The organism is Trinickia mobilis (assembly GCF_017315705.1).
GTDB lineage: Bacteria > Pseudomonadota > Gammaproteobacteria > Burkholderiales > Burkholderiaceae > Trinickia_A > Trinickia_A mobilis.
In genome coordinates, this window is sequence record NZ_JAFLRF010000003.1 from 57,672 (window position 1) to 112,925 (window position 55,254).

Annotated in this window: 57 protein-coding genes and 1 pseudogene (2 of these 58 running past the window's edge); 23 read left to right on the plus strand and 35 right to left on the minus strand. The window is 65.6% G+C overall.

The window, feature by feature from the left end; translation table 11 throughout:
- A protein-coding gene (locus J3489_RS05280) for an ATP-binding protein (protein ID WP_206996664.1) crosses the window boundary here: on the plus strand, nt 1-1,590 show its 3' portion. 1,335 nt of this gene lie to the left of the window's left edge; the window shows 1,590 of its 2,925 coding nt (coding positions 1,336-2,925); the start codon falls outside the window, past its left edge; the stop codon is at nt 1,588-1,590.
- Here the strand turns inward: J3489_RS05280 and J3489_RS05285 are convergent.
- The 9 genes from J3489_RS05285 to J3489_RS05325 form a co-directional block, all read right to left on the minus strand.
- Nucleotides 1,515-3,035 (minus strand): efflux transporter outer membrane subunit, encoded by a 1,521-nt coding sequence (locus J3489_RS05285; RefSeq protein ID WP_206996665.1) that lies wholly within the window; start codon nt 3,033-3,035, stop codon nt 1,515-1,517. The two genes, J3489_RS05280 and J3489_RS05285, sit on opposite strands and share 76 nt — an antisense overlap.
- Nucleotides 3,014-4,150, minus strand: coding sequence for an HlyD family secretion protein (locus J3489_RS05290; protein WP_206996666.1), 1,137 nt, complete (start codon nt 4,148-4,150; stop codon nt 3,014-3,016). The genes J3489_RS05285 and J3489_RS05290 overlap by 22 nt, the downstream gene beginning before the upstream one ends.
- A 75-nt stretch (nt 4,151-4,225) precedes the next feature.
- Nucleotides 4,226-5,842 (minus strand): MFS transporter, encoded by a 1,617-nt coding sequence (locus tag J3489_RS05295; RefSeq protein WP_242539800.1) that lies wholly within the window; start codon nt 5,840-5,842, stop codon nt 4,226-4,228.
- A gap of 99 nt (nt 5,843-5,941) precedes the next feature.
- Nucleotides 5,942-6,595 carry a hydrolase gene (locus tag J3489_RS05300; RefSeq protein WP_206996941.1) on the minus strand — a complete coding sequence of 218 codons (654 nt, stop codon included), beginning with the start codon at nt 6,593-6,595 and terminating at the stop codon, nt 5,942-5,944.
- Nucleotides 6,596-6,746: 151 nt separating this feature from the next.
- Nucleotides 6,747-7,388 carry an HD domain-containing protein gene (locus J3489_RS05305; RefSeq protein ID WP_206996667.1) on the minus strand — a complete coding sequence of 214 codons (642 nt, stop codon included), beginning with the start codon at nt 7,386-7,388 and terminating at the stop codon, nt 6,747-6,749.
- A gap of 11 nt (nt 7,389-7,399) precedes the next feature.
- Nucleotides 7,400-7,807 carry a DoxX family protein gene (locus J3489_RS05310; RefSeq protein ID WP_206996668.1) on the minus strand — a complete coding sequence of 136 codons (408 nt, stop codon included), beginning with the start codon at nt 7,805-7,807 and terminating at the stop codon, nt 7,400-7,402.
- 26 nt (nt 7,808-7,833) lie between these two features.
- Nucleotides 7,834-9,708: an amidohydrolase gene (locus J3489_RS05315; RefSeq protein ID WP_206996669.1), complete on the minus strand. Its 1,875-nt coding sequence runs from the start codon at nt 9,706-9,708 to the stop codon at nt 7,834-7,836.
- Between the two features lie 392 nt (nt 9,709-10,100).
- Nucleotides 10,101-10,712 carry a thioredoxin fold domain-containing protein gene (locus J3489_RS05320; protein WP_206996670.1) on the minus strand — a complete coding sequence of 204 codons (612 nt, stop codon included), beginning with the start codon at nt 10,710-10,712 and terminating at the stop codon, nt 10,101-10,103.
- A gap of 120 nt (nt 10,713-10,832) precedes the next feature.
- Complete coding sequence (locus tag J3489_RS05325) at nt 10,833-10,973, minus strand: hypothetical protein (protein WP_206996671.1); 141 nt, start codon at nt 10,971-10,973, stop codon at nt 10,833-10,835.
- Between the two features lie 337 nt (nt 10,974-11,310).
- Here J3489_RS05325 and J3489_RS05330 point away from each other — a divergent pair, with 337 nt between their 5' ends.
- Nucleotides 11,311-11,496 (plus strand): hypothetical protein, encoded by a 186-nt coding sequence (locus tag J3489_RS05330; protein WP_206996672.1) that lies wholly within the window; start codon nt 11,311-11,313, stop codon nt 11,494-11,496.
- Nucleotides 11,497-11,763, plus strand: a complete 267-nt coding sequence (locus J3489_RS05335; RefSeq protein WP_206996673.1) for a DUF1488 family protein — start codon at nt 11,497-11,499, stop codon at nt 11,761-11,763. It begins immediately after the preceding gene.
- Between the two features lie 64 nt (nt 11,764-11,827).
- Here the strand turns inward: J3489_RS05335 and J3489_RS05340 are convergent, their stop codons facing one another.
- The 10 genes from J3489_RS05340 to J3489_RS05385 all read right to left on the minus strand — a co-directional run bounded on the left by J3489_RS05340 (nt 11,828) and on the right by J3489_RS05385 (nt 22,470).
- Nucleotides 11,828-12,127, minus strand: a complete 300-nt coding sequence (locus J3489_RS05340; RefSeq protein WP_206996674.1) for a hypothetical protein — start codon at nt 12,125-12,127, stop codon at nt 11,828-11,830.
- A gap of 43 nt (nt 12,128-12,170) precedes the next feature.
- A complete protein-coding gene (locus tag J3489_RS05345) occupies nt 12,171-12,671 on the minus strand; it encodes a hotdog family protein (RefSeq protein ID WP_206996675.1) in 501 nt (166 codons plus the stop codon).
- Nucleotides 12,668-13,489, minus strand: a complete 822-nt coding sequence (locus J3489_RS05350) for a beta-ketoacyl synthase chain length factor (RefSeq protein ID WP_206996676.1) — start codon at nt 13,487-13,489, stop codon at nt 12,668-12,670. The genes J3489_RS05345 and J3489_RS05350 overlap by 4 nt, the downstream gene beginning before the upstream one ends.
- Nucleotides 13,490-13,535: 46 nt before the next feature.
- Nucleotides 13,536-14,771 (minus strand): beta-ketoacyl-[acyl-carrier-protein] synthase family protein, encoded by a 1,236-nt coding sequence (locus J3489_RS05355; RefSeq protein ID WP_206996677.1) that lies wholly within the window; start codon nt 14,769-14,771, stop codon nt 13,536-13,538.
- Complete coding sequence (locus tag J3489_RS05360) at nt 14,768-15,691, minus strand: polysaccharide deacetylase family protein (RefSeq protein WP_206996678.1); 924 nt, start codon at nt 15,689-15,691, stop codon at nt 14,768-14,770. Before J3489_RS05360 ends, J3489_RS05355 begins: the two co-directional genes overlap by 4 nt.
- Nucleotides 15,692-15,811: 120 nt before the next feature.
- Nucleotides 15,812-18,382, minus strand: a complete 2,571-nt coding sequence (locus tag J3489_RS05365) for an MMPL family transporter (protein ID WP_206996679.1) — start codon at nt 18,380-18,382, stop codon at nt 15,812-15,814.
- Nucleotides 18,382-19,026, minus strand: coding sequence for a LolA-related protein (locus tag J3489_RS05370; protein ID WP_206996680.1), 645 nt, complete (start codon nt 19,024-19,026; stop codon nt 18,382-18,384). The genes J3489_RS05365 and J3489_RS05370 overlap by 1 nt, the downstream gene beginning before the upstream one ends.
- Nucleotides 19,023-19,955, minus strand: a complete 933-nt coding sequence (locus J3489_RS05375) for a lysophospholipid acyltransferase family protein (protein ID WP_206996942.1) — start codon at nt 19,953-19,955, stop codon at nt 19,023-19,025. Before J3489_RS05375 ends, J3489_RS05370 begins: the two co-directional genes overlap by 4 nt.
- 74 nt (nt 19,956-20,029) lie before the next feature.
- Nucleotides 20,030-21,751: an AMP-binding protein gene (locus J3489_RS05380; protein ID WP_206996681.1), complete on the minus strand. Its 1,722-nt coding sequence runs from the start codon at nt 21,749-21,751 to the stop codon at nt 20,030-20,032.
- 65 nt (nt 21,752-21,816) lie between these two features.
- Nucleotides 21,817-22,470, minus strand: coding sequence for a COG4648 family protein (locus J3489_RS05385; RefSeq protein WP_206996682.1), 654 nt, complete (start codon nt 22,468-22,470; stop codon nt 21,817-21,819).
- Nucleotides 22,471-22,929: 459 nt separating this feature from the next.
- Here J3489_RS05385 and J3489_RS05390 point away from each other — a divergent pair, with 459 nt between their 5' ends.
- From J3489_RS05390 to J3489_RS05415, 6 genes are all read left to right on the plus strand, one after another.
- Nucleotides 22,930-23,190 (plus strand): phosphopantetheine-binding protein, encoded by a 261-nt coding sequence (locus J3489_RS05390; RefSeq protein ID WP_206996943.1) that lies wholly within the window; start codon nt 22,930-22,932, stop codon nt 23,188-23,190.
- A gap of 55 nt (nt 23,191-23,245) precedes the next feature.
- On the plus strand, nt 23,246-23,977 hold the full coding sequence (fabG, locus tag J3489_RS05395) for a 3-oxoacyl-ACP reductase FabG (protein WP_206996683.1): 732 nt from the start codon (nt 23,246-23,248) through the stop codon (nt 23,975-23,977).
- A 108-nt stretch (nt 23,978-24,085) separates the two neighbouring features.
- Entirely contained in the window at nt 24,086-24,853 is a 768-nt protein-coding gene (locus J3489_RS05400; RefSeq protein WP_206996684.1) for a glycosyltransferase family 2 protein, read from the plus strand.
- A 57-nt stretch (nt 24,854-24,910) separates the two neighbouring features.
- Nucleotides 24,911-25,693 carry an IclR family transcriptional regulator gene (locus J3489_RS05405; protein WP_206996685.1) on the plus strand — a complete coding sequence of 261 codons (783 nt, stop codon included), beginning with the start codon at nt 24,911-24,913 and terminating at the stop codon, nt 25,691-25,693.
- A 197-nt stretch (nt 25,694-25,890) separates the two neighbouring features.
- The gene (locus J3489_RS05410; RefSeq protein ID WP_206996686.1) at nt 25,891-27,219 is read left to right on the plus strand and encodes an MFS transporter; all 1,329 of its coding nucleotides are present in this window, start codon (nt 25,891-25,893) and stop codon (nt 27,217-27,219) included.
- A 307-nt stretch (nt 27,220-27,526) separates the two neighbouring features.
- On the plus strand, nt 27,527-29,002 hold the full coding sequence (locus J3489_RS05415; protein ID WP_374193427.1) for a trypsin-like peptidase domain-containing protein: 1,476 nt from the start codon (nt 27,527-27,529) through the stop codon (nt 29,000-29,002).
- 36 nt (nt 29,003-29,038) lie between these two features.
- Here J3489_RS05415 and J3489_RS05420 read toward each other — a convergent pair whose 3' ends face one another.
- The 9 genes from J3489_RS05420 to J3489_RS05460 form a co-directional block, all read right to left on the minus strand.
- A complete protein-coding gene (locus tag J3489_RS05420; protein ID WP_206996688.1) occupies nt 29,039-29,698 on the minus strand; it encodes a 2OG-Fe(II) oxygenase family protein in 660 nt (219 codons plus the stop codon).
- A 96-nt stretch (nt 29,699-29,794) separates the two neighbouring features.
- Nucleotides 29,795-30,163: a response regulator gene (locus tag J3489_RS05425; RefSeq protein WP_309491340.1), complete on the minus strand. Its 369-nt coding sequence runs from the start codon at nt 30,161-30,163 to the stop codon at nt 29,795-29,797.
- A 177-nt stretch (nt 30,164-30,340) separates the two neighbouring features.
- Entirely contained in the window at nt 30,341-30,994 is a 654-nt protein-coding gene (locus J3489_RS05430; RefSeq protein ID WP_206996690.1) for a response regulator, read from the minus strand.
- A gap of 72 nt (nt 30,995-31,066) precedes the next feature.
- Nucleotides 31,067-31,660: a flagellar transcriptional regulator FlhC gene (gene flhC / locus J3489_RS05435; RefSeq protein ID WP_206996691.1), complete on the minus strand. Its 594-nt coding sequence runs from the start codon at nt 31,658-31,660 to the stop codon at nt 31,067-31,069.
- Nucleotides 31,657-31,977, minus strand: a complete 321-nt coding sequence (gene flhD, locus J3489_RS05440; RefSeq protein ID WP_206996692.1) for a flagellar transcriptional regulator FlhD — start codon at nt 31,975-31,977, stop codon at nt 31,657-31,659. The genes flhC and flhD overlap by 4 nt, the downstream gene beginning before the upstream one ends.
- Nucleotides 31,978-32,035: 58 nt before the next feature.
- The gene (locus J3489_RS05445; RefSeq protein WP_206996693.1) at nt 32,036-32,293 is read right to left on the minus strand and encodes a hypothetical protein; all 258 of its coding nucleotides are present in this window, start codon (nt 32,291-32,293) and stop codon (nt 32,036-32,038) included.
- Between the two features lie 177 nt (nt 32,294-32,470).
- Nucleotides 32,471-34,111, minus strand: a complete 1,641-nt coding sequence (locus tag J3489_RS05450) for a sensor histidine kinase (protein WP_242539801.1) — start codon at nt 34,109-34,111, stop codon at nt 32,471-32,473.
- 168 nt (nt 34,112-34,279) lie between these two features.
- On the minus strand, nt 34,280-34,987 hold the full coding sequence (locus J3489_RS05455) for an SDR family oxidoreductase (protein WP_206996694.1): 708 nt from the start codon (nt 34,985-34,987) through the stop codon (nt 34,280-34,282).
- Nucleotides 34,988-35,206: 219 nt separating this feature from the next.
- On the minus strand, nt 35,207-36,148 hold the full coding sequence (locus J3489_RS05460) for a LysR family transcriptional regulator (RefSeq protein WP_206996695.1): 942 nt from the start codon (nt 36,146-36,148) through the stop codon (nt 35,207-35,209).
- A gap of 99 nt (nt 36,149-36,247) precedes the next feature.
- Here J3489_RS05460 and J3489_RS05465 point away from each other — a divergent pair, with 99 nt between their 5' ends.
- The gene (locus J3489_RS05465) at nt 36,248-36,649 is read left to right on the plus strand and encodes a VOC family protein (RefSeq protein ID WP_206996945.1); all 402 of its coding nucleotides are present in this window, start codon (nt 36,248-36,250) and stop codon (nt 36,647-36,649) included.
- Nucleotides 36,650-36,680: 31 nt separating this feature from the next.
- The gene (locus J3489_RS05470; RefSeq protein WP_206996696.1) at nt 36,681-37,349 is read left to right on the plus strand and encodes a Pr6Pr family membrane protein; all 669 of its coding nucleotides are present in this window, start codon (nt 36,681-36,683) and stop codon (nt 37,347-37,349) included.
- A 37-nt stretch (nt 37,350-37,386) separates the two neighbouring features.
- Here the strand turns inward: J3489_RS05470 and J3489_RS05475 are convergent.
- Nucleotides 37,387-37,524: pseudogene (locus J3489_RS05475) on the minus strand (succinylglutamate desuccinylase); the annotation flags it as partial.
- Nucleotides 37,525-37,629: 105 nt separating this feature from the next.
- Between J3489_RS05475 and J3489_RS05480 the strand changes: the two are divergent.
- The 4 genes from J3489_RS05480 (at nt 37,630) to J3489_RS05495 (ending at nt 42,376) form a co-directional block, all read left to right on the plus strand.
- The gene (locus J3489_RS05480; protein ID WP_206996697.1) at nt 37,630-38,346 is read left to right on the plus strand and encodes a YceH family protein; all 717 of its coding nucleotides are present in this window, start codon (nt 37,630-37,632) and stop codon (nt 38,344-38,346) included.
- Nucleotides 38,347-38,479: 133 nt separating this feature from the next.
- Entirely contained in the window at nt 38,480-39,799 is a 1,320-nt protein-coding gene (locus tag J3489_RS05485; RefSeq protein WP_206996698.1) for an Nramp family divalent metal transporter, read from the plus strand.
- Nucleotides 39,800-39,970: 171 nt separating this feature from the next.
- Nucleotides 39,971-40,297 (plus strand): DUF4148 domain-containing protein, encoded by a 327-nt coding sequence (locus J3489_RS05490; RefSeq protein ID WP_206996699.1) that lies wholly within the window; start codon nt 39,971-39,973, stop codon nt 40,295-40,297.
- 693 nt (nt 40,298-40,990) lie between these two features.
- Nucleotides 40,991-42,376, plus strand: coding sequence for an NCS2 family permease (locus J3489_RS05495; RefSeq protein ID WP_206996700.1), 1,386 nt, complete (start codon nt 40,991-40,993; stop codon nt 42,374-42,376).
- A gap of 227 nt (nt 42,377-42,603) precedes the next feature.
- On the opposite strand, the gene J3489_RS05500 is transcribed toward J3489_RS05495, so the two are convergent.
- The 3 genes from J3489_RS05500 to J3489_RS05510 all read right to left on the minus strand — a co-directional run bounded on the left by J3489_RS05500 (nt 42,604) and on the right by J3489_RS05510 (nt 47,193).
- A complete protein-coding gene (locus tag J3489_RS05500; RefSeq protein WP_206996701.1) occupies nt 42,604-43,734 on the minus strand; it encodes an acyl-CoA dehydrogenase family protein in 1,131 nt (376 codons plus the stop codon).
- Between the two features lie 13 nt (nt 43,735-43,747).
- On the minus strand, nt 43,748-44,956 hold the full coding sequence (locus tag J3489_RS05505) for an acyl-CoA dehydrogenase family protein (protein ID WP_206996702.1): 1,209 nt from the start codon (nt 44,954-44,956) through the stop codon (nt 43,748-43,750).
- A gap of 98 nt (nt 44,957-45,054) precedes the next feature.
- Nucleotides 45,055-47,193 (minus strand): 3-hydroxyacyl-CoA dehydrogenase NAD-binding domain-containing protein, encoded by a 2,139-nt coding sequence (locus J3489_RS05510; protein ID WP_206996703.1) that lies wholly within the window; start codon nt 47,191-47,193, stop codon nt 45,055-45,057.
- Nucleotides 47,194-47,381: 188 nt separating this feature from the next.
- Between J3489_RS05510 and J3489_RS05515 the strand changes: the two genes are divergently transcribed.
- The 8 genes from J3489_RS05515 to J3489_RS05550 all read left to right on the plus strand — a co-directional run bounded on the left by J3489_RS05515 (nt 47,382) and on the right by J3489_RS05550 (nt 51,731).
- On the plus strand, nt 47,382-48,278 hold the full coding sequence (locus J3489_RS05515) for a LysR family transcriptional regulator (protein WP_206996704.1): 897 nt from the start codon (nt 47,382-47,384) through the stop codon (nt 48,276-48,278).
- Nucleotides 48,279-48,542: 264 nt separating this feature from the next.
- A complete protein-coding gene (locus tag J3489_RS05520; RefSeq protein WP_206996705.1) occupies nt 48,543-49,232 on the plus strand; it encodes a hypothetical protein in 690 nt (229 codons plus the stop codon).
- 123 nt (nt 49,233-49,355) lie between these two features.
- The gene (locus J3489_RS05525) at nt 49,356-49,889 is read left to right on the plus strand and encodes a hypothetical protein (RefSeq protein WP_206996706.1); all 534 of its coding nucleotides are present in this window, start codon (nt 49,356-49,358) and stop codon (nt 49,887-49,889) included.
- Between the two features lie 12 nt (nt 49,890-49,901).
- Nucleotides 49,902-50,372 carry a hypothetical protein gene (locus tag J3489_RS05530; RefSeq protein ID WP_206996707.1) on the plus strand — a complete coding sequence of 157 codons (471 nt, stop codon included), beginning with the start codon at nt 49,902-49,904 and terminating at the stop codon, nt 50,370-50,372.
- A gap of 37 nt (nt 50,373-50,409) precedes the next feature.
- Complete coding sequence (locus J3489_RS05535; RefSeq protein ID WP_206996708.1) at nt 50,410-50,706, plus strand: hypothetical protein; 297 nt, start codon at nt 50,410-50,412, stop codon at nt 50,704-50,706.
- Nucleotides 50,707-50,855: 149 nt separating this feature from the next.
- Nucleotides 50,856-51,140, plus strand: coding sequence for a YxzC family protein (locus tag J3489_RS05540; protein ID WP_206996709.1), 285 nt, complete (start codon nt 50,856-50,858; stop codon nt 51,138-51,140).
- Between the two features lie 90 nt (nt 51,141-51,230).
- A complete protein-coding gene (locus tag J3489_RS05545; protein WP_206996710.1) occupies nt 51,231-51,428 on the plus strand; it encodes a DUF4926 domain-containing protein in 198 nt (65 codons plus the stop codon).
- Nucleotides 51,429-51,491: 63 nt separating this feature from the next.
- Nucleotides 51,492-51,731 (plus strand): hypothetical protein, encoded by a 240-nt coding sequence (locus J3489_RS05550; RefSeq protein ID WP_206996711.1) that lies wholly within the window; start codon nt 51,492-51,494, stop codon nt 51,729-51,731.
- A 130-nt stretch (nt 51,732-51,861) separates the two neighbouring features.
- On the opposite strand, the gene J3489_RS05555 is transcribed toward J3489_RS05550, so the two are convergent.
- From J3489_RS05555 to J3489_RS05565, 3 genes are all read right to left on the minus strand, one after another.
- Complete coding sequence (locus tag J3489_RS05555) at nt 51,862-52,908, minus strand: ABC transporter substrate-binding protein (RefSeq protein ID WP_206996712.1); 1,047 nt, start codon at nt 52,906-52,908, stop codon at nt 51,862-51,864.
- Between the two features lie 105 nt (nt 52,909-53,013).
- Nucleotides 53,014-54,162, minus strand: coding sequence for an NAD(P)/FAD-dependent oxidoreductase (locus J3489_RS05560; protein ID WP_206996713.1), 1,149 nt, complete (start codon nt 54,160-54,162; stop codon nt 53,014-53,016).
- Nucleotides 54,155-55,254 carry the 3' portion of an FAD/NAD(P)-dependent oxidoreductase gene (locus tag J3489_RS05565; RefSeq protein ID WP_206996714.1) on the minus strand. 352 nt of this gene lie beyond the right edge of the window, so 1,100 of the gene's 1,452 nt are visible here — the last part of the coding sequence; its start codon lies off the right edge, out of view — the gene reads right to left on this strand; it ends in the stop codon at nt 54,155-54,157. The genes J3489_RS05560 and J3489_RS05565 overlap by 8 nt, the downstream gene beginning before the upstream one ends.

Here is a 55,254-nt window from a genome sequence, read left to right on the forward strand (position 1 = left end):
AAGCTGCGCGACGAGGGCGAACTCCAGTCGGTGACCGAGCGCCACGCGCGGTTTCTGCAGCAGCGCTTTGACCGCGGCCTGCCAGCCGAGCGCTGGTCCCGCAAGCGGACCGCGCAATCGGACTTCAGGCAAGCACTGGACGATGCGCGGGGCACATTTGACTGGGCCTTCTCCGCGGAGGGCAATCCGCAGCTCGGCATTGCGCTCGCAAGTGCGCTGGCCGGTCCGTTACTCGAATGTTCGTTGCTCGACGAGTGCCGGACACGCGCGGGCCGGGCCGTAGCGGCTATCGAAGACCTGCCGGCCGGCAGCGTGGACGCGAGCTGTGAAATGCGCCTGTGCGCGGCGCTAGCCTATGCGCTGCTGCATACGAGCGGTCCCGTCAGCCGTGCTGCGCAACTTTGGCAAAGGGCGCTCGCGCTCGCCGCACAGGCCGGCGATCTGGAGGACCGCTCGCGGGCGCTCTGTGGGCTGTGGAATACGATGCTGACGTCCGCCGACATCCATGCGGCGATGGAGTGCGCCACGCGTTACCAGCAGTTCGCCGCCGCGCAGGGTACCGAATGGCACCGCATCCTCGGCGAGCAGCTCGTTGCGGTGACGCAGCATTGCCTCGGGATGCACGATGAGGCGCGCGCGAGTCTCGAGCGCGGCCTCGCGCGGCTCGACCGTGACGTGCCGCGCGCGAAACTTGCCGTCGACCCGCTGATCTTCATGAACGGCACGCTCGCGCGCATCGAGTGGCTGCAGGGGCGCCCGGAGCACGCGATGACGCTCGTCAACCGCGCCGTGGACCGGGTGCGAGGCGTCGCGCTCGAGCCGTCGCTCAGCCACGTGCTCGCGGTCGTTGCGGTGCCGCTCGCGCTGATGACGGGAGACGTGCTCGCCGCGGACCGCTATCTCGACATCCTGCGCTCGCAGGTGACCCTGCATCGTTTCGATGTCTGGCGCGAGTACTGTGATTGCCTGGGCGTGTATCGGGATCTGCTGAGCGGGCGCGGCGAGCACGCGCTGCCGGTCCTCGAGGCGGCGCTCGACGCGCTCCTCGCACGCGGCTTTCGCCGCCTGCTCACGCCGCTGCAGGCCGCCTGCGCCCAGGCGCTCGCCGCATGTGGACGGATCGAGGAAGCGAAAGCAAGGCTGGCGGAAGCGCAGGCCTTTTGCGCGCAACACGGCGAGCAGCTGTTCGTTCCCGAGCTGTGGCGCGCGATGGGGATCGTCGAGCTGGAGGACGCACGCCACACGCGCGCAGGCGAGCGTTCGGACGCACACGAAGAACGCGCACGGCAGTGCTTCGAAACCGCCATCCGGATCGCAACGGAGCAGGGCGCCATCATGTGGATGCTAAGGAGCACGATTGCACTGGCGAGACTCTGTGTTTTGCAAGGGCGTCGCGCAGAGGCCTCGTGCCGGCTGCAAGCGTTCACCTCGACCTTCGATGCCCAATCGGGCGCAAGCGACGTTCGCGAGCTGTACGCGCTGGCAGATGAGCTGCGGCCGGCCGGCGCAGCAGTTCAAGGCTTGCCGGCGGAGGCCGAGGAGAGGGCGGTCTCTTCGCGGGCCGGCCAGCCGCCGCCAAGCGATTTGTAGAGTGCGACCAGCGAGAGGTCGCTGTCGCGGTCGGTTTGTGCAAGCTTGTCCTCGGCCGCGTAAAGCGAACGCTCGGCATCGAGCACCGAAAGAAAGTCCTCGAGTCCCTGACGGTACAGCCGAGTCGCGACCGTTACCGCTTCGCGGTCCGACGCTGCCTCCTCGGCGAGGCGCTCGCGGCGGATGCGCGACTGGCCGTACGACGCGAGCGCGGTCTCGACATCGCGCAGCGCTTCGAGCACGGTGCGCTGGTACGACGCCGCGGCCTCGTCGGTGCGTGCTTGCTGTGCCTCGACGCCGAAGCGGACCTTGCCGGCATCGAAGATCAGCCAGCGGATGCCGGGGCCGACCGACAGGTAGCGGCTCGGGGCGGTGAGGAACGTGGAGGCTTCGAGGCTCTCCACGCCGGCAGCGCCCGTCAGGTAGAAGTGCGGATAGAGGTCGGCCTTGACCACGCCGATACGCGCATTCGCTGCCGCGAGCCTGCGTTCCGCGGCGCGGATATCGGGCCGGCGCTGCAGCAGCTCCGACGGCAGGCCGATGGGCACATCGGCGATGGGAGCGGGGATCGTGGCCGGCGTATCGAGCTCGGCGAGCAGCGTCTCCGGTTGATGACCGATGAGCGCGCCGATCCGGTAGATTGCGGCCCGCGATTCGGCGGTCAAGTCCGGCACGACGGCTTCCGTATCGGCGACCAAGGCCTGCGATCGCAGGACATCGAGGCGCGACGCAAGGCCCGCGTCGAACTGAGAGCGTGTGAGCGCCAGCGCATCCCGCTGGGTGGCGAGGTTGTCGCGCGCGACCGCGAGCCGCCGTTGCGCACCGCGCACCTCGATATAGTTGCGGGCGATCTCGGCGACCAGCGTCAACGTGATGTCGCCGCGCTCGGCGACGGCCGCTTGCCACGAGGCGTCGGCGGCTTCGATGCCGCGCCGGTTGCCGCCGAACACATCGATCTCCCACGACGCGTCGAACCCGGCCTGCCACAGGTTGCCGTCGGCGCCCGGGCCGAGGCCTCCGGGCGGCACGCCGACCGGTACGTTCGCACTGCCGTGCGTGCGGGCGTAAGCTGCGTCCGCGTCGGCTTCGGGGTACAGCGCGGCGCCCGCAACGCCGCGCAGCGCGCGCGCTTCGCGCACGCGCGCTTGCGCCGCTGCGAGGTCGGGCGACGCTTGCAGCGCTTCGTCGATGAGCTGGTCGAGGACCGCGTCGCCAAAGTTTTGCCACCACGCATCGAGTGGAGCGACAGGCTTTAGCGCCGTCCCTGCCGTGACCGGCGCGTGTTCCGCAAAGCTGTCGGGCAGGGTCATCTTCGGCGGGACGTAGTCGGGCCCGACCGTGCAGGCGCCGAGCATGCAGAGCATCCACGCGGACATGGCGAGCCGATGCGGCCATCGGCCGATCGATCGGCATGCGGCCATCGCTAGTTCAGAAATCCTAACCATGCCGGTGGCTTCCGAACAAAGATGCGGGTTTCGACTGACATCCCCGGCGAGATCCAGCGCAGCGCTTCGCCCGGGTTGTCGAACTCGATTTTGACGGGCACGCGCTGCACGACTTTGACGAAGTTGCCCGTTGCGTTCTCCGGCGGAAGCAGCGCGAAGCGCGAACCCGTACCGCGCTGAATGCTGTCCACATGGCCGCGCAACCGCAAGTCTGGAAACGCATCGACGCGGATCGTCACCGGTTGTCCAGGACGCACGTCGGTCAGCTGCGTTTCCTTGTAGTTCGCAATCACATAGAGCCGTTGCGGCACCACCGAAAGCAGCAATTGCCCCGGCTGTACGAAGTTGCCCGGCTCGACGCTCTTGCGCGCGACACTGCCGGCTTCGGTTGCGTAGATCTTCGTATACGACAGATTCAGCTCGGCCTGGGCAAGTGCCGCCCGGGCCTGTTCGACGGCTGCTTCAGCGGTGACGGCTTGCGAGCGGGCGAGCTTTGCCTGGGCCTGCGCTGCTTCGATCCGCACCTGCGACGCGACCACGGTTGCACGGTTGCTGGCCGCCGCCGCCTTGCCTTCGTCGACGCGTTCCGTGGACACAGCACGGATATCGGAGACGGACAGCAGGCGGCTCAGGTTCGCGTCAGCGAGCCGGGCGTTGGCTTGCGCGACGTCGAGCTCGGCGCGCTGTCTGGCGACTTCCGCATCGGCAACGGGAATCTGGTCGCGGGCTTCTTGCAGCTTCCCTTCGGCATTCGCGAGATTCGCGCGGGCCTGGGACAGCGCGACCGCGTAGTCGCGCGGGTCCAGCTCGACCAGCAGCTCGCCGGCGGTCACCGGGCTGTTGTCGTCGACGTAGAGCTTCTGAACATAGGCCGGGACCTTCGGGATGATCGACACGACATGGGCTTCGACGTACGCGTCGTCGGTTTCTTTGCCGTAGAAAACAGGCACGAGGAAATACAGCGCGATCACGGCGATCACCACGAGACCCAGCAACGCGAACAGCAGCGGGCGCCGGCTTGGCCCCGGCGCGGCGGTGGGCGGCGTGGGCGGCTGCGACGGTGCAGCCGGCGCGCGCGTCTCCGGCGGCTTCTCGACCGGCGGCGCCTGGTTCATCGTGGTCCCCCGCCGGCAGTGCGGATCCGCGTAGCGGTGAAATCGATGGTATTGAGGGACTTCACGGCCTGTCCTTTATTTGGATTGCACCGGAGTAGGCGGCACGATCGGCAGCACGCAGAGCGCGAGCACGCCGATGGCCGCCATGAATGCAAAGGCGTCGGCGTAGGCGAGCGTCGCCGCCTGGTGCGCACCTTGCTCTGCGAGCATGCGCACGGCAGCCTCTCGTCCTTCGAGCGGCGTATAGCCGGCGTGCGAAGTCAGCGTGCCGCCGACCGATGAAAGCCACGCACGCGTCACCGAACTGTCCTGCCGCACGTGGTCGAACAGGCGCGACGAATGCAGGGTTTCCCGATGGGAGATCAGGATCGTGAGCACCGCAACGCCGAGCGACGCGCCGAACTGGCGAAACGTCATGTAGAGCGAGACGCCGTCGAGCAGCTTGTTCTGCTCGATCTTCGCAACGGTGCCGCTGCCCACGGCCGGCAGCAACGGCGACAGGCAGCATGCGTAGAGCACGAGCGGCAGCGCGAAATACCAGCCGGGCGTGCCGGTCGTGAGCAGCCGGTTGAAGACGACCATCGACGCGATCAGCATGACGAGCGCGAACGCGATCGCCTTGCGCTGGCCGACGCGCGCAATGAAGCCGACCATCAACGGGCGGATCGCGGCCGCACTGAGCGCGTAGACGCAGATGATCTGGCCGGTTTGCGTCGCGCTGTGTGTTTGCGACGACAGGTTGCGCAGAAACTCGGGCAGCACGAACAGGCTGCCCGACAGGATCATGCCGGTGAGGAGGCCAAGCAGCGCGGATGACAGCACGCGACGGTCGCGCAGCAAATCGAGGCACAGCAGCGGTGTGCGGTTCGCGGCGCTCGATTGCCACGCGACGAACAGCACCAGTGCGGCAGCGGCGATCAGCGCGAGCGCGCGCAGGTGCGGCGAGCCGAACCAATCGTCGATCTCGCCGCGATTGAGGATGATCTGAAGCGAAACCAGCGCGATAGCGAGCAGTGCGATGCCCGGCCAGTCGGTGGCGATCAGACGGTCCGACGAAGGCGCCGGAAGCTTCGGGAAATAGCGGCCGATCAGCCACAGCGCGCCGGCCGCATACAGCAGATTGGGCAGGAAGATCAGCCGCCAGTTCGCGTGGTCGGTGATATAGCCGCTCGCCAGCAGGCCCGCAGCGCTCGACAGATAGAGGATCGTCGACACGCGCATCAGCGACGGGCTGCGCTGCGGCTTCGGCATCAGCACATAGATGCTCGCGCGCCACCAGACGACGAGACCCGCCGCCGCGAGCCCTTGCAGCGCGCGCCAAAACAGCATCGAATCGAGGTCGGGCGACAGGGCGCAGCCCATCGACGTGGCCGCAAAGGCGACGACGGTGGCGAGCAGAAAGCGCTTGTAGCCAAAGTGCCCGGCCATCCAGATCGATACGGGCACACCGAGAAAAAGCGTGCAGCTATAGACGGTCAGCAGCCAGCTGGCCTCGTCGGCGGAGACGCCGAGCGTGCCGGTCAGATCGGCGAGCACGAGGTTCATGCTGTCGAACGTGTAGAACTCCATGCCGGTCGCGAGGCCAAGGCCGATCAGCAGCCACCGCGTATGGGCGGGCGCCAGTGCGGACGCCGCCGGCGGCGGTGCTGGCGGCGTGGCGGGATTCGGCGTGGACAGGGCCGCTTCGTTCATCATCGACGGCAAGACAGGGCAGGCACGCGAAACGCCGCGCCGGGCCCGCAGACCGCTTACGGCCAGCGGGCCCGGCGCCGCATGGCGTGGGCCCGGGCGTCAGTGGCCCTCGCTGCCGCCGAACATCGTCTTCGCGTAGATCAGCCCGAGGCCATATGCGCCGCCATGGGCGATCGACGTGGCAACCGTCTGGTCGTAGGTTTCACCACGCGCCCAGTCGCGCTGCAGCTCGAGCAGGTACTGGAGAGACGTCATTGGGCGCGCGCCCGCCTGGATCATGCGCTCCATCGCGCGCTCGTGCGCTTCGTCGGACACGTCGCCGCATGCATCGGCGATCACGTAGACCTCGAAGCCCTGGTCGAGCGCCGACAGCGCCGGGCCGACGATGCACACCGACGTCCACAGGCCGGCCAGCACGATCCGGCCCTTGCCGATCGCATTCACGCGCTCTGCGATGCGCGGATCTTCCCAAGTGTTCATCGACGTGCGGTCAATCAGCTTTTCCTCCGGAAACACCGACGTGATCTCTTCGAACATCGGGCCCGAGAAGCTCTTCTCGGCGACGGTCGTGAGGATCGTCGGTACCTTGAACTCCTTCGCGGCCTTCGTGACAAGCGCGGCGTTGTTACGCAGCGAGACCGCATCGATCGACTTGGTCGCGAACGACATCTGCGACTGGAAGTCGATCATGATCAGCGTGTGATTGGTCGGGTCGAGCAGCATCTTGCCGGGTTGTGCTTTCGCTGTGGGCATCATGACCTCCATTGAAGTGTCTTTGAACAGGCGGTATTCATAGAGCGGACCGGGTCGTCCACCCGTTTGCTCTGAAACCGTCTGCGTTTTTCCCGTTCGGCGGCCCTCGAGAGCGCCGCCGCGGACCGGGACGGGTTCCGCTTGCTGTGCTTCACTCCTTCCAGCTCGACCCGAGAATCAAGCCGCAGAAATTCAGACGCCGGTAGTTCGGATCGCACCGGTCGAGCACATCCGCGTTCACCGTCCCGAACGTGGTCGCAGGGCGGCGTGCCATGCCCTGTGCAAAGGTATCGATGATCCGCTCCTTGAATTTCGCGCCGCGCGGGTACTCGCGCAGCACCTCGATGCGCTCGGCGTCGCTGACTTCATCGAAGTGCAGGGCAAGCAGGTCCGTCTCGACGCCGGCGCAGAGCAGCGCAGTGAGCGACGCCATCTCGGCAGGTACGCCGAACGTGGTGTGCAGCGCGACCGCGCGCCACGCTTCGTCGCGGTCTGCTTGCGATACCTGGTGGCGGGACAGGAACGCATCGGCTGCGTTCGCCCCGTCGACTTCGAAGCGCTTGCGCGAATGGCGATAGGCATCCATCAAGCCGATATCGTGAAACAGCGCGGCGACATAGAGAAGGTTGGCATCGAATTCGAGCCCCCGGCGCCGGCCGATCAGCGAAGCGAACAGGAACACCCGCATCGAGTGGCGAAACAGAAGCAACGGTTCGCTGCTCAGCGCTGCCGCCGTTGCGGCCTGTGCCATTGCACCCTCAGGAAGCGCTATGCCGGCGATGGTGCGGCTCATCGTGGTTCCCCTTAGCGGCTCAGCAGGGCTGCGAGCGAGTAATGGCCCGCGCCGGCAATCGCGATCGTGCCGAACAGGACCAGCAGCATCCATGCAAACTGGCCCTGCTCGACGGTCCACTCGGGGTGAACGCGCAGCAGCGCGATCACGGTGACGACCATGATCGGCAGCGCAGCGAGCCTTGTCGCGAAACCCGCGATCATGAACAGCGGGCACACGACTTCCGCGAAGATCGCAAAGGCCATCGACAGCTTCTTGCCGACGTGGAACGGGTCTTCCATCCTGGCTGCTTCAGCGCGGTAGTGCCGGACCTTGGGCAGCCCATGCACGATCAGCAGGATGACGCTCGCGCCGACGCGCAGGAACAGCAGGCCCAGATCCGTCGAGCTGGCGACAAGGAGGGCGAGGGCGGAGGTCATGGTCGATCGGATGGGCCGCGCGCGCGTCAGAAAGCGAAGCAGCTGCAGCCGAGTGCGCCCCAGAAGCCGTTGGCGTCGCTCACCGGCACATTGCTGCGCCATGCCCACATGTGGCCGTGGCCGTGTATCGCGCACAATTTTGCGCAGGCGGCGGAGCACGCCTGGGCATTTGCGGCGGGCCGGTAGCGGCTATAGCCGCCGAATTCGGCCACGGGCGACCATGAGGGGCTCACCGGCAGCGGCGGCGGGGCGAGCTCGCTGAACGCCTCGTCCGCGTACACCACCTTGCCGTCGACCACGGTCAGAACCGACGCCAGGTATTTGATCCGCGCCTCGTCGATCGTGAAGTAGTCCTCGGTCAATGCGGCGAAGTCCGCATATTGACCGGGCACGAGTGCGCCCTTGCGGTCGTCCTCCCCGGAGAACCAGCTGCTGCCGACGGTGTAGCGGCGCAGCGCCTCCATCCGGTCGAGCCGGTTGCGCTCCGGGTACATGAGCGTGCCGCCCACGGTGCGTCCTGAGGCCATCCAGTACAGCGCGACGAACGGATTGAAGCTCGCGACCCGCGTCGCGTCGGTGCCGGCCCCGACAGGCAGGCCGGCGGCGAGCATCGCCTGGATCGGCGGTGTGCGCGCGACGGCATCGGCGCCGTATCGATTGATGAAGTACTCGCCTTGATACGCCATGCGGTGCTGCACCGCGATGCCGCCGCCGAGCGCGGCGATGCGCGCGATGTTCGCTTCGGAGATCGTCTCGCAGTGGTCGAAGAACCAGCGCAAACCGTCGAACGGGACTTCGCGGTTCACCTGTTCGAACACGTTCAGGAAGCGGCTGATCGATTCGTCGTACGTTGCGTGCAGCCGGAACGGCCAGCGGTTCTGCACCAGCAGCTTCACGACTGCGGCGAGCTCGGTCTCGAGCGTCTCGGGCAGATCCGGGCGCGGTTCGAGAAAGTCCTCGAAATCGGCGGCGGAGAACACCAGCATCTCGCCGGCGCCGTTCATCCGCAGGAACGCATCGCCATCGCCGGGCTTGGTCATTTTGACCCACTTCGCGAAGTCTTCGATTTCTTTTTTCGCGTTCTGCGTGAAGAGGTTGTACGCGATGCGCATCGTCAGTTCGCCGCGCTTCGCGAGTTCCATGACTACGGCGTAGTCGTCCGGATAGGCCTGGTATCCGCCGCCCGCGTCGATCGCACTCGTGACGCCGAGGCGGTTGAGTTCGCGCATGAAGTGCCGCGTCGAGTTCATCTGGTCTTCCGGCGCGAGCTTCGGTCCTTTGGCGAGCGTGGCGTAAAGCAGGCCCGCGTTAGGCCGAGCGATCAGCATGCCGGTCGGATTGCCCTGGCGGTCACGCTGGATCTCGCCGCCGGGCGGATTCGGCGTGTCCTTCGTATAGCCGACCGCGCGCAGCGCCGCCGCGTTCAAAAGCGCGCTGTCATAGAGGTGCAGGATGAATACCGGCGTCTCCGGTGCCATCGCATTGATTTCGTCGAGCGTCGGGCCACGCTGCTCGGCGAACTGAAGCTCGTTCCAGCCGCCGACCACGCGCACCCACTGCGGAGCGGGTGTCCGTTCCACTTGGCGGCGCAACATGGAAAGCGCATCGGCAAGCGACGGCACGCCATCCCAGCGTAGTTCCATATTGAAGTTCAGGCCGCCGCGGATCACGTGCAGGTGCGAATCGTTCAGGCCTGGGATCACCGTGCGGCCGCGCAGGTCGATCCGTTTCGTGCCCCCGTCGGCACGCTGAGCCATGTCGTGATCGTTGCCCGCGGCGAGAATCTTGCCGTCCTTGACCGCGAGTGCCGTGACGAACGACCGTTTGTCGTCTTGCGTTGCGATCTTGCCGTTGAAAAACAGCGTATCCGCGAAAGCCGCTGCATTCGTTTGCGCATTCATCGTCGCTTCTCCTGGGACAGGCGTGGGCAGGGGACGAACGGGTACGCCGTCCGTCCACCTTGTTCCGCTTGCGAAGCAAGTTACGCTGCGCGCGCCTTAATGTCCTGAGAAAGACCTTAAATGTTCTGAGGGGGTTGCCGGCCGCTCGCCGCCTGTCAGGCTCGCGCAAGTGCTTGAGACCGATTGCCAGCCGCGCCGCGTGGTTGATTGAGACCGTTGATCCATCCGCCAGGGCAAGGCAATGGCGGTGTGGCGTCCACCGTTAGATTAATGCTCAACGATGGGCGCACGTTCAGCGAAGGTGTCGCCGTGTCCGTCGCTACCCTGTAGCGGCCGCGCGGGTCGCGCCGGCTCTCGCGGCACATTCATGCCGCAGACACGCGATCAGCGGTTTATTGGAATTGAACCAGCGACGGATCGGTAATCGGCTGGGGCGGCAAGTCGAGCATCTTCGGCAACTCGGCGAGGCGCGGAAGCCCATCCACTTCCGTCCACCTGCCGCTGCCGTCCTTGTAGACGATCGCAGGCGTGCCCTGAAATCCGATCTGCTTGAACAGGTTCAGGTTGCCGTCGAGTTTCGCCTTCGCTGTTGGCGGGATCGGGTTCAACGGAGCGATGCCGCCGGACTCTTTTTTCTCGTCAAACTTCGTTTCGAGTTGCGCGAGCAACACAGCGCCGTCTTTTGCCTGAAGCAGTGCCGCGCCTTTGCCCGGTGAATCGGCCTTGAGGAATCCCATCGGAATCCAGTGTACTTCCAGTCCCACGGCTTCGTATGGGTGGAGCGCCTTCCAGGCGAAGTGGCAGAAGATGCAATTGGGGTCCATGAACACATAGATGGTGTTCCTGACGACGCCGTCCGCGTGTTCGACGATCGCCGGCGCCTTCTGGATATCTGCGAGCCTCGCCTGAAGGACTGCGGGCGAAATGTCTGGCGTATCGGTGAAGCCGGGCACGGAATAGAGGAGGGCGCAGAAGCTGGCGAGCAGGCTTACGGTTTTCTTCACGACGAATTCCGGTCTGGTTGGATTCGGCGTCAGTATAGCGAGTCCTTCACCTCCGGGTGCGTAGTGGAACGGTCGCGTCGACGTGTGAGGAACGGCTCTTTTCGAGCCATGAGACCGTTCTCAACGTTTCTTCTCGGTTGCCGGAGAAGCCGGCCGCACTTTGATCGGGGGCGAACCTGACGACAACGAAACGGGAAGCGGCTTTTTCGCCTGCTTAGGTTTCTTTGCCTCGCGATTACCGCGCAACTGACTCTTTGCCATGGCACTGCTCCATTTGTATTGACGTCCGCCGAATTAACCGAACGTTCGAGCAGTGTGCGCCGAATTCACCCAACTGTCGCGAAGCATTTCATGCGGAGTGTGCGCGCAGAGGAGGATAAGCGAGCCTAGCGACGAGCACGAAAGCGCAAGGTTGATAGGTGCGGGGGGGAAACTTGAGTGAATTGACGCGTCGAGATAGCGCTTGCACGGCTGTGGTATAGGGCGCATTCTCATCTTGTTCGACGTGCGCGACCGGTGGTTTTGCGTCGACGCCTCGCCAACGAAATTCAGTCGCCGCGACGGCCCTTACATTTGAAATTCTTTTCTTGGAACCGGCATGCCAAAGCAAACCGAACTGAAGCTAGCCACGGCCGTCAGGCAAAGCGACTACGTCGACGCGTATAAGGCGCGCGCCTTGGCACTGAAGCGCGCGGACAGCGAGCGCGCCGAGAAGCGGCGCGAAAGTGACGCCCGCATCAATGTCAACGCGAGCAAGTGGCGTTATATCTGTCAGGAGGATTAGATGGGTAAAAGTGACGTGACGCTCAACTTTCCTAATCCCAGTCGCACCTACGACGCTACCAGACACTGTGTGTGCTTCTGGGGCTACGACAATTCTCGCGAGGTTACCTTTCTCGTCGACGATGCGATGCTGACGAAACTGAACTCCGGCATGGGTTCTGACGAGCTTGCCTTGCTGGCGGCCTTCGACCGCAACCGCGACCGGATTCTGGGACTCGCCAGAGACCTTTATAAGGGCGGTCCCCAGAACTGGTACACGATCTCGTGAGAGGGGCTCCATTTGCGCGGTTGGCTGCCGATTCTCCCGGATGGCGGCTCGCGCCGAAAGACCGTTATCTCTTTTCCTCCTCCGATGCCGTTCTCTCACTCGTACCGCTCTTATGCGTAGCGTTGTGAATCGCATTCTTAGTCGCGTGATACCCATGCCGGGCCGTATTCGCCACCGCATGTCCCACCTTCTTTGACGCATCGGCAGTCGCATGCGCCGCATCGCGCGCACCGTGGCCGATCTTCGTCCCGGCCTCCTTCACGTCTGCCTTGAAATCGTGCGCGGCTTCGGAGACGTCTGCGTACGCCACAGAATGAATCACGCCGAGCACAAGCGCGGCCAACAGCAGTTTTCGAATTTTCATGAACCGGTTCCCGTAAAAATCACAAAGACAACAAGGGCAGCGATCATCCGCCCGCGTCCGGCTTCGCCGCTTCGCCAATCGAGCCCAAGCCGGAAGCATCGAGGATGACGGCGGCGCGTCCTGTCATCACAAGCTGAGCGCCGCAACGCAAAGTGAAGCGGTACAGCACGTTATTGGCGTCGCCGCTGATGCGCTCGGCTTCGACAATCAACACACCGTCGAGCGTATCGAGCCGTTCCACATGTGTCTCGACGTTGCGCAAGCTCGCCAGAAACCCGGCGCGCGGACGTTGCGTCTGAGCGGCAAGCGCGGCGCCGTGCACGGCCATGGCTTGGGCCGCATATTCAATGCCGCAGACCGCGGCTAAGCGTCCGTTGAATCGCAGCGGATGGTTCGGATCGCGATGGCTCGTCGCCACGCAGCGAATCCGTTCGTCGCTCCATGCCTCGACTTCATCGAGCAGGCACATCGCGCCGCTGTGCGGGATGCGCGCGGCGATCCACGCATGATCGAGCGCAGGCGGGCGGGAGGCAGCGGAATTCATCGCCCGATGTCTCCGCAAGCGTCGCACATCGTGATGTCCGCTTCGAGTCGCAGATCGTCCAGATAGTCCAGCACGACGCTCGTCGAGCGCCGCATGGCGAGCGCTTCGATCAAGGGCAGCGCGCGTGCAGCGGGATTGTCGAGGCGCAGTGCCTCGAATTCGGGCGATGCCAGCGTGGTCGCGGGGGCGTCGGCGAGCCTAACCTCGATGCGCGCCAGTGCGCGTTCGCTCGCCTGCGCAGCCAATACGAGCGCCACGCCGAACGAATCGTCGACGGGACGCACGTCCCTGATCGGAGCGGGGTAGTCGGCGTCGAATGCGATCAAGAGCGTCGGCTTTGCATCGATCGCCACTTGCGTGACGCTTTCGAGCAGCCCCGCTGCGAAGCTGCCGTCGTACGCGCACAGCACGTTGGACGGTGCCATCGAGCCCATCGCAATGCCCCAGTATCCAGCCGGCGCGTTATGGACTGAGTTGTGGAAACGCGTCGGCGACAATTCGCGGTCGTCGCCCGCCAGTGTTTCGCACACCACGTGGCAATTGTGGCCGTCGCCGCCCGACGAGGCGAAGACAGTGCTGAGCGCCGCCGGGTCGCGCCCGCTCGCCAGCGCGGCTTCGCGGCCGATCGCGAGCGAGAGCTTGACGGTCGCTACGGTGCGGCGGCGTTCGGGCGGCGGCAGGGCTGACGGCACGGGCAGCACGGTGCGCTGCGGTTGGTAAGCCGCCTTGCCGGCCAGCACTTGCGCGGCTTGCTCCCAGTTGGCCAAGCCCGGCCCGAGCAGCCCGACGCCTTCGATGAATGCGCTCAAGCGCTTCATGATGCCTCCCTTGGGGGCCGCGAGCGATGGTGAGCGTGGGGCGCGTTCAACATGCAAGTTCCGCGTTGCGCGCAGCGCCGGTGCGGCCCAGCAGCAGGGCGCAATTCGTGCCGCCGAAGCCGAACGAGTTGCTGAGCACGGTGCGCAGGCGCGCGGCGCGGCTCGTCAAGAGGTAGTTGAGTCCCAATGCCGGATCGGGATGCGTGGTCTGCACACCCGCCGGCACGAACTGATCGCGCAGCGCGAGGGCTGCGATGACCGCTTCGAGCGCGCCCGCCGCGCCGAGCGTATGGCCGGTCGCGCCTTTGGTGGAGCTGCAGGGCGTGCCGTCGAAGAGCGCATTGACCGCGTGACTTTCGGCGGCATCGTTGCTCGGCGTGGCGGTGCCGTGCAGATTGATGTAGTCGACTTCGCTCGCCTCGACCTTCGCCATCGCCAGCGCCTCTTGCATGGCGAGCCGGGCGCCGAGCCCGTCCGGATGCGGCGACGACATGTGATGCGCGTCGCTCGATTCGCCGATGCCGAGCAGCGCGATGGTGTCGTCGTGCGACGCGCTCGCGTGACCCGCTGCATCGCGCGGACGCTCGAGGAGGACGAACGCCGCCGCTTCGCCGATCGAGATGCCCTTGCGCGCGATGTCGAACGGCTTGCAGGGCTGCGTCGACAGCAGTTCGAGCGAGTTGAAGCCGTACAGCGTCGTCAGGCATAGCGAATCGACGCCGCCGACCACGGCCGCATCGATCAGTCCGGCTTCGAGCAGGCGGCGGGCCGAGCCGAAGACCTTGGCGCCCGACGAGCACGCCGACGAAACCGACATCGCCGGCCCGCGCAAGCCGAAGAACGCCCTCACGAACGCGGCGAGCGAGTACGGATTGTGCGTGTGCGCGTAGTGAAAATGCGCGGGCAGGGCGCCGGTCTGCGGATCGCGCTGCCGGTAGGCGTGTTCGGTTTCGAGAATGCCCGCCGTGCTCGTGCCCATGAAAACGCCGATACGCCCCGCGCCATGGCGCGCAGCTGCCGCTTCGACGGCTTCAGCGAATCCGTCTTGCAGCAGGCCGGCTTGCGCGAGCCGGTGATTGCGGCAGTCGAAGTCGCTCAAGCCGGCTCGCATCCGTTCGTCGTCGACGCCGTCGACGGCGCCGATCCACGTGTCGAGCGTGGCGCGCTCGAAGTCGCACTGGGTCAGTCCGTCGCGCCGATCGCGCAGCGCTTGCGCGGTGGCGTCGAGGCCGCGTCCGAGGCAGCTCGTGGCGGTGAAGTGCGTGAAAAGTAGCGGGTTCACTGGGTTCCATCCGGTTGCCGGTTTGCCTCAGCGGGCGCGCCGGCTAGCTTTGGGGCCTGCGTCAGTGTGGTGCAGCCTGGCGACGGCGGCCGTGAATCGAGCGCCGCGCGCAGCGTCGTCCAACGCAATTGCGCGTCGTGGGCGGCCTTCAGGACCGTCGGCAGCACCTCCAGCACGATCGGCTTGCCTTGCGCGTCGCGCGCGGCATGGCCGTCGTGCAGCAGCAGAATGTCGCGCGCGGCGAGCCCGGCGAGCAGCCGTCGCGAGACGGCCTCGGCATCGCGATTTCGCGTGTCGAAGCCGCGCCGCGTCCAGCTCGCCAACTGCAAGCCCAACGCGCACAGCACCGGCTCGAGGAACGGATTGCGCAGTCCCGCAGGCGCACGGAAGAACAGCGGGCGCACGCCGCTGATTTCGGTCAACGTGTTCTGCGCGGCTTCGATTTCGCGCCGCAGCGCGCGCGGCCCCTGCAGCGAGAAATGGTGGCGATGGCGCTGGCTGTGGTTCTCGACGGCATGGCCGCGCGCCGCGATGGCCTCCACGCAGTGCGGATACCGGCGCGCCGCGTCGCCGATGCAGAAAAAGGTGGCGCGCGCGTCATAGCGATCGAGCAGATCGAGCACGCGTGGCGTCACGTCGGGATCGGGACCGTCGTCGATCGTGAGCGCGATCCGGTTGCCCGCGCTTGCCGGCAGCGCGGTCCAGTTCGGGCCGAGGAGGGTGCTGCGCGGCCAGAGGCCCGCCGCCGTCAAGGCCAGATGCGACGCGACCACGCTCCCCGCCGCCCATGGCCACCACGCATGCTGTGCCGCAACGGCGGCCGCGGCCCCCGCGTGCAGCGCGATCGTGCCGCTGATGACCGGCGTGGGCTTCCAGCGGCGCGCGCCGATGGCCGTGCCGATCGGGGAGATTGAGTTCATGATGCCCCCGGCGAACGATAGTGAGCGTGGGGGCGCTTCATGATGCCTCCCGCCGGGCCGCCCCAAGGGAGGCATCCGCCCCCTCGGGGGGCAGCGAACGATAGTGAGCGTTGGGGCACTTCATATCGGCCTCTCAGTGCGCCGGCCTTCTCGTTGCTGCGAGGGCGAGCGCGACGCATGCGGCGCCAGGATAGCGGAGAACAGCAGCGCGAGGATGGCGCCGGGCCCGACCGTCAAGCCGAACGATTCGAGCAGCGGCACACGCGAGAGCGCCAGCAAGCCGAATCCGGCCACGGTCGCGAGATTCGCGATCAAGAGCGAGACGAGCGTGGGCGCGGCGATGAGCGGCGCCCCGGTCCGTGCCGCAACGCCTGCGCCCCTCCCCCGGTTGAAGAACAACGCGTAGTTCGAACCGACAGCCACGATCAGCAGGAGCCCGATCAAATGCAGGATCGTGAGCCGCACGTGCGCGAGCGCGAATCCGGCGCTTACCACGAGCACGGCTGCGACAAGCGGCGCGAGCGTGCGTGCGACACGCACCGGATCGCGCAGCGCGGCGAGCAGCAAGACGACGATGGCCGCGAGTCCTGCCAGTGAGAGGCGAATGTCCTCGTTCAAATAGTTCACGTAGAGCCGGTCGGCTTCGGCTTTCATGTCGACGAAGAGCGCGTCGGGCACGCCCGCTTGCGCGACGGCGGTTCTGATGGCGTTGGCGTCGAGGCTCGAGTCGTCGGAGGCGCTGGTCCCTTGCGGGACTGCCTGCGAGGGCGAAGTCGAAGGCGACGGCGAAGGCGAAGGCGACGGCGACGGCGACGGCGCGCGCAGCGTAAGCATGGCGCTCCAGCGGCCGGCCCGCTCGGTCAGGAGCGCATCGACCGCCAGCGCCATCGACGTTCCCCGCAGGCCGGCGCGGCTCAGCAACGGCTGTCGGCGCGCCCGCTCGACATCGGCGATGAAGGGCGTCAAGGCGTCCGGCTTCAAATCGACCGCCTGATGCTCCAGCGCCGCATGAAGGCGCGGCGCGAGGACGCCGGCAGAAGGAAGGCTCGCGAGCCGCGCGCGCTGCGTGGCGTCGCTCGGCAGATATCGCGCCGGACTCTCGTAGCCGGCGAGGGTGCCCTTGTCGACGAGCGGCTGCAGTTGCACGCCGATCTTTTCCGCGCCTCCGAGCACGGCTTGCTCGCTATCGCCCGACACGACCACCAGATAGCGCACGTCGGGCGCGCCGATATCGGCACGCAGCGAAGCGTCGAGCGCCTGGCTTTGCATCGGCACCGGGCTCAAGGCGGCAAGCTCGTGGCTCCACAACGCGCCGCGATGCAGTCCGAGGATCGCCACGGCGAGCGCCAGCAGCGCGAACAGCGGCCAGCGCAGCATGGGCGCGGCGCGGACTGCGCGCGCGAGCACGCCCGCGAGCCGCGACACATCGCGCATCGCGCCGGCCCGCTCGCGCATGTGCGGCAGGACGTAGCGCGTCACGGCGGCTGCGGCGATCAATCCGGCGATCGAATACAGCCCGAGCTGCACGAGGCCGGGAAAGCCCGAAAACAGCATCGATGCGAAGCCGCAGATCGAAGTCAGCACGCCGAGCCGGATGGTCGGCCAGTAGGTTGCGATCCACTCGCGCATCGAATCCGCGCTGCGTGCGACTTGCGCACGCGCGGCAGGGCCCGTCGATTGGACGAACAGATAGATCGAATAATCGACCGCCTCGCCGATGAGCGTCGTGCCGAAGCCGAGCGTCAAGCCATGCACCGTGCCGAACGCGAGGCTGACCGCCGCGAGCCCGGCGGCGACGCCCGTGAGCACGGGCAAGAGGCCGAACGCGAGCGTCAGCGGCGAGCGGTAGACGACCAGCAGCAAGCCTACGATCAACACGAGGCTCACGCTCGACAGCCGTTCGACGTCGTGCTTGATCGTGTCGCGCGTGTCGACGGAAAACACGCCCGGGCCGCTCAGCAGCAGGCGGTAGGGCGATGCGCTGCCGGTGCCGTGCGAGGCGGCGTCGAACGTGCGGCGCACCGCGCGAATCGCCCGTTCTTGCGCATCGGTATCGGAGCCCGCGCCGGCGGTCTCGACGACGAGCACGGCTCGCTTGCCGTCGCGCGAGGCCCAGGCGCCGTCTATCGACGAGGGCTGCGCGCCGCTGTCGAGCTGGCTCGCGATGGCGGCCACTTCGCCGGTCGGGTCGTGCGGCAGCAGCGCCTTGACCATCAACCCCGCGGACGAACCGAGCAGATCGATACTGTCGCCGAGCGCCTGATGCAGCCCTTCTGCCGTGAAGCGCTGCGGCGTTACCGACGGGCTCAGCAGATAGCGATGATCGAAGACGAACTGCTGGTCGCGCGCTTCGGTGACCGGCTCGCCGTTATTGACCGAAGCGAACTGCGAGTCGTCGCGCAAGCGCGCGGCCAGTTGCCGCGAAATGGCGGCGCGTCCCTGCGAATCGCCGCCTTCGATCGCGACGAGCATGAGCCGCGACACGAGCCCGTCGCGCAGTTGGTCCACGAGGACGCGCTGCGCCGCACTTGGCGCGCGCGGCAGAAAGGCGGAGAGGTCGGCGGTGAACGAGGCGCGATGAACGAGGACCGCGCAGACGACGAGAAACAGCAGCCACCACTGCACCGCACGCTTGCCCAACAGCGTGCGAAGCCACGGTCCAGCGGAACGTTGCAGCGCCGGCTCTTCCATCAGTTTCTCGCGACGTCCTGAAGCTGCATCACCGAATGGTCGCCGTCGGCCTGCTCGATCGCGACGGTGCGCAGCGCGTCGCGTGCGCCGTGCAGCGTCACGGTGCGGATCACCTTCGACGTGCGCGCGTCGAGCGGCGTCAGCGTCAACGTCCAGTCGTCGCGATTGCCTTCGAGCGCCACCTGGTAGAGGCGTTCGAGCGCAAAGCGATCGCCGTCGAGCGTCGCGCGGATGCTTTCGATGAATGCGGCCAGTTCGGGATAGCGGTCGAGCGCGAGCGTGTACTTGTGCCGATCGCGCTCGACGGTCAGCTTGTCGCCGTCGACGACGAGGCGTTCCGGCTTCGGGCTCGTCGTGACCTTCTCCAGATGATCGGGCGCGACGAACACGAGTTCACCCGACGATTCGACAGGCTTCGTCGCGATCGAAAGGTACTTCGTTTCGACGAACGCCGCGTGTCCGGACTTGTTGCGCGCGAGTGTCGACATCAGCGCGTCGAGCGTCCAGCCCGGCGCGCTCGGCGTGCTCGGCGCAGACGCTTGCGCGCAGCACAGCGAGGCGGCCGAAGCGAGCACGGCCGCCGCCGTCGCCGCGAGCGATCGGGCGGCAAGTCGACGGAAATCGAAGCGGCGCGAGACGGTCATGCGTCAGACTCCTCGACGACGGGCAGACGGAGCGCAGCCCGGGATGGCTCATCGTCGCGTTTGATGCGCGGGGCAGCGGCGGCTTCGCTGCCTTGCCAGAAGTCGAAATAGTTGAACCAGTTATAGGGCGCCGCGCGGCAATGCTTTTCCAAGAGCGCGACGTAACGCACGAGCGCGGCACGCACGTGTTCGGAACGTTCGCCGCGCGGTACGCCGGTGAAATCGGCAAGCGCCTCGAAGTGCACGTCGTAGCGATTGCCCCCGCGATAGAGACCGGTCATGAAGATGACCGGGCGCCGCAGCATCGCGGCCATGCGCAGCGGGCCGAGCGGAAACGCGGCAGGCGTGCCGAGGAAGGGAAGGCGCTCGAGCGAATCGCTGTTTTCGGAAAGCAGGGTGCGGTCGGCGAGCATGCCGATCATGCAGCCCTCGTCGAGGCTTTCGCGCGCCTTGAGCATCGAATCCGCACGCCCGAGGCTGATGACGTTCGCTTTCGCAGCGGGGTTCACGGTCGCGAGAATCGCGTTGATATTGCGCGCGTTCTCCTCGTACATCATGACGGCGACGCGCAGCTCGGGCAGGGTGCGGCCGATCGTGCGGACGACTTCGAAGCTGCCCAGGTGCCCGCCCAGCAGAAACGCGCCGTCTCCTCGCGCGAGCGCGGCCAGCACGTGCTCGCCGCCGTGCACGCGGATGTCGAACAGATCGAAGCGCCCGGATAGCAGGTAGAGGCGATCGTGAATCGTCGTGCCGAAGGTCAGCACGTGGCGATAGACTTCGCGCCAGCCGGCGGGCCGGCCGAACACGCGGCCGAGATAATCGCGCGAAGCCTGGCGGGCCTGCGGCGAGAACAGCACGAAATAGGCGGCGACGGCCCGCAGGACGACGCGGCCGAGCCTCCGTCCGAGACGCAGCGAAATCCACGTCATGACACGCAGCAGCGCCGGATTGCTGCGCTCCTCGCGCTCGGCCCATGCCGCGCGGGCGGTGGTTCCGGGTGGCTTCACGATGTCCCCTGTCGTTCGGTCAGCACGCCGGTCGCGACCGTGTGCGCGCCGGCCGTGACCGCGAAGTGAATCGCACCGTTCTCGCCCGTGCGATACGTGAGCTCGAGCGGCACGCCCGGCATCGCGGAGCTCGGAAACTTCGCGGAACGGATCTTGAACGCGTGCAGAGGACGTTCGAGCGCGTGGCCGATGCCGCTGATCGCGTGATCGAGGAGCACCACGCCCGGCACGATCGGCTGCCCCGGGAAGTGGCCGGGCAGGGCGGGATGATCGAGCGGGATTTCGAAGGTGACGGGCTGCGCTTCGCCGGCAACGTGGCGGTTCGCGTCTTTCGCTTCGCGAGCATGCCGGGCGGCGAGCGAAACCAGCGCGTCGCGCGGCAGCTTGCCCGCCTCGTTGCGCGGCAGCGCATCGACGCACAGCAGCGGGCGCGGCATGAAGGCCGCGTCGATGCGCTCGCGCAAGGCGCGTTGCACGTCGGTAGTGGAAAGCGCCGGCGCCACGACGAACGCAGCGAGCCGCGTGACGGGTTCGTGCCGCTCATCGCGAGCGTGCGCCGGGACATCCGGCATGAAAAACACGCCGTCCGCCACGCCCGGTATCGCATTCAGTTGACGGTTCAGATACTCGAGCGAAGTGCGCTTGCCCGCGATGTTGATCAGGTCGGACTTGCGCCCGTGCAACAGGAAGTGCGTATCGTCGAGCAGTTCCAGCACGTCGCCCATGGGCGACGGTGCTTCGATGTGTCCGCCGGCGGCCCATATTTCGGCTTCGCCGCCGGCGTCCTGGCCGGCACGCGCTTGCAGCGCGACGTCCGGGACGAGCTGCCAGACATCGCCGAGCGCCGTGCGCCGCGTCGCGATCTTGCCCGTTTCGGTGCTGCCGTAGATTTCCACCAGCGGCGCGGCGAGACGCGCTTCGGCCTCGGCGGCCAGCGTCTTCGCGAGCGGGGCCGTGGCCGACAGGATCAGCGACGCGCTCGGCTGCTGCGCGCTTTCGGACATCAAGAGCGCGCGCAAATGAATCGGCGAGGTGACGAGCACACGCGGTTCCGGCACGGTTTCGAGCGCCAGGCGGATGTCGGCGGGATAGAACGGCCGACGGTTGCTGAAGGCAAGCCCGCCGATCAAAGCAAGCAGGATCGTGTGCTCGAAGCCGTACATATGCTGCGGCGGCACCGTTCCAACGAGCGTGCTGCCCCTTGCGCCGGCGAGGCCGAGCGGTTCCAGTCCGGCACGCACGCTCTTGACGAGCGCGCCCCACGTCTTGCGGTGAGGGACGGGCATGCCCGTCGAGCCCGATGTGAAGAGGTAAGCGGCGACGCGCGAGGCGTCGATGCGCGGCACGGCAGCGGCGCCGCTCGCGCTCGGGGCGGCGCGATCCGGCGCGGGAAAGCGAAAGCCCGGCAGCACGCTCGCGCCTTCGTTCGAATCGTGCAGGCAGAACGTGTCGGGCGCAAACGACGCAAGCTGGCGTAAGGATTCCTGCGTGTGCGTCGAAGGCAGCAAGGACACCTTGCCGGCGACGAGCGCGGCGCAAAAGCCGACCGCGAAGCGGTAGCGGTCCTTGCACGCATTGAAGACGTGCCCGCCGGGCGGCAAAGCCGCGGCGAGCTGCGCCACGTCGGCGAGAAAGTCGCGCACCGGAACCGGCACGCCGTCGCGCCAGGCGATCGGCTCATCGAGCGAGCAATGGGATACGAGCGGAAAACTCGGCATAACGTCAAAAAAAGCAGTAGCAGGACGCCCGCGGCGCATCGAAAGCGCGCACCGCGGCGGCGGTTTCAACGTGCCTCCACGGCGTGATCGCGCATCGAGCGCCGGTAGGCGCGAACCCCGTCGAGAATGCCGGAGCGCTCGCCCGGCAGGGCTGCGCGGCGGCATCCGTATTCGGCGGCGAACATCAGCACGACGAGCGGCAACATCAAATAGTTGGCGAACGTCGACCAGACCACGATCGATGTCAGCGCGAACAACAGCGTCGACACGCCGGCCATCGTTATGAAGAAAAGCGTCCACGCGAGCGTGATGCGCCTCGTGTAGACGGCGACGACGGGCGTCAGCGGGCCGTGCACCATCGTGGCGAACCGGCTGCAGAGCGGCTCGTGTGCCGCTCGCAGCGTGCGGCCGAATACGGCGGCCAGCGCCAGATTGAACGACACGTGCTCGAGATACAGCCCCCATTCGAAATGCCGCGCAAGCGGTGCGCGCAGGACCCAGAGCGCCGCGCACGCGGCGAGCCACAACGGCAGCATCCAGGCGCGACGGCGCGGCTGCAGCGCGGCGCCCAGCGTGAGCGCCATCAGGGGCGCCAGGGCCAGCGCGAGGCCGACGATCTGCAGGCCGGGCGTGCTCACCGCGTAATGGGCTCCAATCTCGTACCCGGCGACGAACGCAATGCCGAGCGCCGCGCGCGCGAAGCGAGCCGGCCCGTTCACGCCGCGCCCTCGGCACGGCCATGCCGCGGCTGCAGCCGGACTGAAAGCTGATGATTTAAAATACAGAGCATTCTAGTTTCGCGAAGCCGACGAAATCTGCCTGCGGCGCGGGGCCTTCCCCATCGCCCGAGTCGACGGATGTTACGGTTTTCCTAAGACGCAGGGGTTGCGTTTTGTAACCGTTTGTATGGCGCCCCAACGGGCGTGCAAGGGCCGAATTTTAGCGCATGTGTCGCCTTTCAACGCCGTTCGGGCGGTTCCGCCCAAGCGGGGCGCCCAGGGCGCATGCAGCCCCAAGACGTTCTGTAACCGTTTTTTCGCGTACTAGGCGTCACCCGTAGTTAGAATCGCTCCGAACCTGGGCGGCCCCGTCGCCGGGCAGGCTGTGCACAAGCGCCCGGTCCGCCGCGCGTCGCCGTCTCAGGCCACTTTTCGCTGTAAAACGCCGTTGCATGCATGATGAACGAACTGGAAAAAGAGCTCGCCGGACTGATCATCCTCGAACTGAACCTCGAAGACATTCGGCTCGAGGAAGTGTCCGCAGCGACTCCGTTGTACGGCGAAGGCTTCGGCCTCGATTCCATCGACATTTTGGAAATCGCGCTCTTGGTCTCCAAGAAGTACGGCTTTGCGCTGCGTTCGGACAATCCCGACAACGCAAAGATTTTCGCCACGCTCGGCGGATTGGCCGCCTATGTGGCGGAATGCCGCGTCCGCTAGGCTCGCGCTCACTCATTTACGCTCACCTGGGCTCATTCAGGCTCACATCGGGATCATGACGAACGCACGGAAGAAAGCGCTGGTCACGGGCGGCAGCGGCGCATTGGGGCAAGCGATCAGCGAAGCGCTGGCGATGGCCGGCCACGAAGTCTGGGTGCATGCGAACAGCAGCCTCGCGCGTGCGCAAGAGACGGTGCAGCGCATCGTCGAGGCCGGCGGCGCGGCACAGGCGATCGCGTTCGACGTGACCGATGCCGGCGCGACACAAGCCGCGCTGGACGCCGCGCTCGAAGGCGGCGCGTTTCAAATCGTCGTCAACAACGCCGGCATTCACGACGATGCGCCGATGGCCGGCATGACGCAGCATCAATGGAAGCGCGTCATCGACGTCACGCTCAACGGCTTCTTCAACGTCACGCAGCCGCTCCTGATGCCGATGATCCGCACGCGCTGGGGGCGCATCGTCAATATCGCGTCGGTGGCCGGCGTGATGGGAAATCGCGGACAGGTCAACTATGCGGCCGCGAAGGCCGGCTTGATCGGCGCGACGAAATCGCTGGCGCAGGAAATCGCGTCGCGCGGGATCACCGTCAATGCGGTGGCGCCCGGCATCATCGCGTCGCCGATGATCGAAGCGGCGTTTCCGCCCGAGCGCATCAAGCAGATCGTGCCGGCCGGCAGGGCGGGCGAGCCGGTCGAAGTGGCGGCGATGGTGGCCTATCTGGCCTCGGACGCGGCCGCCTACGTCACGGGACAAGTGCTGTCGATCAACGGCGGGATGGCATAAGACGCTCATCCCTCCCTCGCTCATCGATCACCGCCAAGCTGCTTACCTCGTTCATTGCCCAACGCCCGATCGCGTCCTTTCCTCGACAACCATCGACCGGCTGTACCCATGCCCACCCCGCGAGCGTCGTCCACCCATCTCGTCCTGATTCCGAGCTACAACCCGGGGGAGAAGCTCGGCGAGACCGTGCGCAGTGCGCGAGCGCACTGGAATCCGGTGTGGGTCGTGGCGGACGGCAGCACCGACGGCAGCACCGCGCGCCTCCTGGCGATGGCCGAAAGCGATCCGGGATTGCACGTCATCGTGCTGCCGGTCAACCAGGGCAAAGGCGCGGCGGTGCACGCCGGGCTCGACGAAGCGGCCGCGCGCGGCTTCACGCATGTCCTCACGATGGACGCCGACGGACAGCATCCCGCGCATTTGATCGAGGCGTTCATGGCGGCGTCGAAGGCCGCGCCCGAATGCATGGTGCTGGGCCGGCCGAAATTCGATGCGAGCGCCCCGCGAGCGCGCGTGTACGGGCGGCGGCTCTCGAATCTTTGCGCCGACATCGAGACCCTGTGGGCCGGCATCGGCGATTCGCTGTTCGGCTTTCGCGTGTATCCGGTTGCGCCGCTGCGCGCGCTCATGCGCAGGCGTTTGTGGATGCGGCGCTTCGATTTCGATCCGGAAGCCGCCGTGCGCTTGTGCTGGGCCGGCGTGAGGCCGATCAGGCTGGATGCGCCGGTGCGCTATTTTCGCGCCGCGGAGGGCGGGGTCTCGCATTTCCATTACGGGCGCGACAACGTACTCCTCACGTGGATGCATCTCCGTTTGATTTTCGGGTTTGTGCTGCGGTTGCCTTGGCTGACCGTGCGGCGGTTGAGCGGGCGTTGAGCAACGCCGGGGAGCGCGTGTCATCATGCGCGGAATTGGCGCGATGGAACCGGAACAATGACAAAAGAACGGCGCGGTATTCAATCGATTGAAGTGGGGGGCGCGCTGCTGCAGGCGCTCGTGGATCACGGCGGGCCGATGCTGCTCGGCGATCTCGCAAGAAAGGCCGGCATGACCTCGGCCAAGGCGCATCCTTATCTCGTGAGCTACGGCGCGCTCGGCCTGATCCAGCAGGATGCGGCGACGGGCCGTTACGAACTGGGCCCGTTCGCGCTGCAGATGGGGCTCATCAGCCTGCAGCGCTCGGACCCCGTGCGCACGGCGGTCTCGGTCATCGACGAGATGGCGGCCGGCATCGGCCATACCGTCGCGCTCGCGACGCCCGGCAGCAGCGGGCCGACCATCGTCTATATCCGGCATGCGAGCGATCCGATCTATGTGGCGATGCGCACCGGCACGGTGATGTCGCTCTTGCAGACGGCAACCGGTCTCGCGTTCGCCGCCTATCTGCCGCCGATGACCGTTGCGGCGCTCGTCGCGCTGGAAGAATCCAACGCGACTCGACTCGGCGTGGCGCACCGCAAGTTCAGTCAGAAGGAGATCGACGCGAAGCTCGCCGAAGTGCGGCAGCGCACGCTGGCGCGCAGCGTCGATGCGCCCGTCGCCGGCATCAGCGCGATGAGCGCACCGGTGTTCGATCACACGCGCAACGTCGTGCTCGCGATCACCGCGATCGGCCCGAGCGGCTCGCTCGACACGGCTTGGGACGGCGAACTCGCCCACACGCTGCGCGCGAGCGCGGCGGCGGTTTCTTCCCGGCTCGGCTTTACCGCCGTCTAAACCGCTCTTCCTGTTCTCACCGTTTCAGTTTTCCCGCGACGCGTCGAGCGCGTCCGTCGGGGGCTTCGGCTCGCCTGTTGTCTGAGGGTTAGGGGTAAACGGTTATTCAACATTGAGAAATGATTTATACAATGCTGAACCATGCGCTAAGGAATAACCGATTTGTGTAGGCGCGGAGACATTTGGAGCGAGACAGCATGAGCTATTCCCTTTCCGCGCAAGCGGCGCAGCGCGCCGCTTGCGCTGCCGACGATCAGGCGATGTTCCGCAAGGTCGCCTGGCGCATCATTCCGTTTCTGTTTCTTTGCTACGTCGTGTCGTTTCTCGACCGCATCAACATCGGCTTTGCGCAGTTGCAGATGAAGCACGATCTCGGCTTCAGCGACGCAATGTACGGGCTCGGCGCGGCCGTGTTCTATGTCGGCTACGTGCTCTGTGAAGTGCCGAGCAACATGCTGCTCGCGCGCTTCGGCGCGCGCAGGACCTTCACGCGGATCATGCTGCTCTGGGGGCTGGCTTCGATCGGCATGATGTTCGTGTCCAAGCCCGCGCATTTCTACCTCCTGCGCTTCATGCTCGGCGTGTTCGAGGCAGGATTCTTTCCCGGCATCGTGCTGTATCTGTCGTACTGGTTTCCTGCGAGCCGGCGCGCGGCCGTGATGGCGGTCTTTTTTGCGGGCGTCGCGGTTGCGGGCGTGCTCGGCGGGCTCATGTCCGGCTGGATCATGCGGGACATGGGCGGCGTGCTCGGGCTTTACGGATGGCAGTGGATGTTCGTCCTCGAAGGCCTGCCCGCCGTGATCCTCGCGTGCTTCGCGCTGTTTCGCCTGGTCGACCGGCCGCGCGACGCGCGCTGGCTCGCGCCGGCCGAACAGGAGCGGATCGTCGCGCTCTGCGCGAGCGATCAGGCCGAGCGCGGCGCGCACCGGGAGCGCAGCTTCGCGGCGGCGCTCGTCAACCCGCGCGTGTACCTGTTTGCGTTCATCTATTTTTCGCTGACGTGCGCGTCGCTCACGCTGAACTTCTGGATGCCGCTGATGATCCGCGACTTCGGCATCAAGGATGTGCTCTCGGTAAGCCTCTACACGGTCGTGCCGAATGCGATCGGCGCGATCGGCCTGATCCTGATCGCGCGCCGTTCCGACCGGGTCGGCGAGCGGCGCAAGCATTTCGCGAGCTGCACGATCGGCGGCGGACTCGCGCTTGCGGCGCTCACGCTGCATCTGAGCAGCTTTGCCGCGATGCTTGCGATCCTCTCGGTCGCGTCGATCCTGATTTTCGCGGCGCTGCCGATTTTCTGGGCGATTCCGTCGAGCTATCTGCCGGGCGAGGCGGCGGCATCGGGGATCGCGCTGATCAGCAGCATCGGCATCACCAGCGGCATCGTGAGCCCCTGGGTGATCGGCCAGATCCGCACGAGCACGGGGAGCATGGACCTCGCCATCTATCTCCTGGCCGGGCTCCTGCTGGCGAGCGGGATCGCGTTGATGGCGGGCATCCGGGCGGGGTCGAGCAAGGAAGGTTGAGTCGCGCGGGCATCGTGCGGTGCGGCACGAAGAAACTCGGCGGGATCTGCGTCGCGGCGGCTGGTTGCTCTATAAATAATAGTGTCGGCCCGTGTTCGTTATGTTGGCACTCGACGCCTCAGGCACCGACACCCTGCCATAGCGACCCTCTCGGAGGCGCGCCGTGTTCCGCCGGTCTTTTGCCCGCACCTTGCTCCATGCTGCTTTGGCGGCTGGACTTCTCGGTAGCCATTTGCATTTGCAGCCTGCGGCGGCCGCCGCGGCGGCTGCGCCACCCCCTCCGCCGCCTCCTGCCAAGGAGAAGCGGGTGGCGCAGCAGGTCTTCGCCGCGATGCCGATCGACTTTCCCGCCATCGTGGAGCGATACGGGCCAGCGGTCGTCAACATCAGTGCGGCTGCCCCGGAACAGCAGACGTCCGCGCCGGCCGCCGAGGCCGTCGATTCGGACGATCCCTTTGCCGCGTTTTTCAAGCGGGTCGTGCCGCAACAGCCGGAGTCTCAACGCGGCCCGCCGCGCGCGATAGCGGGTAGCGGCTCGGGCTTCATCATCAGCCCGGACGGCCTCATCCTGACCACGGCGCACGTGGTGGATCAGGCCGCCGAAGTGACCGTCACGCTGACCGATCGGCGCGCGTTCAAGGGGAGGGTGCTCACTGTCGACACGGAAAGCGGCGTGGCGTTGCTTCAGATCGACGCCACGAAGCTGCCGACCGTCAAACTGGGTGACTCGTCGCGCGTGCGGGTCGGCGAGCAGGTCCTGACGGTCGGCTCGCCCGACAGTTTTGCGAATGCCGTGACCGACGGCATCATCAGTGCGACGCCTCGCGTGCTGCCGGACGGCAGCAATTTCCCCTTCTTTCAAACCGACGTCGCCACCAATCCCGACAATTCGGGCGGCCCGTTGTTCAACCGTGCCGGCGAGGTGATCGGCATCGACGTGCAGATTTATACGAATGCGGAGCCGTTCCAGAGCCTCACCTTTGCCATCCCGATCAACCTGGCCAACAAAGTGCGTGCGCAGTTGCAGGCCCAGCGCAATGGGACGAGCGGCGGTTTTGGCGCAGACGTGCAGGACATCGGCCCCGGGTTGGCAGCGGCCCTTGGCCTGCCGCGTCCGGCCGGGGCGCTGGTCAATGCCGTCGCGCCCGGCACGCCGGCTGCCGCGAGCGGCCTGAAGGCGGGTGACGTCGTCACGCAGATCGGCCCCAAGACCATCGATCGCTCGGCCGAACTCGTCGAATATGCCGCTGGCTTGCGGCCGGGGACGAAAACCGTCCTCCGGCTGATTCGCGATCGAAGACCGATGGCGATAAGACTCATGGCCGGTACGGCCGGGGAAAGCCCCGCCGCGGGGCAAATCCCCGAGGCGAGGCAAATTCCGGAGACCAAGCAAATTCCGGTGGTCAAGCCAATCCCCGAGGCGAGGCAAATTCCGGAGACCAAGCAAATTCCGGAGGTCAAGCCAATCCCCGAGGCCCAGCCAATCCCCGAGGCCGGGCAGAACGAAGGCGGCGCGGCGGATCGCCTTGGCTTGACCATGCATGCGCTCAGCGAGGAGGAGAAGCGCGCGAGCGATCTTCCCCTTGGCCTGATGGTCGACGAGGTGGCTGGCCCTGCCGCGAGCGCCGGCATTCAACCCGGCGATATCGTCCTCTCGTTCAATGGCGAGCTGGTCGAGTCGCAGGACCAGGCGAGTTCTCTGGAAGCCAAGGCAAAGAAGCAGATCGCGGTGCTGATCCAGCGCCATAACGTGCGCCGCTTTGTGTCGATCGAGCTCAGATGATCCGCTCGACGGCCGCAGCGAATCGGGCTGAGCCCATCAACCTCGAACCGGATCCGGGTCCTGCATCGGCCCCCAAAGCGGCGAGCTCATGGTCGTGTCGTAGGCGCTGAACATGGCGTTGAAACTGACGCTCACGCGCGCCCGGCCGCTGAGGTTCGCCGACACCGAATGCGGCAGCCAGGCGGGGAACACGAGCAGGGTGCCGTCGCTGACGGGCACGACCACCTGGTCCGTGTTGTACGCCGTCAATTCGGTGACGGGCGGACGAATGATCGCTGTCTGAGGGCGCGGATCATGAAAGTTGATGGTGTCGGCGCCGGACTGCGTTTGAACGTAGTAGACGCCGCTCAGGAAATTGTTCGGATGCGTGTGCACGGCATGCGCCGCGCCGGGATCCAGGACGTTGAGCCAGCAGCCGGTGAGGTGGAGCGGGGCGTGGGCGACTTTGACGAACGCGAGCACGTCGGCCATGGCGGCATCGATGTGAGCAGCCAGCGCGGCAAACACGGGCGCCTGATGCAACTGGTGCTCGGATTGCCACGCGGAGCCGGTGCGGGTTCCGCGTCCGTCGCGCTGCAACGCATCGGCATGTGCCAGCAGGTTGCGGTTAAGCGGCTCGCAGGACGCGGAATCGAGGCGGCGCTGCCAAAGGAAGGTCGGGAACAGACGCACGATGTCTGGTGTCGGGCGTTGCATGGCCGATTGTGCGATGGGCTGCGAAGAGGGAGCTGATCTTTACTATAGCCGCGGCGCCGGCATTCTGTGACGCGTCCCGAGGTCGACAGCGGGAAATTAGCCCCGCGCCTCGACAATCCCCCTGATCGTCCGTCGAACGAGCTCGAGCTCGTTCGACTTGTCGAAGAAATACTGCGCCCCCGCAGCCAGGCATTCGTGCTTGTATTCGGGCGTCGGCTCGTTGGTCACCACGATCGACACCACCGGCAGCGCGCGCTCCGCCAGCTCCCTCAAGAGCGCGAGCCCGCTGCCCTTCGCGAGATGCAAGTCGACGATCGCGACATCCGCGGCGGCCTCGGCGATACCGTCGAGCCCCGCGTCCGAGTCCTCCGCTTCGCCGACGATCAGCACGCCGTCGATCGCACCGACGAGCGTTCGAAGGCGCCGCCGAATCATCTCGGAATCCTCTACCAGAAACACTTTCACGGGGGGGCTCGCGCTTGTCGATTTCATGCACCCAGTATGGCGCGCGGGCAATGCTTGCGAAATCAGCGATGGATAAGTGTCCTGTAGGACGGAAGGAACGCCTGTACGCCGATTCCTACAGCCTCGCTCGGCGGTGACCCCGATGCTCGCCGCGACGTCCGGCCCGTTCGCCCCGAATCACAGACCGCCGCTTTCTTCGTCTTCGAACAGCTTGTTCTTGATCGCGTAGCGCACGAGCCCCGCGTCGTGCGGGATCTGCATCTTCTCGAGGATGCGCGTCTTGTACGTGCTGACCGTTTTCGCGCTCACGCAAAGCTTCTCGGCGATTTCGGAAATCGTTTCCCCGGCGACGAGGCGCCGGAACACGTCGTACTCGCGGTCGGACAGCCGGTGATGCGGCGCATCGTCGGGCGGCGTGGAGAGGTTCTGCGCAAAGCGCTCGGCCATCGCGACGCTCACGTACGCGTTGCCCGAGGCGATCCTCGTCACGGCTTTGACAAGCTCGGTAGGCGCGCTTTCCTTGGTCAGGTAGCCCGCGGCGCCGGCCTTGAACGCGCGCACCGCGTATTGCTCCTCGGCGTGCATGGTGAGCACGAGGATGCGCAGCGCGGGGATTTCTTCGTGGATCTGCTTGAGGAGTTCGAGCCCGTTACGGCCGGGCATCGACAGGTCGAGCACGAGGACCTGGGCGTCGCCCTTGCGAGCGAGCTGCAGGGCCGTGGCGGCGTCGGCAGCCTCGCCGACCACTTCCACTTCGGACGTGCTTTGCAGGATGCGCCGCAAACCATCGCGAACGAGGGCGTGGTCGTCGGCGAGCAAGACGCGGATCATTGCAAGGCTCCTTTGTCGCGATCGCATCCGGTGTCGCGGTCGCGTCGGTAGCGTAGGAGCAGCAATTTTCCATCATACGAAAGCGCTTGGCGAGCAGGGATTGCACGCAGGTCCCGCGGCGCGCTTCGAGGTCTTGCCGGCCCGCGGCGGCGGGCAGCAGGCGCCGCACACCATGCCGTCGCACAGGTCGTATTTGTACGCGACGAACTTGCCGCCGCAGCGGCTGCACGGGACCATCTGCACGATGTCCGCACCGAAAAAGCGCACGAGCGTCCAGGCGCGCGTCAGATCGAGCGGCACCTCGGCGCCGGTGGTCCGGCAGTGTTCGAGGTAGACCCGGTAGGCCTTGGTCAGCGCGTCGAGGCGGGTCTCGCCCGCGTCGTGGCGCATGAAGTGGTAAGCGTTATAGAAGAGCGACGAGTGGATGTTCGCGAGCCACGTCATGTACCAGTCGGCCGACGAGGGCAGGAGGCCGCGCGGCGGCGCCTTGCCTTTGAGTTCGTGATAGAGCCGGATCATGCGCTCGCGCGGCAGCGTCAGCTCGCTTTCCAGCACCTGCATGCGCGCGCCCAGTTCGATCAGCTCGATCGCGCGCAAGACCTGCTGGGCGTCTTCGGCGACGCTCTTCTTCGCGGCGTGCGCAACGTTTTCGGCGGCCGGTTTCATGCGAAAACCTCGGCGGGCTGCGCAGACAGCACGATAGCGGCGTGCGCCGGAATCACGTCCGCGTTCTTGGCCGCATGCGTGAGCGAAGCGAGAATCGCGTAGTCCTTGAAGCGGAAAAAGCACAGCAGTTGTTGCGTCGCGGCGATCCTGACGATCTGGGCGGGCGACAGGTTCTGCAGGATGTCCGCGACTTGCGCCGAGATGCCGAGGCGATACATGCCGATCGCCTTGTCTTCGCGCAACAGCCGCTGCGCGAGGAGCATGTACGACAAGTTGAGTTCTCGAATCGAGTCCAGCGGGTGTTCGCTATCGTTCATTTCATTTTCCCCGGTAGGTGTTGCCGCGACGGGCTGGCGGCGTGCCGTGGCGGTCCGCTCAGGCGGCCGCGGATTCGCGCACCGCTTGCGCGAAACGCTCGAGCGACGACAGCGACCCGAACACGCTTTGATATTGCGCGTTGCCGATGCGGCCATCGAGCGTGACCAGCATGCCCACGCCGCGGGCGAGGGCGACGACATCGAGCGGCTGCTCAGGCGCGGCCGGCTTAGGCGCGGCCGCGCCGGCGGGCGCTTGCTGGCGGCTGGCGTGGTGATGCTCTTGGATGGCGTCGTTCGTGTAGTACAGGCATGTCATGGCGAATCCCCCGGCGGTGTGCGGACTGCGTTTCTCAGGTATGACAATTTGTGACCGAAGTATTGGTCACGGCCGGGGGAATGAAAATCGGCGATGGCTTGAGTTTGCGTAGGCGTACAGGAATGCCTATAGGCGTTTTCCTACAAGCCGGCAGACGGTGTGGAAAGAGAGGCGGGGTTACGCGGGGCTGTCGTCGCCGACCGCGGCGAGGGGGAGATCGACCGTCAGGCGCAATCCCTGGCCCGGCGCGGTATCGATGACAGCCGTGCCGTTCAAGAGGCGCACGCGCTCGCGAATGCCGAGCAAGCCGAACGATTTGTCCTTGCGCGGCGCGTCGGCGGCGATGCCGCGGCCGTCGTCGGCCACGATCACGCGCCACGCGTCGTCGACGAGCATGGCCTCGACGTGCACCTGGGTCGCCTGCGCGTGGCGCGCGACGTTCGTCAGCGCTTCCTGCACGATGCGGAACACCGCGGTCGCGGCGGCCGGGTTGAAGCTCGGCTCGCCGCTCGGGAAGTCGAGCATGACGGGGATGCCGTAGCGGGTTTCGAAATTGCGCGCGAGCCATTCGAGGGCCGGCACGAGGCCGAGGTCGTCGAGCGCGACGGGCCGCAGGCCGGCCGCGATGCGCCGCACCGAAGTCACCGTTTCGTCGATCAGCGCCTGCATCGACTGTGCTTGCGCGCGCAATTCCGGCGACATCGCGCGGTCCTGCAGATCGGTTTCGAGCATCGTGAGGTCGATCTTGATGGCGGTCAGGCGCTGGCCGAGATCGTCGTGCAGCTCGCGCGCGATGCGTTTCTGTTCCTCTTCGCGTGCGGCCTGGATGCTGGCCGACAACAGGCCCAGGTGCTCGAGTTCCTTCACGCGCATGCGTTCCTGCAGGTCGCGCCGCGTGAGCGCCGCGAGCCGCGCGTAGAGCATCCCGCTTTCGACGAGCAGCACCACCAGCACGAAGCTCGCGGAAAGCAGACCGTAGATCCGGCCCACGTAGAAGCCGAGGTCGAAGCGGCCGTGGTTGAGCACCGCGGCGAGCGCGATGTCGATCATCCAGGCGCACAAGACGACTCGCAGCCACATGTCGAGCGTCGAGCGCGTGCCGAAGCGCAGCAGCACGAGGAACGCGGCGAGGCTCGTCGCCCAGACGAGCGTGATCGTCACGCGATACACCGGAGTGAAGCGGCCCTGGTTCAGCAAGTCGGGCAGCGACGCCCGGCCCGCGGTCGCCAAGGCGGCGAGGGCAAACGCGATCGCGAGCGCGAGCGCCGCGTACAGCAGGATGGCGCGGCGCGGGGCGATTTCCGGAATCCGGGCGAGCGGGCCGCCTTCGACGCGCTCGTCCTTGAGCAGCGCATAGACGCTCACGAAGAGCGGAAACCCGGCATGCCAGAACACGTAGATCCACGCCGTGCTTTGCGGGCCCGCGCCGATCAGGCCGCCGGGCGCGAACAGGCCGGGAAACGTGAGCGCGTGCGCGACCGTCATGCCGGCGGTGAAGAGATAGCCGCAGGCCAGCACGAGGAGGCGTTGGGATCTCAGCGAATAGAACTGGCCGAGGAGCAGCATCGAGGTGATCAAATCGGTCACCACGAGTGCCGATTCGTAGGTCGGGACGAATGCCCAGATGACCGGCCACTCGCGCTTGGCGAACGGGACGGCGGCGAGAAACACGGCGACGCTCACGAGCATCAGCGTGCGCGCGAGCCTCCGCTCGCCGGGCCCGGCCGGCACGGTCGACAGGAACATCCGATTGCCTTGCGCCAAATCGCGCCCGGCGTCGTTGCCAGGCATCCCCGAGTCGCCGGCGAGCTGTTCCATTCTTGTCCTCACTTCACCGCTTGTCGGATAGCCGCGAAAGACCGGCGGCGCTTTGGAAGTTGGTGCAGAGCTTGGAGCGGGAAGTGTACTACCGGGTAAGCGGATGAGCGAGATGCAGGGGCGGCTTGCGCGACCGCCCCTATGTTGCGCTTGACGTGACGCGATCGGTCACGCGATCGCGCCGCCGCCGTCGACGAGCACGGTGGAGCCCGTCGCATACGGCGTCGTCGCCAGATAGACGACCGCGTTGGCGAGGTCTTCCGGCTGGCCGACGCGGCATGCGGGCAGGCGGGCGGCGGCGCTGTCGTACATGCCTTGGCGCGCTTCGGCGCCGAGCTTGTCCCACAGCGGCGTCGCGATCAGGCCCGGCGACACCGTGTTGACGCGCACCGGCGAGAGTTCCAGCGCCAGCCCGCGCGCCAGCGCTTCGAGGGCGGCGTTGATCGCGCCTTGCAGCACCGACGTCTTGCTTGGCCGCACGCTCAGGAAGCCGGACACGAAGGTCAGCGAGCCGCCTTCGGCGATCCTGGCCGCACGCGCCACGCGATACGCGCCCCAGAACTTGCTTTCCATCGCGGCGTAGGCATCGGGCAGCGGCAGTTGACGCACGGGTCCGCCCGGCGTTTGCGCGGCTGAGATCACGACGTGATCGAAGGTGCCGGCCTGCGCGAAGAAGGCTTCGACGCCGGCTGCATCGGTCGTATCGAGCACGGCTGTCGCGACGGGCTTGCCGATCTGCGCGGCGGCGGCGTCGAGCTTTGCCTGGCTGCGCGACGCGATGACGACGTTCGCGCCGCGTTCGGCAAACGCCTTGGCGGTTGCGGCGCCAATGCCGGAGCTGCCGCCTACGACGAGAATGCGTTGGGGGTCGTTCATGATGCCTCCCGCCGGACCGCCCCAAGGGAGGCATCCGCCCCCTCGGGGGGCAGCGAACGATAGTGAGCGTGGGGGTCGTACATATCAAGCCTCGATTCGTGAGTTGAGTGGAAGGACGTGCTACGACGTGACTCCATTCTGCAAATCGAGCCGGGCTTTGATAATTGGCGTGAATCTTGAATCACTTTCAACCGCTGCGGAAAGATCGCGGCGGCTTGCCTAGCTCGGTGACTCATGCGCCGGCGGATTCAAATACGCGTCCAACTCGCCGGACACCGTGTTGAAACGCTCGATCAGAAAGTCCAGCAGCGCGCGCACGCGCGGCGCCATATACCGGTTGCGTTGATAGATCGCGTGCACGGGCGCATCGGGAGAGCGCCACTCCGGCATCACCACGCTCAAGCGGCCGGCGCGCAGGTCGGCGCCGATGTCCCAGATCGACTTCATCGCGATGCCGTAGCCCGCCACGGCCCATTCGCGCGCGACGGCGCCGTCGTTGGTTTCGCGGGCGGCGGCCAGGGGCACCGTATACGCGGCCATTTCTTCGCCTCGCGCGAAATGCCACTCGTTGGTGAAACCGCTGGCTGTGCCGATGCACGGGAACCGTTCGAGGTCGCGCGGATGTCCGGGCGTTCCATGTTTCGCGAGATATTCCGGCGAGGCGCACAGCACGCGCCGGTTCGACGCGAGGCGCCGCGCGACGAGCGCGCTATCCGGCGGAACGCCGAAGCGGACTGCAAGATCGAGATCGTCCTGCAACAAATTCGCCAGCGAATCGGACAACACCAGCCCGAACGTGACTTCCGGGTAGTGCTGGTTGAACTCGTCGAGCCAGCCCTTGAGGACGTGGCGGCCGAAGTCGGACGTCGCCGAAATCCGCACCTTGCCGCGCACGACGGTGCTGCCGGCCTGCAGTGCCGCGTGTGCGTCGTCGAGCGCTTGCAGCGCCAGCTGACAGTGCGCGAGGTACATCCTGCCTTCTTCGGTGAGCCGCAACTGGCGAGTCGTGCGCTCGAAGAGCCGCGTGTGCAGGGCGGCTTCCAGTTTCACGAGCCGCGCGCTCGCCGCGGCGGGGGAAAGACCGAGCTTGCGGCCTGCCGCCGAAAGTCCACCGAGGTTCGCCGCTTCTACGAAGAGCCGGATGTCGCCAAGGTTGTCCACGATATTTCCGTTTCGTTTGAAATTGATTCAAAGCCTACGCCAATTATCAAGCGACAGCGTGGTATGCAGAATGCGGACATCGACAGTCACTGCAACATCATGAAGCTCGATCACGCCACGATCGTTACCCAGGATCTCGAAGCCGCGCGGCATTTCTTTTGCGCGGTCGCGGGCCTGACCGACGGCTGCCGGCCGCCGTTCGGCGTCGGCGGCCATTGGCTCTACGCCGATGGGCGGCCCGTCATTCACCTCGTCGAAGCGACCGTGCCGTCGCTCGAAGGCAGAGCCGCGCCGCGCATCGATCATGTTGCGTTTCGTGTCGACGATGGCAGCGAGTGGCGCGCGCTGCTCGGTCGCCTGCACGCGAACCGCGTTCCGTTTGAAGCCGCCGAGGTGCCGCTCACCGGCGAGCTGCAGCTGTTCGTCGCGCTCGGTCCGGGCGTCGCCGTCGAGTTCGTGACCCGGCTCGATCGATTTTTCGAAAGAGACTTTCGGGGATAATGCGCACGAGCCCATTCGTCTTGTCCCTCCCATGCGCGTGCTGATTTCGAGCGGTCGTCTCGTCTGCGTCCTGTTCATTTGGGCGGCCATCGTCAACGGCATCGTCGCCAAATGGGGCAACCCTGCCTTCGCGCTTTCCAATTATTTCAGCTATTTCACGAACATCAGCAATCTGTTTGCGTCGGCGGTGCTGCTGGCAGGCGTAGTCAGGAACGGGAGGCCCGCGTCGCGCACGGTCGATAGGTTGCGCGCGGCTGCGACGGTCTACTTGCTCGTGACCGGCATCGTCTACGCGCTGCTGCTCGCGCCGATCGACGCGGTGACGCACGCGACGCCCACGTTCAACAACTGGGTGCTGCATAGGGTCATGCCGACGGCGATGGTGGCGGACTGGCTGATCGAGCCGCCGCGCACGCGCATACGCCTGCGCGAAGCGTGGGTGCTGCTGCTGTTCCCGATCCTCTACGTCGGCTATACGCTGGTTCGCGGCGCGTTGGTCGGCTGGTACCCGTATCCGTTTCTCGATCCGCAGAGCAACGGTTATCGCTTCGTCGTCGAACATCTGCTGCTGATCACGGGCGGTTCGATACCGCTCATCGCGGGGATCGTCTGGCTGGGCGCGCCCGTCGACGCCCGCACGACCCACCGCGGCGCCGATGCGACGCGCACGCGAGGCGCCGATTCCGACGCGCCGACATAATCCGGCGCCGCAGCCGGCAGGCGCCGGCGCACCGGCCTCATGCCCCGAGCAGCGCGCCGCTGCGGACCGGCCGGATGCCCGTGACGCGCCCGAGCGGCGCGCCGGCCGTCACGAAGCGGATCGCGCGCCGCATGTACAGCACGCCTTCGGTGTGGCTGCACACGGTGGTGGTGTCGCGTCGTACGCGCGTATGATCAAACGCCATGAACGCCGCATGAGACTGGAGTAAGCGCTGAAGCGCTAACTCCAGCCGACAAAAACCCACGCACCCCCACCACATATGAACTCCACTCCCGAAGTTTCCCCGCCGCGACCCATTCGCATCCTGAGCCCGCTGGAGGCTCGCGTGCTGGGCGTGCTGGTCGAAAAGCAGCACACGGTGCCGGACACGTACCCGCTCTCGCTCAACGCGCTGACTTCAGGCTGCAACCAGAAGACCGCGCGCGCTCCGGTGATGAACGCGACCGAAGCCGAGGTGCTCAACGCAATCGAGGATCTCAAGCACCTGAGCCTGGTCTTCGAAGGCAGCAGCAGCCGCGTGCCGCGCTTCGAGCACAACCTGAACCGCGTGCTCGGCATTCCGAGCCAGGCCGGCGCGTTACTGACGGTGCTGATGCTGCGCGGTCCGCAGACCGCGGCCGAGCTGCGGCTCAACTCCGCGCGTCTGCATGCGTTTGCCGATGCGTCGTCGGCCGAGGCGTTTCTGGAGGAACTCGGAGAGCGCGATCCGCCGCTCGTCGTCAAGTTGCCGCGCGCGCTCGGCGAACGCGAAAGCCGCTGGGCGCATCTGCTGTGCGGCGAGGCGAGCGTGCCCGCGGGCGCGGGCGATGCGGCGCCGGGCGCCGTCGTCGACCTGGCAGTCTCACTCGACGAATTCGACGCGCTGAAAAGCGAGCAAAAGCGCCTGGCCGCCGAAGTGGGGCGGCTTCAGGCGCTCGTCGAGCACATGGCGGCTGAACTGGGGATCTCGCTCGACAAGATCGGCGAGCGGTCATAGCGTCCGCCGCGCGCGTGCGAGCCGCGAAATAAAACGCGGCAAAAGCTATGCTTTCTTAGATCCGCGATGCGGCGAGGACGGATTCACGCGGAATCCGCCCGGCATGCCGCTCTCCAACCGCGCGAGGCGAAGGATGGATGGACGCGTTCGCGACGACACGGCGCCCTCGACGATAACGGGGCGCACGAAGCTCGCGATTCGGGAAGTGCTGGAAGGGCGCCGCAAGGGCCTGTCGATGATCGTGCCGCTGGCGGGCCCGGCGGTGGTCGTGTCGGTGGCCTACATGGACCCGGGTAACTTCGCGACCAACATCCAGGCCGGCGCGCGCTACGGCTATGCGCTCCTGTGGGTCGTGCTGCTGGCGAACGTCGTCGCGATGCTGTTCCAGGCGCTCTCGGCGAAGCTCGGCATCGTCACCGGCAAGAACCTCGCCGAACTGTGCCGCGCATATTTCCCGATGCCGCTCGTGCTGCTGATGTGGGGCGTGAGCGAGATCGCCGCGATGGCGACCGATCTGGCCGAGTTCCTCGGCGGCGCGATCGGCCTGTCGCTGCTGTTTCACGTGCCGCTCGCCGCCGGCATGATCGTCACGGCAATCGTCACCTATGTGCTGCTGCTGTTCGAGAAGGCGGGCTTCCGGCCGCTCGAGCTTGCGATCGGCGCGCTGGTCGGCATCATCGGGCTCTCGTATGTCGCCGAGCTGTTCATCACGAACGTGGCGTGGCACGGCGTATTCGGCGGCATGTTCTCGCTCCATCTGCCCGACGCGGACGCGGTGATGATCGCGGTCGGCATCATCGGCGCGACCGTGATGCCGCACGCCCTGTTCCTGCACTCGGGCCTCACGCAAAGCCGCGCGATCGCTTACACGCCCGACGAGCAACGCACGCTCGTGAAGTTCTCCGACATCGAAGTCGTCATCGCACTGACGGTGGCGGGGCTCATCAACATGGCGATGGTGATCATGGCGTCGGCCGCGTTTCATGCGGGCCATCCGGACGTCGCCGAGATCCAGACCGCTTATCACACGCTCGCGCCGCTGCTTGGCATCGGCGCGGCCGGAATCTTCCTGCTCGCGCTGATCGCATCGGGCATTTCGAGCTCGGTCGTCGGGACCATGGCGGGGCAGATGATCATGCAGGGCTTCGTCGGCTTTCAGATTCCGCTCTGGCTGCGACGCGTCATCACGATGGTGCCGAGCGTCGTGGTCGTGGCGATGGGCGTGGACGCGACGCGCGCGCTCGTCATCAGCCAAGTCGTGCTGAGTCTGGCGCTGCCGTTTCCGATGGCGACCCTGGTTTGGTTCAGCTGCCGGCGCAGCGTGATGGGCGAGCACACCAACTCGGTGTTGCTGGCGGTGACGGCGAGTGTCGCCGCGGCCGGCGTTTTGGCGTTGAACGTCATTCTCGTGCTGCAGACGTTCGGCGTGAACACCCCGGGGTTGCCGAGCTGACGAGGCGGCCTTGCCGCACGAATCGCGCGGGGCGGACATTCTTACACTTGATGAAATGGTCTCTTGTTCACTCGGGGATTTTTACGGCTCGTTTCAGAGCCTATTCTTGAGCCGTTCGCCAAGGACTTTGCGTTCGAAGCGGTTCAGAAATCATCCATCGAGGTAAGAATCATGAAGACCCATCTGTTTGCCGTGGCTGCCGCCGCCGTGCTGCTTTCCGCGCCGCTCGCTTCGTTCGCGCAGCAATCGAATGCGCCGCTTACGCGCGCCGAAGTGCGTGCGCAGCTTATCGAAGCGGAGAAGGCCGGCTACACCGCCAACGACAACCTCACCTATCCCGCCGACGTGCAGACCGTCGAAGCGAAGATTGCCGCGGCGGACGGCCAGGCGCAGCCGGTAAAGACGGGCTATGGCCCGGCGCTTGGCGGCACGTCGCAGTCGGGCGCGACCCGGGCTGTGTCGAACGGCGGCACGAAGCCGCTCTATTTCGGCCAATGATGCAGTACGGTCGCAGCGGGACGCCACGCGGGCGTCCCGCTGTGTCTGCGCGTCGAACCGGCGCGCAATCGCCCGCTAAAGCGCCGCATTGCCATTCCCGCATTCCCCCCGATTCCTCCGCCGGGATCGCTGCTTCCGTCTCTCCGCTTCCCCCTCCGTTAGGCGCAACTGTCGGCTTATCGTAAGATTCGGCCCTCGCCGGGCTTGAAATCCGCCCGTTCATCCAGCGCTCAAATATCCGCCTTAACAGATTCACACTAAGCGTATACACGCGGTCGGAGACGGCGAATCCCGGTTTGACGCGGATATAAGCGCTATGACATGCGCTGCATGCTCCTGGCCCGATGGGACGTGATGTCACGTTCGCCTAACCTTCGCTACGGCAAAGTGCAAATGACGAGGCTGATAGAAAAGCGCGTCGCACAAGCGCAAGAAAAAAAGCAGCCGACGCTTCTGAAACGACGAGACGCACAACGACTCGCCCGTCCCCAAGACGTTGCTGACAAGCCTAAGCCTCTCAAGAAAACGCCGGGCCGCCCCAAGTTTTCCGCCCCGCAGGAAGTCCTCTTGGGGGATTGCCCCCTCGGGGGGGCCTGACGCGCAGCGGCAGGTCTGGGGGCGCTATTAGATTCGAGACAAACCTGATGACGGTCCGCAGCGGCCGTTTCAGCATGCTGATAAAGGAGCAAGCTCATGAGTGATACCCAGGCGCAGCCGGTCGTCGGCGTCGGCGCGGAAACAGACTTCGGCACCAAGGGATTCATCGATCGATATTTCGGCATTTCCTCGCGCGGCAGCACGCAGCGTCAGGAAATCGTCGCGGGCGTCACCACGTTTCTGGCGATGGTCTATTCGGTGTTCGTCGTGCCCGGCATGTTCGGCAAGGCCGGTTTCGACATGAGCGCCGTGTTCGTCGCCGTCTGTCTGACTACGGCCTTCGGCTCGCTGTTGATGGGCCTGTGGGCGAAGCTGCCGATCGCGATCGGCTGCGCGATTTCGCTCACCGCGTTTACCGCGTTCGGCCTCGTGCTCGGCAAGGGCCTGCATCCGACCGTGGCGCTCGGCGCCGTGTTCCTGATGGGGCTCGTGTTCACGGGCATTTCCGTCACCGGCGTGCGCTCGTGGATTCTGCGCAATCTGCCCGCGGGCGTGGCGCACGGCACCGGGATCGGCATCGGCTTGTTCTTGCTGTTGATCGCGTCGAACGACGTCGGTCTCGTCGTCAAGAACCCGGGCGCCGGCCTGCCGGTGTCGCTCGGGCATATCACGTCGTTCCCCGTGATCATGTCGGTGATCGGCCTCGCGGCGATCTTCGGTTTGGTCAAGCGCCGTGTGCCGGGCTCGATCCTGCTCGTGGTGATCGCGATTTCGGCGGCCGGCGTCGCGTTCGATCCGGACGTGAAGTTCCACGGCATCTTCGCGCTGCCGTCGCTCTCCGCGCCGGGCCATGCGTCGCTGATCGGCGCGATGGACATCAAGGGTGCGCTCTCGCTCGCGGTGCTGCCGAGCGTCCTGGCGCTCGTGATGACCGCCGTGTTCGACGCGACCGGCACGATCCGCGCGGTGGCGGGGCAGGCGGGCCAGCTCGACGAGAACGGCCGCATCATCAACGGCGGACGCGCGCTGACCGCGGATTCGCTGAGCTCGATCTTCTCCGGCTTCCTCGGCGGCGCACCGGCTGCGGCCTACATCGAATCGACAGTCGGCGTGGCCGCCGGTGCGAAGACGGGCCTCGCGGCGGCGGTGGTCGGCCTGCTGTTCCTGGTCGTGATGTTCTTTTCGCCGCTCGCGGGTCTTGTGCCGTCGTATGCGACCGCGCCGGCGCTGATGTACGTCGGCCTCATGATGCTCTCCAGCGTGAGCAAGCTGCACATGGACGACATGGTCGACGCGATGTCCGGTCTCGTTTGCGCGGTGTTCATCGTGCTGACCGCCAACATCGTGACGGGCATCATGCTCGGCTTCTCGACGCTCGTGATCGGACGCGTGGTGAGCGGCGAGTTCCGCAAGCTCAACGTCGGCACGGTGGCGATTGCTGCGGTTCTGGTGGCCTTCTACTTCGGAGGCTGGGCCATCTGAAGACGATTTCCGGGCGTTGCCGCGCGAGATGCCGCGGCGACGCATCGAGAGGACGTTGTCTCCTCCACCATCATTTTCGTTGGTGGTCTTCAAGCCTGGGAACTCGCGTTTCCAGGCTCTTTTTATTGGCGCTTTATCGGCGCGTCCGCCGATCTTCATTGCGATAGGCGCTCTCCAACTTCAGACTTTGTGGTTGGCTGCCGTCGATTTGTCGTCCCTGCGAGCGTTCATTGTTTTGAAAGTGCGATATAGCGCGCGAGATGATGATCCTCGTCGCCGAGCTGATGGTCGATCATCACGAGACGCTTCGCGTAGTGGGCGAGCGGCAGCTCCCATGTCATGCCGACGGCGCCGTGCAGCTGCACGGCTTCGGTCGCGACGAGCGCGCCGACGCGGCCGATCGTGACCTTCGCCGCCGACAGCGCACGTTCGCGGACGAGGCGCCCGGCATCGAGCGCGGCGGCCGCGTTGATCACCGCCGAGCGCGCCTGTTCGATTTCGAGCGCGACATCGGCCATGCGGTGCTGCAACGCCTGGAAGCTGCCGATCGGCACGCCGAATTGCTTGCGGGTGCGCAGATAGTCGAGCGTGTCGCGCTGCGCGACGTCCATCGCGCCGAGCGCTTCCGCGCACAACGCGAGCACGCCGAAGCCGAGCGCGGATTCCAGCGTTCGGAAGCCGGCGCCTTCGCTGTCGAGCAAGGCATCGGCGCCGAGCGGCGTGCCGGCAAGCGTGAGCTCGGCGGCGCGCCCGCCGTCGATCAGCGGATAGCCGCGCAAGGAAAGGCCCGGTGCATCGCGCGGCACGATGAAGAGCGAGATGCCGGCTTCATCGTCCACGGCGCCGCCCGTGCGCGCCGACACGACGAAGAAGTCCGCGTGCTCGCCGTGCGGCACGACGGCTTTCGCGCCCGAGAGCACCCAGCCGCCGCCGGCGCGAGCCGCACGGGTGACGACGCGCGACGGTTCGTAGTGCGCGCCCGGCTCGCCATGCGCGAACGCGGCGACCGCGCTGCCGTCGATCAAGCCCGCAAGCCGCGTTTTTTGCGCATCGGTGCCTGCCGAGGAGACCGCACGCCCGGCCATCAGCGCGCCGAGAAACGGCTCGACGACGAGCCCGCGCCCCAGGCTCTCGAAGACCACGGCAATGTCGAACGCGGCGCCGCCGAAACCGCCCTCGGCTTCGCTAAAGAGCGCGCCGACCGCGCCCAATTCTGCAAAACGCCGCCACATGCTGGGGCTATAGCCCGTTTCCGAGCCGGCGAGCTTGTTGCGCGTCTCGAACCCGTATTCGCCGGCAATGAAACGGTCGAGCGTATCCGCGAGCATGCGGCGGTCTTCGGAGTGCTGGAAGTTCATGGCCTCTGTTCCCTCACAGTCCAAGAATCATCTTGGCGATGATGTTCTTCTGGATTTCGTTGGAGCCGCCGAAGATCGACAGCTTGAGGTTGTTGAAATAGCTCGACGCGGCGCTCGCGGCGTCGAGCGGGCCGATCGGCTCGCCGGTGTAGCCGGCGTCGAGTGCGTCCTCGACGAACGGCTGCGCGTGCGGACCCATCGCGCGGCGCGTGAGCGAAGCGATTTCCTGACGGATCTCGGTGCCGCGGATCTTCAGCATCGAGCTTTGCGCGCCCGGAGCGCCGCCGCCGGCCGCCAAAGCGATCGTGCGCAGGTTGGTGGTCTTCATGTTCTCGAGATCGATCTGCACGCGTGCCAGACGCGCCGCGAACAGCGGATCGTCCGCGAGCGGCTTGCCGTTCTTCGTCTGCGACGCGGCGATGCGCTGCAGGCGCTCGAGCGCCGCCACCGAAAAGCCCACGCCCGCGATGTTCGTGCGCTCGTACGTGAGCAGGTATTTCGCGTACGTCCAGCCTTTGTTCTCCTCGCCGATCAGGTTTTCCGCGGGCACGCGCACGTCGGTGAAGAACACCTCGTTGACCTCGTGCTCGCCGTCGAGCGTGATGATCGGGCGCACCTCGACGCCCGGCGTCTTCATGTCGATCAAGAGGAAGCTGATGCCTTCTTGCTTGCGTACGTCGGTCGCAGTGCGCACGAGGCAGAAGATCATGTTCGCGTAGTGGCCGAGCGTGGTCCACGTCTTCTGGCCGTTGACGAGGTAGTGGGCGCCCTGGTCATCCCTGCCGCGCACGGCCGTCGTTCTGACCGACGCCAGATCGGACCCCGCGCCCGGCTCCGAATAGCCCTGGCACCACCAGTCCGAGCCGTCGAGAATGCGCGGCAGCCAGTGGCGCTTTTGCGCTTCGCTGGCGTACTTGATGAGCACGGGGCCGAGCATGTTGACGCCGAACGGCACGATGCGCGGCGCGCCGGCGAGCGCGCATTCGTTGTCGAAGATGAACTTCTGCACCGCGCTCCAGCCCGGGCCGCCGTGTTCGACCGGCCAGTGGCTCGCGAGCCAGCCGCGCTCGTTGAGGATCGCGTGCCACTGCGTCATGTCCTCGCGCGTCAGGCGCTTGCCGTTCTTGACTTGGCTCGAAATGCGCTCGGGCAGCTTGTCGTGCAGGAAACGCTGCACGTCGGCGCGAAACGCTTCTTCTTCGGGAGTGAAATTCAGATCCATGGCGTGACCTTCATTCGGGTTCGGTGAAGGGCCGCGTGCGATGCGCGCGCGAAAACGCGCGGCACGCGGCGCTTGCAGCAGACGACGGGCAGAGCGGATCAGCCCGCGTGCTGATTGAGGCTCGCGAAATCCGCGCCGCGCTCGACGAGTTCGGCGAGAAGCGGCGACGGCTTCCAGAACAGCGGGTCTTCCTTCTCGAAGGCGCGCAGGTCGGCGAGTACCGTCGCGAGTCCCACCGTGTCCGCGTATTTCATCGGGCCGCCGCGATAGCGCGGAAAACCGTAGCCGTGGAGCAGCGTCATGTCGACGTCGAGCGGTCTCAACGCGATCCCTTCGCGAACCACGTTCGCGCCTTCGTTGATGACGGCGGCCATCAGGCGGCGCACGATCTTGCCGTCGGTGAAGCTGCGCGGTACGGCGCCGGCGCGTGCGCGCTCGGCGTCGATGATCGCTTCGACTTCGGGATCGGGCATGCCGGTGCGCGCGCCCTCGGGGTACAGGTAGAAGCCGCGCCGGGTCTTCTGGCCGAACCAGCCGCGCTCGCAGAGGCGGTCGGCGATCTCGACGTAGCGCGCTTGCGGATTGCGCGCCGGGGCGCGGCGCTTTCTCGCGGCCCAGCCGATGTCGCCGCCCGCGAGATCGACCACCTGGTACGGGCCCATCGGATAGCCGAAGTTGCGCATCGCGCTGTCGATCTGATACGGCGAGGCGCCGTCTTCCATGAGGTAATCGGCCGCCGTCCGGTAGACCGCCAGAATCCGGTTGCCGATGAAGCCGTCGCAGACGCCCGCGCGCACGGGCACCTTGCGCAGTTTCTTCGCGAGCTCGAACGCCGTGGCGACGACATCCGCGCTGACCTTCGCCGGCACCACGACTTCGAGCAGCCTCATGATGTTGGCCGGCGAGAAGAAGTGCAGGCCGATCACGTCGGAGGCGCGCGACACGCTGGCCGCGATCTCGTCGATGTCCAGATAGGAGGTGTTGGTCGCGAGCACGGCTTGCGGCTTGCAGACGCGGTCCAGTTCGGCGAACACGGCTTGCTTGACCGCCATGTCTTCGAACACTGCCTCGATCACGAGATCGGCTGAAGAGAGCGCGTCATACGCCGTGCTGCCGGCAAAGCGCGCCATCACGGCGGCTTTCGCGCCGGCGCTCATGCGGCCTTTGGCGACAAGTCCGTCGTAGACGCGCTCGACATGCGCGCGGCCTCGCGAAAGCGCCTCGTCGTCGCGTTCGATCATCGTGACGGGCAGGCCCGCATCGAGCACGGCGACCGCGATGCCCGCGCCCATCGTGCCGCCGCCGATCAAGCCGACGCGCGCGATCTCACGCGGCGCCGCGCTGCGCGTTTCGGGCGCCTTGGCGACTTCGCGCTCGGCGAAGAACGCGTGGATCAAGCCCGCGCGCTGCGGACTGTCGATGCATTGCAGGAACAGCTTGCGTTCGAGCGCGAGGCCTTGATCGAACGGCAGGTCGAGCGCGGCTTCGGCGGCTTCGACGATTTTCAGCGGCGAGAAGAGGCCGCGCGACTTGCGCTCGGTGTCCTTGCGCGCGGCGTGGACGGCGGCACGGCTCGCCTCGCGGTCGGCGAGCGCGGCGGCCGCGCGCGTGGGGCGCACGCTCGCATGCGACGCGAGCAGTTCCTGCGTGTAGGCGAGGCCTTCGGCGAGGATGTCTTCGCTCTGCGCGAGACGGTCGACGAGCCCGAGCTGCGCCGCTTCCGTCCCGCTCGCATGGCGTCCGGAGAGCATCAGATCGAGCGCGGCGGCCGCGCCGATCAGGCGCGGCGCGCGCTGCGTGCCGCCCGCGCCGGGCATCAGGCCGAGCTGCACTTCGGGCAGCCCGAGCTTCGCGTTCGCGACGGCGAGCCGGTAGTGCGCGGCCAGCGCGATCTCGAGACCGCCGCCGAGCGCGGCACCGTGGATCGCGGCGACGACCGGCTTGCGGCACGCCTCGATGCGGTTGCAGACCTCCGGCAGCGAAGGCGGCAGCGGCGGCTTGCCGAACTCGCGGATGTCGGCGCCCGCGATGAAGTTGCGCCCCGCGCCGGCGATCAGCACGGCGGCGACGCCCGCGTCGGCGTCGGCGGCTTCGATCGCGGCGAGCAGGCCGCGCCGCACCTCGACGCCGAGCGCGTTGACGGGCGGATTGTCGATTTCGACGAGCAGGACCTTGCCGTGCATCGTGCGCGTGACGGCGGGGGCGGAACTGCTGGGGCTAAGAGGGGTGTCAGGCATCGTGTTGTCTCCGTACGTGTCTTGGCTCGTGTCGCATTGACGGGGCGGCCCGCTGCGGGGTGCTGCGGCCTGGGTGTGCGCATTGGCGCGTGGGCCTCGTTTAGGGTCGATTGTCGAGTGACTAGGCGCGATTGACAATCCAGGTTCTGGTTGACAGACTGTCAAAATTCCTTTGACACAAAAACTCGATGGACCTGAATTCGCTGTCCTTGCTCGTCGAGATCCTGGAGGCCGGCAACCTCAGCGAGGCCGCGCGGCGCCTGAAGATGACGCGGGCGAACGTCAGCTACCACCTCAATCAGTTCGAGCGCTCGCTCGGGCTGCAACTCGTGCGGCGCACGACACGGCGCGTGGAGCCGACCGAAGCCGGCCTGCGGCTTTACGAGCACGGGCGTGCGATCCGCAACGAACTGCTCGCCGCGCAGGAATCGGTCGCTACGCTGGGATCGACCTTGCAGGGCCGGGTGCGGCTTTCCGTGCCGAGCGGTTACGGGCAATTGGTCATGTCCGGGTGGCTCCTCGAATTCAAGCGGCAGCATCCCGGGATCGTGCTCGACGTGATGTTCGAGAACCGCGTCGAAGACCTGATGCGCGACGAAGTCGATATTGCGGTGCGCGTGATGTCCGAGCCGCCGCAGAACCTGGTCGCGCGGGACATGGGGGCGGTGCGGTATGTCGCGTGCGCGTCGCCTGCCTATGCGGCCGAGCGCGGCATGCCGGCGGGGCTCGACGATTTGCGCACCGCGCCGGTCATCACGGCGGCGGTGGTGGGGCGGCAGTTGCGCGTGGCGGCTTACCTTGGGGACGAACGGCACGAGGTGCTGCTCGAACCGACGCTGATCTCGGAGAACTTCCTGTTTCTACGTCAGGCCGTCCTCGCGGGGCTTGGCGTCGGGATCGTCCCCGACTACGTGGTGATGGACGACTTGCGGCGCGGCGACGTGGTGACCGCGCTCGATGAATGGCGCCTGAGTATCTTCGGCACGCGGATGTACATGCTGTACATGCCGAACCGGCACCACACGCGGGCCGCCAGTGCGTTTATCGAGTTCGTTTTGGAGCAGGCCCGGCGGGAGGGGCGGTGAGGGACCGGGTGGGCGGAGGTGATGTGCTCCCTAGCTGGATGATCTAGGCAAAAAGCAGAGGAGTTTCATTTCGGACTATTCCTATATCGCGCTGCGTCACCACTCGATTACGTTTCGTTCTCCAAAAAACAAACACAGGAGAGAAACGATGCAGATGTCGAGTTGCGCACGACAACGTATGGAAGATGGGCCCGCGATGCGGCTAACGAGTCGAGGGCGACGTCGACATGCGGTAACGCCCCTGGCCCGCCTGGGTGGTGCCCGATGAGCGCGACGAAGAGGCTGCACACCCGCACGTTCGGCTCACAGCCAGAATTGATCCGCATGCGCGAGCTCGAGCTGGAGGACGCATCTTGGGTTCTTCTTCCGGTTTTTGCGTGGACCGCGATCGAGATCAAGGCGAGCTTGGCATTGATGCACAGAAACCTCGTCGACTTTGATCTGAACTCCGTCAACGGATACCAGCTTGCCGAGTTCCTGGACGACACCTTCGATTCATGCTGGCGCCGTGCGCCTGTGTACGACGCGGCCATATTGCGGAATCAGCTGGAAGCGCTCAAACGCCAGATAGACCGTGGGTACTGGGCCGTGCTCGGGTGGTGGGAAGAGCGGATGGTCGAATGGGTGGAGGATGCCCAGTTGCCCGAGGGCGGGCGCTGGCAGCTTCGTCCGAAAGCGCGTTACGCGGAAAACGGCAGCGCATTGCTGTCACGCTTGGAGCAGGTGTCTCGGCAACGCAGGCTGAAAGCGGGAGGGGCAAGCACGCCGCTCGCGGGCGAGCCGTTTCGTGCGCAGTTCGGCGAGCCGTTGCCGGGGGTACCGGTGGCGGGTACGGATCCGGGTAGTTCGTTGTCTGCCTGGAAGGCGGCGCAGCAAATCGCGTCCGACGGTTTGAACTTCGGGAAGGGGCTGGCGAACACGCCGATTCAACTCTCGAACGGGGTGCAGCGGTGAAGGGGCTGGAAGCAGCTGGGGTGTTTCCCCCCAGGAGCCGGAGGCGGTCAAACGCCGCAGATTACTTACTTCCAAACCGATGGGGGGTTGGCTGCGCGTTCGGGTAGCGCGGCGGGACTTGCGTTGACGATGGTCGGACAGATTCCTGAGCAACTCGTGCTAAGTGCTACGAAGGCCGTCCGTCTGGGCGGAAATAATGCAACTGGGATCGCGATGAGCTCAGGCGGCGATCGTCTGATCAATACTCTGGGATCGGCGCGAGCCAATAATGCTGCGGAATATCGAGCCATCGTCGATGATTTGAAGGCGAAGGGCGTCGATATTAGTTATCGCAAAGGGCAGTTTGCGTATGGCCCAGCTCCAAGTGGGGGGCGTCCTGGGAATATCGTTTTCGATCCCGACGCATCGATTTCCGCAATTAGGCACGAGTATGGGCACTATCTCGATGACCTTGCTTCGGGGTATCCTGGGCAACGTTTTTACTATGAAAATCCTAGTGCGCGCTTGGCAACGGAACGACGCCAGTACTTAGGTGAGGTTCGCACTGCAAGGGAACTGGGCGACGCAACCGCTCGCCGCCAATTGGTCGAAGACTATCTCGAAGAGAAGAGGTATCTCATCGAGAATTACTACTCCAAGCCCTACGGCTCTCGTTAAATTGAGGACGCGATGTTATTTCTTGAAAATCCAGAAAGAAGACCTTCTCTTTGGGACAGTTTGACAACACAACTGACCGAGCAAGCAATGTGCATCGTCATTTGGGATGGGCTTGGAAATCCCTTGGCACAAGCACGTATTCTTGATAGCGAATCGGCTGCCAACGCGATTGCAAAATTGCGGGCATCGCAAGTCTGTCGCATTGGTGCCAATCGAGACCAAGCGATTTCGCCTCACTTTGCGGGAAGGCGAGAAGACGATACCGTTACAATCACCGAGCTACTTACATATCCCTCGGAAGGTTCAGTAACCTTAGGGGAGAACAAGATGAAGGCCGACTTGGAAGCAGCTGTAATCAATTTGTTCTTTGCTGAAGATGGTGTGAAAACCGTGTGTGTGCCGATACACTTAGCTCCATGGACAATGGACGATGCTGAGATTGATCTAACACAAGAAGGACTGGTATTTAAAAAGAAGCCATAGAGGGTCGAATGGAATTGTCTCCCGCAGTGTAGAAGGATTGAGCACGCTACGAGAAGGTCTTGGTCGCGAAGTCGCTGAGTTGAGGCGAGTGTATCCAGATATTCAGAACCAGGAATTACAGAAACTGATTCGAATGAACAAAGGCGACGTCTTTGGCAATCTGGAAAGCGCGTTTACCTACGTTCGGAATCGCGGCGTTCCTGATTCACCGGGAAATGGGACGGCGACTGTTGCTGACTTTGGTATCGGGGCGAATGTGGGTAAGGTGAATAACCCGTTCCAAGCTAGCTTCGGATATGCGACTCCTTGGACTAATTTGGGATTTGGGTGGTAACTGTGCTGACAACTTCGCCAAAAACTCGTGCTGACAAAATTCGCTGGTGGATCGCGGTTGCTTTATTTGTTGCTTTTATCGTATATATAGCAATAAAGAATTTAATCCATTAGCCGATAGTGTGGTTTGGATATTGAGCCAAGAATTTGATGCAGATGGCAGTTACATGGGAAGGAGATAAAGATATGCGCGTTGGTCCTCCCACCCGAGCCGAAGTTTTGATGAAAATTGAAGCCATGCGTGCTGCGACCGAATCGCGGGAAGCGGTAGCGGCATGGGCGATGACTATCATCGAGGACGATTCTGTAGAGGTGACAGATAGTGTTGTTTGGAAGGTGCTCAAGAATCTTGGGGCGGTAGACATGCCTGGTATTGACCGACCTTACTTGTATGCAGATGAGGATTTTTCTGACTGGGAGCGCAACCTGAAATAAATCAGAGGGGCCGCTAACGCTGCCCCTCTGTTTATAAGCAAAACTCTACTGCGCCTGGATTAACTGCCATCTACTTTAAGTGTGCCACCCTTGGAATTCAAAGTTAATGACACAATTCGGCTCTTGGTTGAATTAAAAGAGGAAGGGCTTTCAATGGGAAGTATCGGTGCAATTGTTTTCGAATATGAGGAGCCAATAGAGGCATATGAAGTAGAGTTTTGCAACGAAGATGGCGAAACAATTGCACAAACGGTGCTTAAGCCGGAGCAGAATGCTGCGGCACTATAAGAAATCGTGAACAGCCCGCGAAGCGGCAATTCGCTCGGGTCGCGCCTGGATTCCGGAGTGATTATGGCATTTCACATTATCATTGAAATGATCGACGAGAAGGATACAGTTGCCAACTATCGCTTCAAAAGCGACGGAGGGCTAACGGGTGTGTTTCAAATCAACAAGGCGAGCGGAGAAGTAAGAATTCTTGAGGAAATGCCTGGCGACAAGGCGGGGCATATATTTAACCGGGCGGCAGTTAAAATAATGAGAGAGTGGAAGCAAGGCAAGTTGCCTTCAGTAACAGAGTGGGCCTCTTGATCAAATAGCGGGGCAAGCAAATCCGCTACGGGTTAGCAAGGCTACCCGTAGCGCCGAAGTAGAACACCTCGTCCCCGCATTGCGTGAGTATGAGTAAGCACCGGCCGCTCGCCCCTCCCTCCATTCACCCCTACCGCTCGATTTCGCGATTCCAGCGCGCATCCCACTGCGCGCGATGGGCATTGATCACATCCCAATCGACGACGTTGACCTTGCGCACCAGCTCGTCGAGATTGCCGAGGCTTTGCTGCATCGAAGCGGGCATCGTCGCGAGGCGGTTGGTCGGAATCTGCTTGCCTGCGATGGCGGCCTGGGTCTCGGCGGGTGCCGACAACAGGAACTGCGCGAGCTTCTGCGCAAGCTGCGGATCGGGATTGTTGTTGACGACGCACAGATCGACGAGCAGCAGCACCGGGCCTTCTTTCGGACTCACGTAGGCCACCGGAATGCCCTTGTCCTGCAAATCGCCGACTGCGGTCGGCGTAAGCGGAAACAATCCGGCTTCACCCGTCTGCACCATCTCCGAGATCTTCGCCGAGTTCGGAATGTATTCGACGACATTCGGCCCGACCGTGCCTTGCCACTTCGTGAAGCCCGGCTCGACGTTCTGCTCGCTGCCGCCCCACAAGCGGTTGATTTCGAGGAACCCGTGCAGGCCGAACGTGCTGCTCGACGCCGATTGGAACACCACCTTGCCCTTGTATTTCGGATCGGCGAAATCGAGCCACGAGGTGGGCGGCGCCCAGCCTTTTTCCTTGAAGAGCTTCGTGTTGTACGCAATGCCGGTCATGCCGAGCTGGACGCCGGCGCCGATGTCGTCCTTCATGCGCGCGAACGGATAGAGCTCCTTGAGCACCGGCGCATCGTCGAGCTTCTTGCACACGCCCATGCTGACCGCGCGCGCCATCACGCCGTCGTCGAGAAACACGACATGAATCTGCGGATTGCTCTTGTTAGCGAGCAGCTTCGCGAGAATGTCCGACGACGTGCCCGGCACGACGACGACCTTCACGTTGTTGGCTTTTTCGAAGTCGGGCAGCACCTGGCTCGTGTACGCCTTTTCCATCGGGCCGCCGTTCATGCCGATGTAGATCGTCTTGCTTTGCGCGAAGGCGGGGATGGCTGCGGAAAGGCCGCACAAGGCCGCGGCTGCCGCGATCGTTTTGATGAGTTTCATGATGCCGCCCGCCGGGCCGCCCCAAGGGAGGCATCGGGCCCCCTCGGGGGGCAGCGAACGAAAGTGAGCGTGGGGGTGGTTCATATGGTCTCCTGAAGGGCGGAATCACTGCACGGCATTCACAGCGGGAAGCGAAAGCGTGGCGTTGGCACGCGTGAAGCGTTCGATCGAAAACGCGTCGAGCGGCGTTGCGGTGGCGCCGTCGGCGACCAGGTCCGCGAGGACTTCGCCGACGCCCGGCGCGAGCAGAAACCCTGCGCCGGAAAAGCCGAACGCATGCAACAGACGCGGCGTCGTGAAACTCGCGCCGATAATCGGATTGTCGTCGGGCGTCGCGCCTTCGACGCCGCTCCATGTGCGGATCACGAGCGCATGCTCGACGAGCGGCAGCAACTGGCAGGCGTCGCGCATCACGCTGCGCGTGGTGTCGGTGGACGGCTGGCCGAATTCGCCGTCGCCGCGCCCGCGTCCGCCGCCGATCACGACATTGCCGCGCGCCACTTGCCGCGCGTAGATGCCGCCGCCGAACACGCCGAGGTTGTGCGTGATGAACACGGGCAGCGGCTCGGTGACCCACATGTTCGGATAGATCGGTTCGAGCGGCACGGCTTCGCCGAACCTTGCCGCCAGCGTGTTGCCCCAGGCGCCGGCCGCGTTGATGAGCCAGTCGGCGGTAAAGGAGGCGTCGCTCGCGCGCAGCCGGAAACGCGTGCCGTCGAAAACGGCCTCGGTAAGCGCGGCGTTTTCGCGAATCTCCGCGCCGGCCTCGCGTGCGGCACGCGCAAAAGCAGGCGACACGAGGCGCGGATTCGCGTGGCCGTCGCGCTCGCAAAGCGAGCCGCCGACCGCACGCGGACCGAGCCACGGATAGCGGCGGCGGAACGCGTCGCCCGCCATCACGTGCAGATCGAGTCCATGCTCGCCGGCCAGCCGCGCATAGCGGTGGAGCCCGTCGAGATCGGCAACGCTCCGCGCGAGCCGCAAGTGCCCCGACACGACGAATTCGCCGCCGCTGCCGATCAGTTCCGGCAAGCGGTCCCACACACGGCGCGCGCGCAGCGCGAGCGGCAGTTGTTCGGCGGGGCGTCCTTGGCAGCGCACGCCGCCGTAGTTCACGCCGCTTGCCTGCGCGCCGCAAAAGCGCCGCTCGAACAGGCCGACGCGCAAGCCTCGCTTCGCGAGATTGAGCGCCGCCGACGCGCCGACGAGACCGCCTCCCGCGATCGCCACGTCGTAGTGCGTGCCGTCATTCATCGCGGGCCTCCTCGGCGATTTCGGGGACCGCGCCGGAATGGAGCGCGAGCGAGACCGGCACGGGCTTGACGGGTGCCTGCGCACGCAGGCGGCCAACGGCGTCGAGCGAGCGGCCGGTTTCTTCCGCGAGCAGCAGCGCGGCCGCTTCGCCGCACATGCGTCCTTGGCAGCGTCCCATGCCGGCGCGCGTGAGCGCTTTCAGCCGATTGATCTCGGTGACGCCGTCGTTGCGGATCGAGGCGCGCAACGTGCCTGCGTCGATTTCCTCGCAGCGGCACACGATCGTCTCGTCGGGCCAGGGCGAGGCGCAGGGTTCGCGCGGCGTGAACGCGGCGTCGAGCCCGGCGCGGAAGGCAGCGATGCGTCGCATGCGGTGTTCAATCGCAGCGTCGCTATCGATGCCGGACATACGCGGACGCGCCACGCCGAGATCGTCGATCAGCGCCAGTGCCGCGCGGCGTCCCGCGAGTTCCGCCGCATCGGCGCCGGATGGGCCCGCGCCGTCGCCCGCCAGATAGAGGCCTGCAACCGAGCTGCGGCCCGCGTCATCCAGCGAGGGCAGCCAGCCGCGGCTTCTCGAATCGAAGCGAAACGCGCAGCCGGCCAGATCGGCGAGCTGCGTTTCCGGGCGCAGTCCGAAGCCGAGGCCGATCGCATCGCAATCGATCGCGAGCGGCGCGCGTTGCGCCACGCGCCATTCGATGCCGGTGACGAAGCGCTCGCCTCGGACCCGCACGAGCGTCGCGCCGCGCACGATGCGAATTCCTTGCGCGCGCAACCATCCCGCGTAGTAGAGCCCTTTCGCCAGCGTCACAGGATCGTTCGCGAGGCGCGGGACAGCCGCGGCCTGCTGGGCGAACGAGCTCGTATCGATCACGGCGGCCACCTGCGCGCCGGCTTTCGCGCCGGCTTTCGCGTATTGATAGGCAACCAGATAGAGCAGGGGCCCGGTGCCCGCGAACACGACTCGCCTGCCGATCGCGCAGCCCTGCGCTTTCAGCGCGATCTGCGCGCCGCCGAGCGTGAAGACGCCGGGCAGCGTCCAGCCGGGCAGCGGCAGCACGCGATCGGTCGCGCCGCCCGCGATGATGA

What these genes read in the sequence shown, in the direction of transcription:
- J3489_RS05370 (WP_206996680.1), bottom strand. Translation starts at nt 19,026, where the DNA reads ATGACCGTCTCGCGCCGCTTCGATTTCCGTCGACTTGCCGCCCGATCG.
- fabG (WP_206996683.1), top strand. Translation starts at nt 23,246, where the DNA reads ATGACGAACGCACGGAAGAAAGCGCTGGTCACGGGCGGCAGCGGCGCA.
- J3489_RS05290 (WP_206996666.1), bottom strand. Translation starts at nt 4,150, where the DNA reads ATGAACCAGGCGCCGCCGGTCGAGAAGCCGCCGGAGACGCGCGCGCCG.
- J3489_RS05295 (WP_242539800.1), bottom strand. Translation starts at nt 5,842, where the DNA reads ATGAACGAAGCGGCCCTGTCCACGCCGAATCCCGCCACGCCGCCAGCA.
- J3489_RS05480 (WP_206996697.1), top strand. Translation starts at nt 37,630, where the DNA reads ATGAACTCCACTCCCGAAGTTTCCCCGCCGCGACCCATTCGCATCCTG.
- J3489_RS05540 (WP_206996709.1), top strand. Translation starts at nt 50,856, where the DNA reads ATGCAGATGGCAGTTACATGGGAAGGAGATAAAGATATGCGCGTTGGT.
- J3489_RS05405 (WP_206996685.1), top strand. Translation starts at nt 24,911, where the DNA reads ATGACAAAAGAACGGCGCGGTATTCAATCGATTGAAGTGGGGGGCGCG.
- J3489_RS05490 (WP_206996699.1), top strand. Translation starts at nt 39,971, where the DNA reads ATGAAGACCCATCTGTTTGCCGTGGCTGCCGCCGCCGTGCTGCTTTCC.
- J3489_RS05455 (WP_206996694.1), bottom strand. Translation starts at nt 34,987, where the DNA reads ATGAACGACCCCCAACGCATTCTCGTCGTAGGCGGCAGCTCCGGCATT.
- J3489_RS05330 (WP_206996672.1), top strand. Translation starts at nt 11,311, where the DNA reads ATGCCAAAGCAAACCGAACTGAAGCTAGCCACGGCCGTCAGGCAAAGC.
- J3489_RS05420 (WP_206996688.1), bottom strand. Translation starts at nt 29,698, where the DNA reads ATGCAACGCCCGACACCAGACATCGTGCGTCTGTTCCCGACCTTCCTT.
- J3489_RS05520 (WP_206996705.1), top strand. Translation starts at nt 48,543, where the DNA reads ATGAGCGCGACGAAGAGGCTGCACACCCGCACGTTCGGCTCACAGCCA.
- J3489_RS05555 (WP_206996712.1), bottom strand. Translation starts at nt 52,908, where the DNA reads ATGAAACTCATCAAAACGATCGCGGCAGCCGCGGCCTTGTGCGGCCTT.
- J3489_RS05500 (WP_206996701.1), bottom strand. Translation starts at nt 43,734, where the DNA reads ATGAACTTCCAGCACTCCGAAGACCGCCGCATGCTCGCGGATACGCTC.
- J3489_RS05390 (WP_206996943.1), top strand. Translation starts at nt 22,930, where the DNA reads ATGAACGAACTGGAAAAAGAGCTCGCCGGACTGATCATCCTCGAACTG.
- J3489_RS05470 (WP_206996696.1), top strand. Translation starts at nt 36,681, where the DNA reads ATGCGCGTGCTGATTTCGAGCGGTCGTCTCGTCTGCGTCCTGTTCATT.
- J3489_RS05345 (WP_206996675.1), bottom strand. Translation starts at nt 12,671, where the DNA reads ATGAATTCCGCTGCCTCCCGCCCGCCTGCGCTCGATCATGCGTGGATC.
- J3489_RS05445 (WP_206996693.1), bottom strand. Translation starts at nt 32,293, where the DNA reads ATGACATGCCTGTACTACACGAACGACGCCATCCAAGAGCATCACCAC.
- J3489_RS05510 (WP_206996703.1), bottom strand. Translation starts at nt 47,193, where the DNA reads ATGCCTGACACCCCTCTTAGCCCCAGCAGTTCCGCCCCCGCCGTCACG.
- J3489_RS05550 (WP_206996711.1), top strand. Translation starts at nt 51,492, where the DNA reads ATGGCATTTCACATTATCATTGAAATGATCGACGAGAAGGATACAGTT.
- J3489_RS05315 (WP_206996669.1), bottom strand. Translation starts at nt 9,708, where the DNA reads ATGAATGCGCAAACGAATGCAGCGGCTTTCGCGGATACGCTGTTTTTC.
- J3489_RS05485 (WP_206996698.1), top strand. Translation starts at nt 38,480, where the DNA reads ATGGATGGACGCGTTCGCGACGACACGGCGCCCTCGACGATAACGGGG.
- J3489_RS05360 (WP_206996678.1), bottom strand. Translation starts at nt 15,691, where the DNA reads ATGAACTCAATCTCCCCGATCGGCACGGCCATCGGCGCGCGCCGCTGG.
- J3489_RS05430 (WP_206996690.1), bottom strand. Translation starts at nt 30,994, where the DNA reads ATGATCCGCGTCTTGCTCGCCGACGACCACGCCCTCGTTCGCGATGGT.
- J3489_RS05350 (WP_206996676.1), bottom strand. Translation starts at nt 13,489, where the DNA reads ATGAAGCGCTTGAGCGCATTCATCGAAGGCGTCGGGCTGCTCGGGCCG.
- J3489_RS05285 (WP_206996665.1), bottom strand. Translation starts at nt 3,035, where the DNA reads ATGGTTAGGATTTCTGAACTAGCGATGGCCGCATGCCGATCGATCGGC.
- J3489_RS05325 (WP_206996671.1), bottom strand. Translation starts at nt 10,973, where the DNA reads ATGGCAAAGAGTCAGTTGCGCGGTAATCGCGAGGCAAAGAAACCTAAG.
- J3489_RS05335 (WP_206996673.1), top strand. Translation starts at nt 11,497, where the DNA reads ATGGGTAAAAGTGACGTGACGCTCAACTTTCCTAATCCCAGTCGCACC.
- flhC (WP_206996691.1), bottom strand. Translation starts at nt 31,660, where the DNA reads ATGAAACCGGCCGCCGAAAACGTTGCGCACGCCGCGAAGAAGAGCGTC.
- J3489_RS05495 (WP_206996700.1), top strand. Translation starts at nt 40,991, where the DNA reads ATGAGTGATACCCAGGCGCAGCCGGTCGTCGGCGTCGGCGCGGAAACA.
- J3489_RS05380 (WP_206996681.1), bottom strand. Translation starts at nt 21,751, where the DNA reads ATGCCGAGTTTTCCGCTCGTATCCCATTGCTCGCTCGATGAGCCGATC.
- J3489_RS05365 (WP_206996679.1), bottom strand. Translation starts at nt 18,382, where the DNA reads ATGGAAGAGCCGGCGCTGCAACGTTCCGCTGGACCGTGGCTTCGCACG.
- J3489_RS05530 (WP_206996707.1), top strand. Translation starts at nt 49,902, where the DNA reads ATGTTATTTCTTGAAAATCCAGAAAGAAGACCTTCTCTTTGGGACAGT.
- J3489_RS05375 (WP_206996942.1), bottom strand. Translation starts at nt 19,955, where the DNA reads ATGACGTGGATTTCGCTGCGTCTCGGACGGAGGCTCGGCCGCGTCGTC.
- J3489_RS05560 (WP_206996713.1), bottom strand. Translation starts at nt 54,162, where the DNA reads ATGAATGACGGCACGCACTACGACGTGGCGATCGCGGGAGGCGGTCTC.
- J3489_RS05310 (WP_206996668.1), bottom strand. Translation starts at nt 7,807, where the DNA reads ATGACCTCCGCCCTCGCCCTCCTTGTCGCCAGCTCGACGGATCTGGGC.
- J3489_RS05515 (WP_206996704.1), top strand. Translation starts at nt 47,382, where the DNA reads ATGGACCTGAATTCGCTGTCCTTGCTCGTCGAGATCCTGGAGGCCGGC.
- J3489_RS05410 (WP_206996686.1), top strand. Translation starts at nt 25,891, where the DNA reads ATGAGCTATTCCCTTTCCGCGCAAGCGGCGCAGCGCGCCGCTTGCGCT.
- J3489_RS05400 (WP_206996684.1), top strand. Translation starts at nt 24,086, where the DNA reads ATGCCCACCCCGCGAGCGTCGTCCACCCATCTCGTCCTGATTCCGAGC.
- J3489_RS05465 (WP_206996945.1), top strand. Translation starts at nt 36,248, where the DNA reads ATGAAGCTCGATCACGCCACGATCGTTACCCAGGATCTCGAAGCCGCG.
- J3489_RS05305 (WP_206996667.1), bottom strand. Translation starts at nt 7,388, where the DNA reads ATGAGCCGCACCATCGCCGGCATAGCGCTTCCTGAGGGTGCAATGGCA.
- J3489_RS05505 (WP_206996702.1), bottom strand. Translation starts at nt 44,956, where the DNA reads ATGGATCTGAATTTCACTCCCGAAGAAGAAGCGTTTCGCGCCGACGTG.
- J3489_RS05450 (WP_242539801.1), bottom strand. Translation starts at nt 34,111, where the DNA reads ATGGAACAGCTCGCCGGCGACTCGGGGATGCCTGGCAACGACGCCGGG.
- J3489_RS05340 (WP_206996674.1), bottom strand. Translation starts at nt 12,127, where the DNA reads ATGAAAATTCGAAAACTGCTGTTGGCCGCGCTTGTGCTCGGCGTGATT.
- flhD (WP_206996692.1), bottom strand. Translation starts at nt 31,977, where the DNA reads ATGAACGATAGCGAACACCCGCTGGACTCGATTCGAGAACTCAACTTG.
- J3489_RS05300 (WP_206996941.1), bottom strand. Translation starts at nt 6,595, where the DNA reads ATGCCCACAGCGAAAGCACAACCCGGCAAGATGCTGCTCGACCCGACC.